At 49.1% G+C, this 57,671-nt stretch carries 57 protein-coding genes (2 of these 57 cut by a window edge); 38 read left to right on the top strand and 19 right to left on the bottom strand.

From position 1 onward, the window contains the following. The 12 genes from PHT49_01395 to ffh form a co-directional block, all read right to left on the bottom strand. On the bottom strand, positions 1-258 hold the beginning of the coding sequence (locus tag PHT49_01395; protein ID MDD5450534.1) for a twin-arginine translocase subunit TatC. Its footprint begins 432 nt before the window's first position; only the first 258 of its 690 coding nucleotides appear in the window; it begins with the start codon at positions 256-258; its stop codon lies off the left edge, out of view. 193 nt (positions 259-451) lie between these two features. After that, entirely contained in the window at positions 452-1,276 is an 825-nt protein-coding gene (locus tag PHT49_01400; protein ID MDD5450535.1) for a phosphoribosylformylglycinamidine synthase subunit PurQ, read from the bottom strand. A gap of 438 nt (positions 1,277-1,714) precedes the next feature. Then, positions 1,715-3,496: a DUF6178 family protein gene (locus PHT49_01405; protein MDD5450536.1), complete on the bottom strand. Its 1,782-nt coding sequence runs from the start codon at positions 3,494-3,496 to the stop codon at positions 1,715-1,717. A 117-nt stretch (positions 3,497-3,613) separates the two neighbouring features. Continuing rightward, positions 3,614-3,976, bottom strand: coding sequence for a YraN family protein (locus tag PHT49_01410; protein MDD5450537.1), 363 nt, complete (start codon positions 3,974-3,976; stop codon positions 3,614-3,616). Beyond that, positions 3,969-4,610 carry a ribonuclease HII gene (locus PHT49_01415; GenBank protein MDD5450538.1) on the bottom strand — a complete coding sequence of 214 codons (642 nt, stop codon included), beginning with the start codon at positions 4,608-4,610 and terminating at the stop codon, positions 3,969-3,971. The genes PHT49_01410 and PHT49_01415 overlap by 8 nt, the downstream gene beginning before the upstream one ends. Before the next feature lie 8 nt (positions 4,611-4,618). Then, positions 4,619-4,963: a 50S ribosomal protein L19 gene (rplS, locus tag PHT49_01420; GenBank protein MDD5450539.1), complete on the bottom strand. Its 345-nt coding sequence runs from the start codon at positions 4,961-4,963 to the stop codon at positions 4,619-4,621. Between the two features lie 11 nt (positions 4,964-4,974). Next, positions 4,975-5,544, bottom strand: a complete 570-nt coding sequence (locus PHT49_01425; GenBank protein ID MDD5450540.1) for an RNA methyltransferase — start codon at positions 5,542-5,544, stop codon at positions 4,975-4,977. Beyond that, complete coding sequence (trmD, locus tag PHT49_01430; protein ID MDD5450541.1) at positions 5,544-6,287, bottom strand: tRNA (guanosine(37)-N1)-methyltransferase TrmD; 744 nt, start codon at positions 6,285-6,287, stop codon at positions 5,544-5,546. The genes PHT49_01425 and trmD overlap by 1 nt, the downstream gene beginning before the upstream one ends. Next, positions 6,277-6,801 carry a ribosome maturation factor RimM gene (gene rimM / locus PHT49_01435; GenBank protein MDD5450542.1) on the bottom strand — a complete coding sequence of 175 codons (525 nt, stop codon included), beginning with the start codon at positions 6,799-6,801 and terminating at the stop codon, positions 6,277-6,279. The genes trmD and rimM overlap by 11 nt, the downstream gene beginning before the upstream one ends. 7 nt (positions 6,802-6,808) lie before the next feature. Then, the gene (locus PHT49_01440; protein MDD5450543.1) at positions 6,809-7,039 is read right to left on the bottom strand and encodes a KH domain-containing protein; all 231 of its coding nucleotides are present in this window, start codon (positions 7,037-7,039) and stop codon (positions 6,809-6,811) included. A gap of 84 nt (positions 7,040-7,123) precedes the next feature. Next, the gene (gene rpsP / locus PHT49_01445; GenBank protein MDD5450544.1) at positions 7,124-7,372 is read right to left on the bottom strand and encodes a 30S ribosomal protein S16; all 249 of its coding nucleotides are present in this window, start codon (positions 7,370-7,372) and stop codon (positions 7,124-7,126) included. A gap of 33 nt (positions 7,373-7,405) precedes the next feature. After that, positions 7,406-8,734: a signal recognition particle protein gene (gene ffh, locus PHT49_01450; GenBank protein MDD5450545.1), complete on the bottom strand. Its 1,329-nt coding sequence runs from the start codon at positions 8,732-8,734 to the stop codon at positions 7,406-7,408. A 258-nt stretch (positions 8,735-8,992) separates the two neighbouring features. On the opposite strand from ffh, the gene rpoZ reads away from it, so the two are divergent. The 5 genes from rpoZ to PHT49_01475 all read left to right on the top strand — a co-directional run bounded on the left by rpoZ (position 8,993) and on the right by PHT49_01475 (position 13,011). Continuing rightward, positions 8,993-9,235 carry a DNA-directed RNA polymerase subunit omega gene (rpoZ, locus tag PHT49_01455; protein ID MDD5450546.1) on the top strand — a complete coding sequence of 81 codons (243 nt, stop codon included), beginning with the start codon at positions 8,993-8,995 and terminating at the stop codon, positions 9,233-9,235. Positions 9,236-9,247: 12 nt separating this feature from the next. Then, a complete protein-coding gene (gene dnaJ / locus PHT49_01460; GenBank protein ID MDD5450547.1) occupies positions 9,248-10,339 on the top strand; it encodes a molecular chaperone DnaJ in 1,092 nt (363 codons plus the stop codon). 18 nt (positions 10,340-10,357) lie between these two features. Then, entirely contained in the window at positions 10,358-10,843 is a 486-nt protein-coding gene (gene moaC, locus PHT49_01465) for a cyclic pyranopterin monophosphate synthase MoaC (GenBank protein ID MDD5450548.1), read from the top strand. A gap of 66 nt (positions 10,844-10,909) precedes the next feature. Continuing rightward, a complete protein-coding gene (locus PHT49_01470) occupies positions 10,910-12,202 on the top strand; it encodes a hypothetical protein (protein MDD5450549.1) in 1,293 nt (430 codons plus the stop codon). After that, positions 12,202-13,011 carry a biotin--[acetyl-CoA-carboxylase] ligase gene (locus tag PHT49_01475; protein MDD5450550.1) on the top strand — a complete coding sequence of 270 codons (810 nt, stop codon included), beginning with the start codon at positions 12,202-12,204 and terminating at the stop codon, positions 13,009-13,011. Before PHT49_01470 ends, PHT49_01475 begins: the two co-directional genes overlap by 1 nt. 138 nt (positions 13,012-13,149) lie before the next feature. On the opposite strand, the gene PHT49_01480 is transcribed toward PHT49_01475, so the two are convergent. Further along, positions 13,150-13,827, bottom strand: coding sequence for an adenylate kinase (locus PHT49_01480; GenBank protein MDD5450551.1), 678 nt, complete (start codon positions 13,825-13,827; stop codon positions 13,150-13,152). A gap of 488 nt (positions 13,828-14,315) precedes the next feature. Between PHT49_01480 and PHT49_01485 the strand changes: the two genes are divergently transcribed. The 10 genes from PHT49_01485 (at position 14,316) to PHT49_01530 (ending at position 27,557) form a co-directional block, all read left to right on the top strand. Further along, positions 14,316-15,902: a YncE family protein gene (locus PHT49_01485; protein ID MDD5450552.1), complete on the top strand. Its 1,587-nt coding sequence runs from the start codon at positions 14,316-14,318 to the stop codon at positions 15,900-15,902. A 53-nt stretch (positions 15,903-15,955) separates the two neighbouring features. Continuing rightward, positions 15,956-18,208 carry a hypothetical protein gene (locus PHT49_01490; GenBank protein MDD5450553.1) on the top strand — a complete coding sequence of 751 codons (2,253 nt, stop codon included), beginning with the start codon at positions 15,956-15,958 and terminating at the stop codon, positions 18,206-18,208. A gap of 261 nt (positions 18,209-18,469) precedes the next feature. After that, positions 18,470-18,916, top strand: a complete 447-nt coding sequence (locus PHT49_01495; protein ID MDD5450554.1) for a hypothetical protein — start codon at positions 18,470-18,472, stop codon at positions 18,914-18,916. Then, positions 18,913-19,494, top strand: coding sequence for a hypothetical protein (locus tag PHT49_01500; GenBank protein MDD5450555.1), 582 nt, complete (start codon positions 18,913-18,915; stop codon positions 19,492-19,494). The genes PHT49_01495 and PHT49_01500 overlap by 4 nt, the downstream gene beginning before the upstream one ends. Positions 19,495-19,616: 122 nt before the next feature. After that, positions 19,617-20,663: a hypothetical protein gene (locus tag PHT49_01505; GenBank protein ID MDD5450556.1), complete on the top strand. Its 1,047-nt coding sequence runs from the start codon at positions 19,617-19,619 to the stop codon at positions 20,661-20,663. A 137-nt stretch (positions 20,664-20,800) separates the two neighbouring features. Then, a complete protein-coding gene (locus PHT49_01510; protein MDD5450557.1) occupies positions 20,801-22,480 on the top strand; it encodes a peptidyl-prolyl cis-trans isomerase in 1,680 nt (559 codons plus the stop codon). Positions 22,481-22,503: 23 nt separating this feature from the next. Continuing rightward, complete coding sequence (locus PHT49_01515) at positions 22,504-24,519, top strand: cytochrome c3 family protein (GenBank protein MDD5450558.1); 2,016 nt, start codon at positions 22,504-22,506, stop codon at positions 24,517-24,519. A gap of 67 nt (positions 24,520-24,586) precedes the next feature. Beyond that, on the top strand, positions 24,587-25,849 hold the full coding sequence (locus PHT49_01520; GenBank protein ID MDD5450559.1) for a cytochrome c3 family protein: 1,263 nt from the start codon (positions 24,587-24,589) through the stop codon (positions 25,847-25,849). 12 nt (positions 25,850-25,861) lie between these two features. Next, positions 25,862-26,821: an NHL repeat-containing protein gene (locus PHT49_01525; GenBank protein MDD5450560.1), complete on the top strand. Its 960-nt coding sequence runs from the start codon at positions 25,862-25,864 to the stop codon at positions 26,819-26,821. Between the two features lie 115 nt (positions 26,822-26,936). After that, positions 26,937-27,557 carry a DUF2155 domain-containing protein gene (locus PHT49_01530; GenBank protein ID MDD5450561.1) on the top strand — a complete coding sequence of 207 codons (621 nt, stop codon included), beginning with the start codon at positions 26,937-26,939 and terminating at the stop codon, positions 27,555-27,557. A gap of 117 nt (positions 27,558-27,674) precedes the next feature. Here the strand turns inward: PHT49_01530 and PHT49_01535 are convergent, their stop codons facing one another. The 6 genes from PHT49_01535 to PHT49_01560 form a co-directional block, all read right to left on the bottom strand. Then, entirely contained in the window at positions 27,675-28,607 is a 933-nt protein-coding gene (locus PHT49_01535) for a cytochrome c3 family protein (protein MDD5450562.1), read from the bottom strand. Between the two features lie 157 nt (positions 28,608-28,764). Beyond that, positions 28,765-29,781, bottom strand: a complete 1,017-nt coding sequence (gene gap, locus PHT49_01540) for a type I glyceraldehyde-3-phosphate dehydrogenase (protein ID MDD5450563.1) — start codon at positions 29,779-29,781, stop codon at positions 28,765-28,767. 16 nt (positions 29,782-29,797) lie between these two features. After that, a complete protein-coding gene (locus tag PHT49_01545; protein ID MDD5450564.1) occupies positions 29,798-30,361 on the bottom strand; it encodes a GAF domain-containing protein in 564 nt (187 codons plus the stop codon). 184 nt (positions 30,362-30,545) lie between these two features. Further along, positions 30,546-32,771 (bottom strand): tetratricopeptide repeat protein, encoded by a 2,226-nt coding sequence (locus PHT49_01550; protein MDD5450565.1) that lies wholly within the window; start codon positions 32,769-32,771, stop codon positions 30,546-30,548. Positions 32,772-32,777: 6 nt separating this feature from the next. Further along, a complete protein-coding gene (gene selA, locus PHT49_01555) occupies positions 32,778-34,196 on the bottom strand; it encodes an L-seryl-tRNA(Sec) selenium transferase (GenBank protein MDD5450566.1) in 1,419 nt (472 codons plus the stop codon). 38 nt (positions 34,197-34,234) lie between these two features. Next, positions 34,235-34,909: a cyclic nucleotide-binding domain-containing protein gene (locus PHT49_01560; protein ID MDD5450567.1), complete on the bottom strand. Its 675-nt coding sequence runs from the start codon at positions 34,907-34,909 to the stop codon at positions 34,235-34,237. 283 nt (positions 34,910-35,192) lie between these two features. Here PHT49_01560 and PHT49_01565 point away from each other — a divergent pair, with 283 nt between their 5' ends. The 23 genes from PHT49_01565 to PHT49_01675 all read left to right on the top strand — a co-directional run. Next, entirely contained in the window at positions 35,193-35,978 is a 786-nt protein-coding gene (locus PHT49_01565; GenBank protein MDD5450568.1) for a sugar phosphate isomerase/epimerase, read from the top strand. 296 nt (positions 35,979-36,274) lie between these two features. After that, positions 36,275-37,393: an alanine racemase gene (gene alr, locus PHT49_01570; protein ID MDD5450569.1), complete on the top strand. Its 1,119-nt coding sequence runs from the start codon at positions 36,275-36,277 to the stop codon at positions 37,391-37,393. A gap of 49 nt (positions 37,394-37,442) precedes the next feature. Then, positions 37,443-39,107, top strand: coding sequence for an arginine--tRNA ligase (gene argS / locus PHT49_01575; protein MDD5450570.1), 1,665 nt, complete (start codon positions 37,443-37,445; stop codon positions 39,105-39,107). Between the two features lie 231 nt (positions 39,108-39,338). Beyond that, positions 39,339-39,977 (top strand): SPOR domain-containing protein, encoded by a 639-nt coding sequence (locus tag PHT49_01580; protein ID MDD5450571.1) that lies wholly within the window; start codon positions 39,339-39,341, stop codon positions 39,975-39,977. A 3-nt stretch (positions 39,978-39,980) separates the two neighbouring features. Further along, positions 39,981-40,436, top strand: a complete 456-nt coding sequence (locus PHT49_01585) for an N-acetyltransferase (GenBank protein MDD5450572.1) — start codon at positions 39,981-39,983, stop codon at positions 40,434-40,436. Positions 40,437-40,647: 211 nt separating this feature from the next. Beyond that, positions 40,648-43,176, top strand: coding sequence for a preprotein translocase subunit SecA (secA, locus tag PHT49_01590; protein MDD5450573.1), 2,529 nt, complete (start codon positions 40,648-40,650; stop codon positions 43,174-43,176). Further along, the gene (gene argJ, locus PHT49_01595; protein MDD5450574.1) at positions 43,163-44,362 is read left to right on the top strand and encodes a bifunctional glutamate N-acetyltransferase/amino-acid acetyltransferase ArgJ; all 1,200 of its coding nucleotides are present in this window, start codon (positions 43,163-43,165) and stop codon (positions 44,360-44,362) included. Before secA ends, argJ begins: the two co-directional genes overlap by 14 nt. A gap of 179 nt (positions 44,363-44,541) precedes the next feature. Then, complete coding sequence (rpsB, locus tag PHT49_01600) at positions 44,542-45,345, top strand: 30S ribosomal protein S2 (GenBank protein MDD5450575.1); 804 nt, start codon at positions 44,542-44,544, stop codon at positions 45,343-45,345. Between the two features lie 221 nt (positions 45,346-45,566). Further along, entirely contained in the window at positions 45,567-46,169 is a 603-nt protein-coding gene (gene tsf, locus PHT49_01605; GenBank protein MDD5450576.1) for a translation elongation factor Ts, read from the top strand. 2 nt (positions 46,170-46,171) lie between these two features. Then, the gene (pyrH, locus tag PHT49_01610) at positions 46,172-46,897 is read left to right on the top strand and encodes a UMP kinase (protein ID MDD5450577.1); all 726 of its coding nucleotides are present in this window, start codon (positions 46,172-46,174) and stop codon (positions 46,895-46,897) included. Beyond that, positions 46,894-47,451 carry a ribosome recycling factor gene (frr, locus tag PHT49_01615; GenBank protein ID MDD5450578.1) on the top strand — a complete coding sequence of 186 codons (558 nt, stop codon included), beginning with the start codon at positions 46,894-46,896 and terminating at the stop codon, positions 47,449-47,451. Before pyrH ends, frr begins: the two co-directional genes overlap by 4 nt. A gap of 106 nt (positions 47,452-47,557) precedes the next feature. After that, complete coding sequence (locus PHT49_01620) at positions 47,558-48,307, top strand: isoprenyl transferase (GenBank protein ID MDD5450579.1); 750 nt, start codon at positions 47,558-47,560, stop codon at positions 48,305-48,307. Continuing rightward, positions 48,273-49,100, top strand: a complete 828-nt coding sequence (locus PHT49_01625) for a phosphatidate cytidylyltransferase (protein MDD5450580.1) — start codon at positions 48,273-48,275, stop codon at positions 49,098-49,100. The genes PHT49_01620 and PHT49_01625 overlap by 35 nt, the downstream gene beginning before the upstream one ends. A 22-nt stretch (positions 49,101-49,122) precedes the next feature. Further along, a complete protein-coding gene (locus PHT49_01630) occupies positions 49,123-50,277 on the top strand; it encodes a 1-deoxy-D-xylulose-5-phosphate reductoisomerase (protein MDD5450581.1) in 1,155 nt (384 codons plus the stop codon). Between the two features lie 141 nt (positions 50,278-50,418). Continuing rightward, positions 50,419-51,486: an RIP metalloprotease RseP gene (gene rseP / locus PHT49_01635; GenBank protein MDD5450582.1), complete on the top strand. Its 1,068-nt coding sequence runs from the start codon at positions 50,419-50,421 to the stop codon at positions 51,484-51,486. A gap of 16 nt (positions 51,487-51,502) precedes the next feature. Next, positions 51,503-52,207 (top strand): tRNA (adenosine(37)-N6)-threonylcarbamoyltransferase complex dimerization subunit type 1 TsaB, encoded by a 705-nt coding sequence (tsaB, locus tag PHT49_01640; protein MDD5450583.1) that lies wholly within the window; start codon positions 51,503-51,505, stop codon positions 52,205-52,207. Between the two features lie 251 nt (positions 52,208-52,458). After that, positions 52,459-52,677, top strand: coding sequence for a DUF465 domain-containing protein (locus tag PHT49_01645; protein MDD5450584.1), 219 nt, complete (start codon positions 52,459-52,461; stop codon positions 52,675-52,677). Positions 52,678-52,686: 9 nt separating this feature from the next. Continuing rightward, positions 52,687-54,375 carry a biosynthetic-type acetolactate synthase large subunit gene (ilvB, locus tag PHT49_01650; GenBank protein MDD5450585.1) on the top strand — a complete coding sequence of 563 codons (1,689 nt, stop codon included), beginning with the start codon at positions 52,687-52,689 and terminating at the stop codon, positions 54,373-54,375. Positions 54,376-54,513: 138 nt separating this feature from the next. Continuing rightward, positions 54,514-54,999 carry an acetolactate synthase small subunit gene (gene ilvN / locus PHT49_01655; protein ID MDD5450586.1) on the top strand — a complete coding sequence of 162 codons (486 nt, stop codon included), beginning with the start codon at positions 54,514-54,516 and terminating at the stop codon, positions 54,997-54,999. Positions 55,000-55,123: 124 nt separating this feature from the next. After that, the gene (gene ilvC, locus PHT49_01660; GenBank protein ID MDD5450587.1) at positions 55,124-56,125 is read left to right on the top strand and encodes a ketol-acid reductoisomerase; all 1,002 of its coding nucleotides are present in this window, start codon (positions 55,124-55,126) and stop codon (positions 56,123-56,125) included. Between the two features lie 31 nt (positions 56,126-56,156). Continuing rightward, positions 56,157-56,780: a phosphatidylserine decarboxylase family protein gene (locus tag PHT49_01665; protein MDD5450588.1), complete on the top strand. Its 624-nt coding sequence runs from the start codon at positions 56,157-56,159 to the stop codon at positions 56,778-56,780. Continuing rightward, positions 56,777-57,550 (top strand): CDP-diacylglycerol--serine O-phosphatidyltransferase, encoded by a 774-nt coding sequence (pssA, locus tag PHT49_01670; GenBank protein ID MDD5450589.1) that lies wholly within the window; start codon positions 56,777-56,779, stop codon positions 57,548-57,550. Before PHT49_01665 ends, pssA begins: the two co-directional genes overlap by 4 nt. 21 nt (positions 57,551-57,571) lie before the next feature. Next, positions 57,572-57,671 carry the beginning of a 2-isopropylmalate synthase gene (locus PHT49_01675; protein ID MDD5450590.1) on the top strand. Its footprint extends 1,433 nt past the window's final position, so 100 of the gene's 1,533 nt are visible here — the first part of the coding sequence; its start codon is at positions 57,572-57,574; its stop codon lies off the right edge, out of view.

The raw sequence follows: 57,671 nt of genomic DNA on the forward strand, positions 1-57,671 counted from the left end.
TACAGCGCGCCAGAGCATTACCATAATAAAGGGGACGAGCGCAAAGATACTGATGGCGAAGGAAAGTTTAATCAACGCCATAAAAGGCTCGGAGACTGAAAAAAAGGCCAGTTCTTGATGGAGGTGGCCCTGGAGGGCGGCTAGTATCCGGCCGGAAAGAAAGTAAGCGCCTATGGTGGCAGCCACCAAGGCCGTAATTATCCATAGTATGCTGCGGCGCAATACAGTCAAAAATTGTAGTAACTTTTCTTGTTCCATCAGGCCTATGCCGTTAGCCGCAGAGGAAAAAATGAAAATCTGGAAATCAAGAAATCAGGAACAAAAGATTTTTTCATGAGTTTTCGCCCCGGCGAATCTGCCTCAGGCACGACCTGAGTTCCAAATTTTATTCTTTTTGCAGTCTTTGCGCCTTTGCGTGAAAATATGCCCCCTGCGAACGGTGTTATTTGTATTAGAGGTGTTTACGAATAAAATTGACGGCGTTTTTAAATAATATAAGCCCCTGGCCTTCTTCAGGCAGTTTCTCCCGTGTCCAGCGAGGATGGTTGGTATAATGCAGATAGGCCTCAGGATGGGGCATAAGCCCGAAGAGTCTCCCGGTAGGATCGCAAATACCGGCGATGGCATCTGTGGAACCATTAGGATTCCAGGGGTATTCCATGGTCGGCTCATCACCCGCTGCCTGCGTATATTGAAGAACCACCAACCCATCCGTATGTAATCTTTTTAATACAGAGGCGTCCCGGGCGATGAATTTCCCCTCGCCATGCCGTACCGGTAAGTAGAGGCGGTCAATGCCCTTTGTAAGCACGCAGGGAGAATGGCTGTTCACCCGGAGGCAGGCCCAGCGATCTTCAAAACGGCCGGAGTCATTATAGGTCAACGTTACCTCGCGTTCCGTGTAGCGGCCGTCAAAGCCAGGCAGAAGGCCCAGCTTGACCATCAACTGGAAACCATTGCAAACGCCGAAGACAAGTTTGCCCGCATTAATAAAACGAAGCAGTTGTTCCAGAAGGCGCTCTCCGCTGCCCCGGACCGTGGCATAGCGAAAACGATTGGCGCCGGCCTGGGCGGCGCCGAGATCATCTCCATCTAGGAAACCGCCGGGCAGATTCAAAAAGTGGTAGTCATCAAGGCGCTTGACACCATAAATAAGATCACTGATATGAACAATGTCAACTTCGTCCGCACCGGCCAGGCGGCAGGCATGGGCCATCTCCATTTCACAATTTGTGCCATTGCCGGAAATAACAATAGAACGCACTTTTTTTACCATCTATCCTCCAAAGCGAGGCCATTATAGTCCAAGGGGGTAAAAAATCAAGCTATTCAAACGTGGACTTTCCCCAAAAAACTCGGCAGATTAGGTCAACGTATTAATTTTTAGCCAATTTTCGCAGGCTGGAAATGGAAGCCGTCATCCCTTCGCTTCACGGCTTTTGCAGCGACCCTTTCGGGACTCGCAGGCGGGGAAGGTTTGCCCCTTCCAGTCTCTAAAGGGCTGGCTTTCCCCTTCCTGCTCGCCCTCGAAGGGTGCCCCACTGCTCCAGCAAGTTTCGCTCAGGAACAACGGCTTCCATAAAAATGTGGGGAAAGTCCACATCCAAACTTTCCGAATCTACTATCTTCCATTTAGTTCACCCCACAGCATGCAGAGGGCGGGGCGTCACGTTGGCAGCTATCAGCGGCCGGTTTCCGGGTGGCGCATGAAATCTCAAATTTCTACGAGGAGGACATGGATGTAACGCGGATCTATAGGGGTGTGAATATCAAGAAATCCCATATCTTCTTCTATGCGTTTATGGCAGGCTTCAAGATAGCGGGTAATACGCCCCCGCTCTTCGGGTGCAGGAGAAAAAAACGGCCCCAGCAGGGTCTTTTCCATCTCTTCTTTTATATCCGGTGAGAGCTTTCGCCCTTTTTCTTTGCTGCCTTTCGCCCAAAGTCCGGGGAAAAGGGTGTGGAGTTCCTCGACCGTAACGGGCCAAAGACGCGGGGTATTTTTTGATAGCATTTGGGCCACGACAGTAAACAGGATTACACTCCAGTTGAGTTCTATGGCCATCTGAATGTTGCATGCAGCCAAGGGAAGGTCCTTTATCAGGCCATAATCGGCAAGACGTTCTTTCATCAACCTGCCGATGAGTTCTGCCTCTTCCAGCCTTTCCTTAGTTTCCTCCACCTCGCGCAGCGCACCAAAATCACGATAATCATCGCCCCTATCCATTCTGTCTGCGCCAAAAGGGTCGTAATAGAGCGGATGCCTCCGTAATAACCCGGCCAGAAGCGAACGCCAGGGTTCATCCGCCGGAGAAAGGTCTTTCTCTACACAGCCTTTATTGACCATAGATAGGGCCTTTTTCTTCAAGGCTATAGCCTGCGCATAGCCAAAGCGAAATATCTCAGTTAGGGGCGTAGACTCAAGGAGCTGCCGGGCCTGTTCGGGTTGCCCCTGGCTGATATATTCCAGGCCGATATTAAGGTAGCGGGAGGCCTTCTGGATCCCCCTCTTAATATCCTTCATCTCGTCGAAGTCAAGGACATCGGCCATGACCACATGGTTGCATACATGGGCCCAACCGCGCTTGATGCGGTCCAGAAGCTCTTGATCACTTATGAGTTCAAGGACCTTTAGTACAAAAGAGGGTCGTTCGGAAACAGACAGCGGATATACAGGCGCCGGAGCTTTGGACTCCATGTCTGATTCGATGAGATGTGGAGATGTAGCCGGTTTTACACGGGAGGGATCGGGTATGGAGGGCGGTTTGTATATATCCAGGGCCTCATGAAAGGTGGGGACACCATGCTCTGCCAGTCTGGCCTGCCGCCATTTATAGGCATCCTCTTCACTCTCCATTTCAACGTCCCAGACTATAGATTCCATGAGATCAAAGTAAAGCTTTGGATTTATCTCCCGGGCAATCTCCACGATCCTACCCAGCGTTTCCTGAACGCCAGGCTTCTTAAAGCGAATAAAGTAATAATTATCCACGGTAAAGGGTGGGAAGGCGTCAATCTCTTCAAGCCTGTCTTCCTCCATGCCGACCTTAAAGGCGCTGGCAAAATGTTTAAACAGACTCACCAGGAGAGCAAATTCCACGGTATTAAGCCACGCGGCTACCTTGTCCTCACTGCAGGCAAAGAGGAGGCGCAGCCACTCAAAAATCTTATCGGGTCTAAGGCGGTCCTTTTGCCACCAATCAATATCCAGGATAAGGTGCAGTTGCTCAGAAGTGGTCAGACTGATGAGCGGGAGGGCATCTGTGGCCCCTATCTCTTTTATCGTAAAAAATAACTCTTCCGGCGGGAAAAGGGCCACGATCTCTTCTGGACGGCTCGTCAGTAGCACCAGGGACTGTCTTTCCTTCGCGGAGGCGCGCATTATAAAGTCAACCCGATCCGGCAAAGGCAACTGATCCAGAAAACGGCCTGCTTCGCGGGCCTCCAGCTTTAGCAAGTCACCCGGTGATTTTTCCGTATATGAATTCACTTCCATAATATAAAACCCTTTCAGGCCATCAGCCCTCAGCGGTCAGCAAAAAAGAGATTTCAAATTTCAAATCTAAAATTAAGAATATTGGGACTGAACGCTGATAGCTGAATGCTTATAATTTCAATAGGTAACATCGAAGGCATTTTTGATAAGTTCAAACTGCGGCTGGCCACCTGCAAATTGGATGGTCACCACGTCGAAGCGGGCTTGCTGGCTGGAAAGCCCATTCTTATTTATAAACGCCAGGGCCGTCCTGGACAACTGTCTTTTTTTGTGGGCGGTAATAGCCTCCTTGGGATCTCCATACCTAAGGGAGCCACGGGATTTAACCTCTATGAACACCAGCGCCCCGTCTTCTTCCGCAATAATGTCCACCTCTCCCAGGCTGTCCCGGTAGTTTCTGGCCAAAATAACATACCCGGTTTTTTTGAGGAATGTTACGGCTAAGTCCTCTCCCTTTTTGCCGGCGAGTATCTTATCCAACCACATACTCCTTTACACCGCGAAAGCTCCGCCGGTGTATGGGGCAGCAGCCATGTTTCTCAATGGCCTGGCGGTGTTCTCTGGTGCCATAGCCCTTGTTCCGGCCAAAGTTATACACCGGATATTGCTCATGGTACTTATCCATAAGCGCATCCCGATATACCTTGGCAATGATGGAGGCCGCGGCAATAGATACGCTTCGGGAATCCCCTTGGGCTATGGTTTTTTGGGGAATGGCGGCGGGCATAGGCACAATGCCGTCCACCAGGAGATAATCCGGCCTGGGATTAAGCTGAGCCACAGCTAGTTGCATAGCCTTAAGCGTGGCCTGAAGGATATTAATCTGATCGATCTCTTCTGACTCTATGGCGCCGATGCCTATAGATATGGCCTGGCTACGGATAAGATCATCGCAAGTGGCTCGCTGGCGGGCAGAAAGGACTTTAGAGTCATCTATCCCCGTAAACTCACCGGTAGGGGGCATAATAACAGCGGCAGCCACCACCGGTCCTGCTAACGGTCCCCGCCCGACCTCATCTACCCCGGCTACAAACCTCATACCTTGAAGGTGAAGTTTTCTCTCCCAGAATAGAAGTCCGCCTCCTTCGAATTCGGGCGAGGCAAGCTCCAACATAACTATCCCTACCTCTTTTCCTTAATGCGAGCCGCCTTTCCGGACAATTTACGGAGATAGTAAAGTTTGGCCCGACGTACCTGGCCATGAGAGATGACCTCAATACGATCAATACGTGGTGAATGTAAAAGGAAAGTCCTCTCTACTCCCACGCCATAGGAAACCTTTCGCACAGTAAAGGTAGTATCAGCAAGGCCCCCGCGCATACGGATAACTATCCCCTCAAAGACCTGAATGCGCTCTTTTTCTTCGCCTTCTTTTATCTTGACGTGGACCTTTACTTTATCCCCTGGTCTAAAATCAGGCAGATCGCCCCGCATCTGTTCACGTTCAAGCAGTTCCATTACATCCATAAAGTACCTCCCTATCCTCTGTCACCCAAAAATCTATCTACTATAATAGCCGCAGCGCTGCGCACAGAAAGGTGATTGTACTGTGCGCATTTTTGCACCGGCTTTAAAACATAATCGGCTTGTTCTATTACCTCTCCGGCTAATCCCCAGGCCGTGCCGAAAATCAACAATAGCGGGCGATCACCCGCTAACAGTCTCCGCGCCTCTTCTATACCAAGCGCCGGCCTTCTTTCCCTGGCGCCTGTAGCCAGGACAACGGGTTCCTTGCCGGTTCCGGCCTGAATACTTTCCCGGGCCTGTTTGATGGAATCGCTAACCCGTACCAAATTAAGGGCATCTACCCGGTCCTTATTGTACACGCCGCCCCAGCCGAAAAGCCAATGGTCAAGTATCCGCCCTATAAAAGCCTGTTGTTCTTTAACCGGGGTTATAACATGGAAGGCGCCCAGATCATAAGTTTTCGCCAGCCGCGCTAAATCATGTAAGTCCAAATTAGTTACGGCTGAGGCAATAATAGAGCCATTTTTATTATAAACAGGATAGTGGACAAGCGCTATGTCCACCCGAACCTTATTTTGCATCAGCCGGCCTTAAGTTTGCGCTCCCTTTCAATATCTTCCAGCAAGCGGCGATCCCTAGCAGACAGGTCGGCAGTCTTCAACATATCTGGCCTCTTGAGCAAAGTCTGCTTCAGGGCCTCTTTGCGGCGCCAGAGAGCGATCTTTTCATGATCCCCTGACAATAAAACAGACGGAACCTCCATCTCCTGCCATACCTGCGGCCTGGTAAACTGGGGGTACTTCAGGAGGCCGTCCATAAAAGAGTCTCTGGCCGCCGAATCCGGCGAACCCAGCACACCCGGCAACAGCCGGGTTATCGATTCAATGAGCACTAGGGCAGCTAATTCTCCCCCGGAAAGGACATAGTCGCCGATGGATACCTCGTCATCTACAAAATGAAAAAGCCGTTCATCAATGCCTTCGTAACGCCCGCAGATAATGAACAGGTGACTATGTGCGCTCATTTCTCTGGCTACGGCCTGTGTATAAAGCCGGCCTTGCGGGCTGAGCAGAACCACCCGGGTTCCGGCATCTTTAGTCTTAATGGCCTGGATGGCCCGGTAAATCGGTTCGGGCTTCATCACCATCCCCTCACCACCGCCATAAGGACGATCATCCGTAACCTGATGTTTGTCTGTGGTGTAATCCCGCAGATTTATAACTCTGACGGTGACCTTGCCTTCCTTGACGGCCTTGCCCAGAATACCTTCGGCCAGGACTGAAGACGGCAGTTGTGGGAATATGGTCAAGATATCAAATATCATTCATATTCAACAAATCTTCCAGCAGGCGGATCGTCATGATCTTGTTCGTCAGGTCTATATTGACCACTACGTCCTCGATAGCCGGGATAAGATGTTCTTTTGGTCCATTTTCGACTACATAGACGTCATTACTGCCGGTCGGAAAAATGGCCTTTATCTTTCCCAGGACAGACCCATCTTCTAATCGGACCGTCAACCCTATAATCTGGTGCCAGTAGTATTCGTCAGCCGGTAACTCTTCAAGCCACTTTTTTGAACAATAGACCTCTGAATCAATAAATGACTCCCCCTTTGTGCGGGAATCCACCCCCGATAGACCGAGAAGGCTGACTTTCCCTTTCACGCCGGCAGATTCCAACCTAAACTCTTGAAGTCCACCAGCTTTATCTTTCAACCAGACGGCTTTTAATGCCTTGAAGCTATCGGGCGATTCGGTGTAGGACAAGACCTTCAACACTCCTCTAACACCGTGAGCGCCGACTACTTTTCCGATGAGGATGTAATCCTCATCCATTAGCCTGCTACTCAATGATCTCGAGGACTGACCTCTTCCTTAACTTGGTCGAGGCAGCGCTTAAGATAGTACGCATAGATCGGGCAGTGCGTCCCTGTTTGCCGATAACCTTTCCCAGGTCCTCCTTGGCTACCTTCAATTCGATGACGGAAGTCTGCTCGCCCTCTATCTCATTAACTTCCACTGCATCCGGATTATCGACCAAAGCGCGTGCAATATACCTGATCAATTCCTTCATCTCTCCAACCCTCCCTATCGTTAGGCTCGCTCGACGATCGTACCCTGCAAAAATATTCTATACAGTATCCGTCCAAAGTGGAAGTTATTTTTTTAACAAGCCGCCGCTGATAAGTAAGCTCTTTACTGTGTCTGTGGGCTTGGCCCCTTTCTGCAGCCATGCGGCCAACTTTTGCTCGTCCACATGGACGACATGAGGCGTTTGCTTGGGGTCATAAGTGCCTATTTTATCGATAAATTTACCATCTCGCGGCGATTCTGAGTTTGCTACTACCAGACGATAAAAGGGGCTTTTTTTGTCTCCCCGCCGCGCCAATCGGATTCTAACTGCCATACTATTTTTTACCTCCCCGGTTGTTGGTTTTTACTATCCTGAAAACAGATTTTGTATATTTCTCAGTCCACCCTTTTTGAGCTTTTTCATCATCTTTTGCATGTGGACGAAGTTTTTCAGCAGCTTATTTACATCTTGCACCGAGGTGCCGCTGCCTTGGGCGATGCGCCGCCTGCGGCTTCCATTTATGATTGTATAATTGCATCGTTCCACCCTGGTCATGGAATTTATAATAGCCTCTATCCTGACCAACTCGCTCTCGTCCGGACGCAATCCTTGCAATGATTTGATCTTGTTTAGTCCGGGAATCATGCCGATAATTTGTTCCAGAGTCCCCATCTTTTTTATCTGCTGTAGTTGATCCCGGAAGTCCTCCAGGGTGAAAGACTCTTTTCTGATCTTTTTCTCAAGTTCTACGGCCTTCTTGGCATCAAGAGTGGCCTGGGCCTTCTCAATAAGAGTCAGGACATCACCCATCCCCAGTATGCGGGAGGCCATGCGATCCGGATAGAAAGGCTCTAAGGCATCTAATTTTTCACCCACTCCAACAAATTTAATCGGCTTCTGAGTAACCGCTTTTATAGATAGGGCCGCTCCTCCGCGGGCGTCGCCATCCATTTTAGTGAGAATTATACCCGTTAGCCCCAGGGTCTGGTTAAACTTCTCGGCTATATTAACCGCATCCTGACCGGTCATGGCATCGGCTACCAGAATAATTTCCGAAGGATCAATGGCCGCCTCGATGCCTTTCAGTTCATCCATGAGTACCGTATCAATGTGCAGGCGCCCTGCTGTATCTATGATGACGGTATCATAGGCCTTCTCCCTGGCCAGAGTCATAGCCCTCCGGCAAATATCCAGGGGCTTCATATCCGGCACAGACGGATAAGCGGGCATGTGCAAATCATTGGCCAATTTTTGCAACTGGTCGATAGCCGCCGGCCTATATATATCGGCCGGCACCAGATAAGGGCGCCTCCCCTTACCCCGCAGGTGTAGGGCCAGCTTACCCGCCGTGGTGGTCTTGCCCGAACCCTGCAGACCAACCATCATGATAGACACCGGCCATTTCCCCGAAAAATTAATGTCTTGTTTCTGCCCCCCCATCAGGGCGGTCAATTCCTCCTGAACTATCTTAATAAGTTGCTGCCCCGGGGTAAGACTGTCCGACACCTCCTGTCCGACAGCGCGTTCATGGACTGTATTGACAAAATCTTTAACGACTTTATAGTTTACATCAGCCTCTAAGAGGGCAAGGCGCACTTCACGCAGGCCGTCCTGAATATTCTGCTCTGTTAATTTGCCGTAGCCCCGAAGCTTCTTGAAAACGAGGTTAAGGCGTTCGGTTAAGCTTTCAAACAAAACACTACTCCCTGAAGATTTGAAACATAAAAGGATATTTATAAAATTTCTTTTGACAACCGTCAAGCAAATTATGTTTACAATTTCTTCATATAATAGTAAGTCCGAATCCTAACCATCAAAAGAAAGAACAAAAAAACATTGCTAAGTAGAATAAACTTACTATAATTTTTATTTTATGTTTTATACGGTAATTAAATACCAAAATTATGTTCGTAGGCTTTTTAGGCCTGAGGCCTAAAGAAAGGATGATATAGCATGGCACGAGTTACGGTTGAAGATTGTCTAAAAAGGATTAGTAGTCGATTTGTCCTGGTTAATCTGGCGAAAAAAAGGGTTCAACAGCTTCGTAGCGGCGCGCAGCCTCTGGTTCAATCCAGAAACAAGGAAATCGTTGTGGCCCTGCGGGAGATAGCGGCAGGGAAGGTCACGCCTGAAAATGTAGATGAACTGGGAAAGGTTGAAAAAGGGTTGCAGATAGAGGGGGAGGTTAAAGAGTAGAACAGTAACGATATGATCAAGCGCGATTATTATGAGGCACTTAATGTCCCGCGGGATGCTTCTGAGGAGGAGATAAAAAGGAGTTATCGCCGCCTGGCTATGGAGTATCATCCAGACCGAAACCCTGGAGATAAAGAGGCGGAAGAGCGTTTCAAGGAGGCGGCTGAGGCCTACGAAGTCCTTATGGATCCCCAGAAAAGGGAAATTTACAATCATTATGGACACGAAGGGCTACAGGGCGCTGGATTTCGGGGGTTCAGTGGATTTGATGACATATTCGCCAGTTTCAGTGATATATTTGAGGAATTTTTCGGCTTCGGGACTACAAGGCAAGGTCGAACTGCTTCCAGGCCGGGGGCCGACCTGCGCTATGATCTGAATATTTCATTTGCCGATGCAGCCTTCGGCAGGGAAACAGAGATAGAAATAAGCAGGCTGGAAACCTGTTCGGTCTGCGGAGGCAGCGGTTGTAAAGAGAATTCTCGTCCCGGCACCTGTCCAACCTGCCGCGGAAGAGGTCAGGTCGTACGCGCAGAAGGTTTCTTCCGTATCAGTACCACCTGCCCGCACTGCCGCGGCGCAGGGACCATCATCACTAATCCCTGTGAAAATTGCGCCGGTAGCGGGCAGACACGAGTCAAAAAGAAAGCGGCCATTAAGATTCCTCCGGGTGTGGACACCGGATCAAGGCTTCGATTGCGGGGAGAAGGGGAAAGCGGTGAAAGAGGCGGTCCACCCGGTGATCTTTACGTAGTTTTACATGTTGAGCCCCATGATTTTTTTGAACGGAAGGGCTATGATATTTATTGTCATGTACCTATTCCCTTCACTCAGGCGGCCTTGGGCGACAAAATCGAAGTTACTACCCTGAAAGGAACTAAAAAAGTTACTATCCCTGAGGGCATACAATCAGGCGAAGCTATCGTCTTAAAGGGCGAAGGCATACCCTTTTTGCAAGGGCACGGGAAAGGGGATCAGATAATAGAGGTGATTGTCAACACACCGGTATCCCTTACCGCCCGTCAGAAAGAAATTTTATGCGAATTTGCCGAAATCGAGGCAGAAAAACACGCCGGTTTTTTTAAGAAAATATTCCGTAAGTAAGGTAAGGATTTTCAAGCCATGCAACCCTTAAGCCATTTTGATGCCCAAGGGAAGGCGGTTATGGTGGAGGTCGGCCATAAAGAGACCACCTATCGTTGCGCCCGGGCTGGCGGTTCGGTATTGGTAAACGCCGAAACCCTACAGTTAATTAAGGAAGGGCGGGCTGATAAAGGGGATGTCTTGGGGATAGCCCGTGTGGCCGGCATCATGGCCGCCAAAAAGACCAGCGAACTCATCCCCCTCTGCCATCCATTATTCATCTCCAGTGTACATATCTCTTTTTCCCTGGATGAAACAAATAATAAGGTGTTAATCGAGGCCATAGTCAACAGCCAGGGCAAGACGGGCGTGGAGATGGAGGCCCTGACCGCTGTTTCTGTAGCCGCTCTGACCATCTACGATATGTGTAAGTCAATGGACAAAGGTATAATCATCATGGACATTTGCCTCCAGGAAAAAGAAGGAGGGAAGAGCGGTCACTATAAGAGGCCGGTCACGGGATAAGTCCGGGTGATCTGACTACACTGGAAGACTAAAGTCAGATTGGTACACGGATAACGCAGTATTATCATGAAGATACTGACTGCTGAGGTTATTGAAACACTGAAGGGCAGAGGTCTCCTGCCGTCTTTACCGGAAGGAGTCCCCATTCCTTTACCTGCCGTTGATAAGGTGGAGCTATATCTCTCCTTTCACTGCAATGACCGCTGTGCGCACTGCATTACGAACTCGGGACCGGAGAGGCAGGAGACGCTGAGTCCAGATGATGCAATAACGGTTATAAAACACGTAGCACAATTTTCTGTGTTGAGGCAGCTTGACAGGCTCTTTGGAAAAGGGGAGTTCCGCTGCATACTACCGCAACAATTTCGAGACCTGGAGGCGAGGAAAGTCCCGCCCAAAAGACTGAGCGAATCGCTTAAAACCGCCTATGTGGATTGTTTACAGGGCAATGGCTGCAACTCACAGTGGGTTATTGGCTCTTCATCTTTTAATCTCAACTTTGGCCGGCCATCCGTCCGAATAAGCGGCGGAGAATTCTTTAGGTGGCCTGCCAGGACGAATGGTAAAGAACTGTCCGATAACCAGAGATTGGATTTCCAGGGACAATTGTTAAGGGAAATACGCACCTTATTGCCCGATTATGATGTGTGGATATTGACAAACGGACGGTTCGCGGTCAGTCAGGAACATGCGGACAAAGTTATCGAGGTCTGGGCCCGGCATGCAAACTCTCCAAACGCCGGAGGGAAGACACGCATCTGCATCTCTGTGGACGTATTCCACCGGCCTCCGCCAGGCAGTTCCGTAGAGGAGATGTTGGACAGAATATGGGCGGCAACCCGGAAGTATGGCTTAAGCGCTCCTTTTCTGTATGGAATTCCAAATGACTGGATCGGCTACCTGGGCAGGGTATTTGGAAGTTTCAAGGTGGGAAGGATGGAAAAACATACGGTTAAAAATGTATCCGGAAGTTCTTTCAATCCAGTCATGGATCTGATGGTAGATCCGTTAGATCTGGTCGGCGCCGACGGCTGCCGGGAGGTTAAGGGATTTTATCTGCGCCACAGTTCCGGGGTCTTGATCGCCAACAACATCTATATAGCCCCATCCGGCCATATGGTATATTGTTGTGCCTGTTTGGGCAGCTATGGGGATTTTGTACGTGAACCGAAGAGCTGTCTCGAAAATCTGGTCAGGGATCCGATTTCTTTGATGCTGCGCCACGCCGAGACGGCCATCCCTCTTCTTAATACTGCCGTTGAGCTTGATCCTACAATCAAAGTGCTCGGCACCGGAGAACACCCCGCGGTTACCGGGTCAACCTGTTATCAGCTTATGACTGGTAAAAGACTACCCTGATGAGTTCTCCAAAACTTGCCCCGATAGATGTTGCGTCACTTACCAGCAGGCTTAAAACCACCCCTTTCGCGCAAGGGAAAATACACTATCTACCAACCACCGGCTCCACAAACAATGTGGCGAGAGACCTGGCAGAAAAAGGGGCCCCGGAGGGGACTATCGTTATTGCCGAAGCCCAGACCAAAGGGCGGGGGCGTCTGGGCCGGACGTGGCATTCACCTCCCGGTGCCGGTCTCTATTTTTCCGTTGTCCTCCGGCCCCGGCTCGATCCATCCGATCTCCCTAAAATCACGCTGCTGGCGGGAACAGCCGCTGCCGAATCTATAGAAGAAACCACCGGTCTGCACCCAGTTATCAAGTGGCCGAATGACCTCCTGTTGGCAGGTAAAAAGGTAGCCGGCATACTGACAGAACTTTATGGCGATATCGCCGCACCTTATGTTATCCTCGGGATCGGCATAAATATTCACACACGCCGCGAAGAGTTCCTCCCTGAACTGCAAAAAACCGCCACCTCTCTGGCCATGGCCGGCGGACAAAACATCTCTCGCGCCGATCTCATGCAGGCCATACTTACACATCTGGGCGGGTGGTATGAGTTATTCAAAAAGGGGATGTTTCAGCCCATCCTGGACGCCTGGCGTAAGAGATGCGTTATTATCGGCGCCCGTGTCAGGATACTATCCGGAGAAAAAGAACTGGAAGGGATCGTTGTCGATGTGGATGCGTCCGGCGCTTTGCTCCTTCGGGATCAGACCGGACAAATCCGGCGTATCTTATCCGGTGAAGTTATAAGATGGGAAAAATGAAACATTACGCAGCCCGGCGCATCTATGACACACACCCGAAACGCATCTCCAAACCGCAAGAGCCATGACGGCCTGAGAATTTATGAAAGAGGCGGGAGAATCTCCCGCCTCTTTTTTGCAAATATGGAGGGTATCAGGTTAGGACAACTGGGCCATCAATTTCTCTGAGACTACATTGATGGGCGGCGCACCATCCACGGCAACTACCTTTGGCCCCGGCACCTTTTTGAAATAGTTGACTGCCGCCATGGTGCCGCTGTTGGTATCGTAATAAATATCATGCCTCTTATCAATAGCGGCCGTATCCTGGTCATCGGCCCGAGTCTTCAAATCACCCCCGCAGACCCGGCAGACCAATTTCCCATCTTTTTCTACCGGCTTGATGGCATCAATATGGACATGGTTCGGATGGTTGTTGTCATTAACGCAGAGCCTTCTGCCCATAATCCTTTCCGCGGCTGTCTTGCGGTCCAGGCCAATCTCCACGACATAGTCAAGCTTGATGCCGGCCTCATTAAGCGCCTTGTGCAGGGCCTCGGCCTGGACAACGTTACGCGGGAAGCCGTCCAGAAGCCATCCCTTTTTACAATCATCCTCCTTAAGCCGGTTGAGGATCATGGGGATGGTGATGTCATCCGGCACCAGATCTCCCCGGTCGATGTATGCCTTGGCCTTTTTCCCCAGCTCTGTGCCCCCGCCTATATTCTTTCTGAATATGGCGCCCGATTCGATGTGAGGGAGATTGTACTTCTTCTGAACAATTGCCCCCTGCGTTCCCTTGCCACTTCCATTTGGACCAAAAATTAAGATGTTCATGAAAATCCTCCTTTGGGAAAAATTATTTCTCACTTCAAAAATCCGGTAGTGCCAGTCGTCCGTTGTCAGTGGTCAATTGTATCTGTATATCCAAATAGTTAGACGAAGCGTTGAAACGTTAGAGCCTTCGTTGCTACCTGGTCGAACCGGTTGATTTCTTTTGTTTTTGCAACAAACAACCGACAACAATCAATGGGCACCACCAAAAATTGAAGATTTGAAAAATCACCGGTAGAACTATAGCAGAAAGTTATTGATTATTTCCAGAAGAAAATGAATATCCATTCAAAAAAATTGCCCCCCTTCTCTATCACTGCCTGGAAAGCTTTCTATACCCGTCCAGGCCTTTCCGCCTTTGTCCTTGACAATCATATCTAACTCATATAAAGCAGAAAAAGTTTTCTTATTTCCCCTCCTTTTCTTAATGACTAAAGTGGCCGATATAGTAATAGATATAAGGGCCTTTGTGCTCTCAGGGAGGAGGATGCATGTACAAAATCCTTCATAAATATTATTTGCTTTGTCTGTCTCTTCTTCTCGTAATCACTCTGTGCTGGGGCTGCGCCGGGCTAAAGGAAAAACATCTGGCCGAACCGATGAATAGCCGGCCACAGGGCAGACTCGTTCTGTTTTTGAATGGCCCGCCGCAGACCGGCCTGAATCTCACCTTTGGCCTCAGCAGCGTTGGCGTCTTCAGCGAAGAAGGCGGTTGGGAAGAGTTGCCGCTTAAACTTCAGCCGATAAACTCCCGGGGTATAATCGGACGCCAGGTCATCCTCGCGGAAAGCAAACTTGTGGCCAGGGCCTATGAAAAGCTGCGCTTTACCTTTGATCGGGCACAGGTCATTAAGGAAAATAAGGCCGCAGACCTTTCCATCCCTTCCGAAGGCCTGGAGATGGATTTTAACTTCAGGATAGTCAAAGGGCAGGATACTTCAGTTTTTATCAACTGGGATGTAGAGGGGTCTATAGCGGATAATTATCTGTTTATCCCCGCATTTGCGCTAAAGACAGAGATTCGCGGGGTAAGAAGTCAACTGGCTTATGTAACCAATGAAGGGTCAGATAATGTAACGGTTATAAACAGAGAATGGGATGAGGTCGTTTCTACCATAGCGGTAGGAAAGGCGCCCTGCGGCTTGGCCGCCGGTACAAAAAAGACCAGGCTAAGGGTATATGTGGCCAACTCCAGGGCGAATAACATTACGGTCATCGATCCGACCCTAAATCAGGTCGAGCAGACCATACCTATATCATTTGGGAGACAACCCCGGGCCATTGCCGCAGCGCAGACCCGGTCAGGCAAGGAATGTCTGTTTGTGGCCAATTATGCCTCTAACAATGTCTCCATAATAGATACGGATAATTACGAAGAGATTGAACAGGTCAGGGTAGGCGTCGGCCCTATAGCCATAATCACTGACCCCCCCACGGACACCATATATAATATGAAAGGGCTGACGGCCGGTCAATTGAATCGCTGGAAGGATTATCGGGATCAACACCTGCATATATATGTAGCCAACAGTAAGACCAACACCGTATCCGTTATCATTTTCAATACCTCTACACTGGCCGTGCAAGATACCCATACCTTAACCGTGGGCTGGAATCCGACGGCCCTGGATGTGGATGTAGAGCGGGGTAAGGTCTATGTAGCTAATAACGGCTCTGATACGATCTCAATTATCGACGCATTAAAAATCATGGATGGCTCCACCTCGGACGCGGTAACCACCTTAACCAACGTGGGCACGGGCGGGGTGGACATTGCGGTCGATGCCCTTTTTCTGAGGTTGTATCTTTTAAAAGACCGGCCCGGTGAAGTGCTCTTCCTTAAGACTCCGGTGGAGGATATAGCTGCATCCTTGAAATCTATTATGACGCCCATTACGGGAGTGATCGATGTGAGTGGGTTTCACCAATCCATGGCCTTGGACCCCGAAAGTAGAAAGCTTTATGTCGTGGATCGTGAAGATGGCATAGTTCACGTTATAGATAAGACTAGCCGGCGATTGATCAAGAATATTCCCGTGGGTAGCAAGCCTTATGAGATTACGATGGTTCCTTTTTGATAGGCTGAGGATAAGGGTTGGATGTTAAACTCTTAAAGGTGATGACCAGCAAAATGCCTGCCCTACGAGGATTGTGGAGGGTAGTTATAGCCTTGGTCGTGCTTATAACTTATCCTGGCCCATCTGCAGGGGCAGCAGGTATAGGCGGCACGGCCGATCTTCGTTATAACGCAACCAAACAAAAAAAGGATGGAGTTAAAACAAGCGACGGTTATAATTTTTCTCAAAATTATTATTTAAATCTGGCCGATGAAATTACGCCCGTGCTTTCTTATACTCTCAACTTCCGGGCCAATCACAACAAAACTTCTTCTACCCAGGACAGCATAACCACAAAAACTTATAACCAGGGCGCTGAGCCACAGATTGAATTCAGCCTGCATAATCCTTATTATAATGCCAGCGCCGGCTATCAACGTACAGAGACCTGGAGCGGCGCATCTTTGGCTGATGAGATACGGAAGACCGGTGATTATACCTATGCCCGCTTTGATATATCTCCACGTGATTTGCCGACACTGGCCTTACAATGGGGCCGCAAACGGGATTTTGATTATCTTTCGCCCACGCGCCTCGATACAACTACCGACACCTATCTTCTAAATACAAGTTATGATTACGCCCCTTTCAGGTTTTACTATAATTATTACCTTACCCAGACCACAGATGATGCCCTCTCAGGCGATATCTATCGCACCGAGAAAGAGGCGCACACACATAATGGCCGGCTGGACTACGGCCAATCATTTTTTGACGGCAAGCTGCCGATTAACGCCAGTTACCAGGCCAATTATAACCGGAATATTACGGATATTTTTTCCACAGCAGCGGTAGTTACAGTAGAGCGGACACCTTTTCTGGGACTTCATAAACGTGATACGGCTTCACCTCCAACGCCAACGACACTCGCGATCGAGACGCAAAATGCCCTTATTGATGGGGACAAAAGCACGGCTATAACAACTATTGATGTTGGGCTCACTGGGTTGCCAAACACTGACCCCAACTCACATCTCTATCACAACATAGGGCTGGAACTAACCAGTACCAAATCAGTGAAGACCCTTCGCATTTACACAAACATAGCCAAGACCTCTACTTTTAGTGATACACTGACCTTTACTGTTTACTCGGGTACCACGGCATCGAACTGGACCGCGATAACCGGCGCCGCTTCTCCGGCTCCGAGCACCTCGGTGACAGAAGACGTTTATTTTTACGAGGTAAGCTTTACGCCTACGACCGCCAGATTTTTCAAGATCGTCAATACTGACGAAGCTACACTTCCGGCCGGCATAACCAACATATACATTACGGAAATAGAGGCCTATGGTGACGAGACAGAAAAAACCGATATTACCGACCGGTTCGATCAGGGTCTGAATTTTAACACCAGTTTGAAGGCCAGGCCTGATTTGTCGGTTTCATTCAGTTTTTACCTGACGCGCAATGATGAAGAACCATCATCCCTTCCCGAGGCGGCGAGTAATCTTTTTTCAACCATTTTCAGCAAGACCCAAAAAGGGGGGGAAGGCGCATCAAGCGGAACCACTACGCGGAGCTGGGGTCCTTCCGTTAACTGGCAGCCCTATACAAAGCTTATGACCTCTTTGCGTTTCCAGAGGCAGGACTCGTGGGATACGGAGGGGACCACCGATTCGGCATCCAATACATACGCCTTTTCTCTTAATTCTCCGCTTCTTGATACGCTGGATACCACATTTTCCGCGACACGCAGTGAGCAGTACAGTTTTTCCGAGAAACAGACCATAAGCGACTCCCTTCTCCTCAGTACGCTGGCTAAATTGTACGACGGCGTCAATATGGTTACAGACCTGAATTATACCACCTCGGAATCCTTTCAGACTAATCTCACTACAGATACCCTTTCCCTTAACGGTAATATAAATGCTATACTGACGCGCAGGCTAAGTGGAACATTTACATATGGTTTTAGCTGGCCTGCGCCTGGTACGGCCTCCAACCAGCAGTCCCTGGTCTTGACTTATCGCCCCAGTGCGCTATTAAATTTTATGGCCTCGCTTCAGACTGCCGATACAGGGACTACCCGTACTTTTGGCCAGAATTACAGTATAGATTGGCTTCCGGTTCCCGTACTTAATTTTAATCTGAGCGCCCAGGAGACGGACTCAGGGGACACAAAAAACCAGACCCTTACCTTCCAGAATAGGTGGCAGATAAACAAGTATATGGATTTTCAGTTTAATTACTCCTTTGGGCGTGTTAAATCATCGTCTGAAACAGATACCCATACCTGGGGATTATCCTTTACCGGACGGTTCTAAGGGAGGTAGTAACCGTTGACCGTTCACCGAAGAAACACTATTCAGGTTCTTACAGACAACGGTGACCGGACAACGGTAAACAGATACGGGAGGGCATTATTGTTGACAGTGATACGTAAAACTGATAAAAGCCAAAATTGGACAGCCGTTCTGTTGTCTTGTTTGTGCTTAACGCTTGTATTTTTGTCTGCCTGCGCACCCGGCCGAAAGACCTATTTGCGTTCAGGCGTTGATATTCGTCAGATTACAAAGGTAGCGGTTATGCCTTTTGAGAATCTGACAAACGACCCCTATGCAGGTAAAAAGGTGCAAGATCTCATGATTACAGAACTTTTGTATAGGGGTCGTGTAGATGTTATCGAGCCCGGCGAGGTACTAAATGCTATACGGAGCGCCGGTATTACCTCCATCAGTGCCTTGCATATTGAAAATATAAAGATTATTGGACAGCGGTTGCGGGTCCCGGCGGTAGTGGTGGGTTCAGTCCATGCCTTTGGAGTGGTGCGGGGTGTTACGATATCCTATCCCGAGGTAACTATTCACTGTATTGTGGTGGAAACTACTTCGGGGGCAATTATTGCTTCGACCCAGTACACGTCGGGCGGAACCAGCTTCTGGGGCAGGCATTTCAAGGCTGAAGGGCCTACCTTGGGCGAGACAGCCGAGGATGCGGTAAAGGTTATAGTAAGGAGTCTGTTTTTGCCATGAAGCGATGGGGGGCTTATCACTTTATAATTTGTCTTTTGCTGGCCTGTATATGCTTTGGTTGCGCCCGTACGCCTAAGCCGAATTTTTATATACGCCAGGACTTTGACTTTAGCGTTATCAAAAGGGTGGCCGTATTGCCCTTTGATAATCTTACCAATGATAAGTTCGCCTCTGAAAGGATCAGAAGACTGGTAATTAATGAACTTCTGGCCTCAGGTTTGATGGATGTAGTCGTAGCCGGCGATCTTTCGGCCACTCTTAAGACGGCTAAAGTGGAATCGGTAACGGCACTGCCTCCTAAGGAGATCAAAGAAATTGGCCGGGCATTAAATGCACAGGCCGTTCTTGCAGGCTCGGTCGAAAGGTATGAGGAATCAAAAGGTGGATCCTTTGCCGCCCCTGAAATTTCCATCTCCTTAGTTATGGCGGAGATCGATTCCGGATCCATTGTGTGGTCAGTAAGCGCTTCTACCGGTGGGGCAGGTTTTGGGACCCGCCATTTTGGGGCACGTGCAGATACGATCAGTGAGGCATCTGAAAAGGTAGTTAAAAAGGCGATCCGGACGTTGTATCCATGAGAGATAAAATTCGAAATACGAATATCGAAATTCGAAATAAAATGTTGATGGTAGGGGTAGGGTTTGCCCTGCGTAATAGTCTCGTTAATCCAGACACTTCCAAGTAGTTATGAAACGGCCCTATGTGGAAAATATCACCCTTTCTTTTGACTCTCCTTATTTTTTTACCTTCCTGTGCCGGACGGGCGGCATTTGATAGCGATGCCAGGCTGCCGCTGGCCCGAAAAGCTATAGCGCTGATGCCTTTTGAGAACCTTTCTGATAAGAAAGAGGCCGTGGAAACGGTTATGCCCTATATACGGCAGTGGTTTAAAGATGCCGGGGCTGAAATAGTGCCTGATGAAGTAGTAGAAAGATTTCTGTTGCGGCATGAAATTAGAAGCACCGGGCGTTTCTCAGATAAAATTATTCATAGTATGGATCGCGGGCTTGGAGCCACTTATATTCTGCTGGGAAGCGTAAATTCATGCTCTGATGAACCGCTACTATCCATCTCTACCCGTCTGGTATCCGTGCCGGATGGGAATATTGTCTGGGGCGGACATGCCAGCCGCAGTGGGGAGGAATTTAAAACGGTCCTTGGCCTGGGTAAAATTACGACACTAGCTGGGCTCTCCCCTATAGTAATTGAGGAACTTTTTTCTCCTCTTAAGCGGTTTACACCGCCGGATAAGGCGGAACAAGAGAAATGGCGTTTCCGGGTGGCGGTAATGCCCTTTGGGAACCTGAGCCCGCGCAGGGATGCCGGGGTTATCGCCACGTACCTATTCCTTGCGGGCATAGCGCAAAAAACGGGTTGGGCGACTGTTGAATATGGCCAGGTCTGGAATACCCTGGTTTCAGAGAATTATCCGTATCGGGGAGAACTGGACTATGATACGTTGCAGGCGCTGGGCAAGAAACTTGAAGTCGATGGCATCCTGCTCGGAACAGTGGAAAAATATACCGAAGATCTGGGCGCCAAAGGGCAGGTTATCCCGGAGGCAGCTATCAGCCTGCGTCTTTTATATGTTCCTAATAAGACCATCATCTGGGCAGATCGACTGGGAGCTACGGGCGAAGACGATATCTTAGTCCTGGATTGGGGGCGAATAAGAACGGCCGATAAGGTTGCCGAAAAGGTAATCAAAAAATTGGTACAGCGTTTGCCTTATATTGAGGTTAGGTAGTGTCCATCCGGAAACTAATGTTCCCGGCTTCACGCTTTCAGCGATCAGCAATTAGCTGTCAGCAAAAACCTAAGACAAACAACACATTAAGCTGAATGCTGACGGCTTAGTAAAGGGCCAAATTTGGGGAGTTAGATATGTCACTGTTTATATTGTTACGAAACTATATGATTATCGGGGTGCTTTTGTTGCTTGCGGCCTGTAGCGGGTTCATGATCTCAGGTGAAAAACCCGTGGCCTGGGTGGACGGCGTGCCGGTAACTGAGGGGGATTTAAAAGAGGCGTTAAAGATAACGCATCGCACTGAGGCCGTACGGCCGGAGGAGCATCTCGACCTTATGGATTATGTTAATAAATTGATCGATGACCGCCTGATTGTCCAGGAGGCCTATCGTATGGGGCTGGATAAGGATCCCTGGGTGCAAAATAAGATGCACGAATATAACCTCAGGGAATCAGTGGTACGCCTCTATAAAGAAGAGGTTCAGGACAGGGTTTGGGTAAGCGATGACGAGATGCGGCGATTTTACAATGAGCAGATGGAGGAGACACATATTCGCCAACTAACGGTGGGAACTGAGGAAAAGGCCCTGAATATACGGGACCAGATCGAAGCCGGTTCTGATATGGCCACTCTCGCCCGGGAGCATTCTATCGATATGTTTAAAGATAAGGGAGGAGACCGGGGGTTTTTACGCCGATGGCAACTCCCGGAATCAGTTAGAGATATAGCCTTCTCTCTTAAGGCTGGCCAGCTACCACCCGTAATTAAAACTCCCTCCGGCTATCAAATAATAAAAATTGAGGAGAAGAAGCCGGCACCGGAGAAAAGTTTAGAGGAGATACGGCAGGTTGCAGAAAAACATTTTCGTAAGAAGAAAGAAGAGGCGCAAGGTCAGGAAGTTTTAAAGAGATATCACAAGCAGGCCGATATAGTCATAAGCGAAGATTTGTTGGCAGAATTGCCGGTTTCTATTGACGCCGCAAGGGATGAAAAGTGGGCCAAGGATGAACGGCCTATTGTAAAAATTGGGGAAGAAATATTGACGGTGCGCGATTTCTATCAACAGCTAAAAGACATACCGGATTCTAAATTAGTTGCGGATAATCCGCCGGACTTAAAGAGAAAGTTTGTAGATAACTGGATCGACCGCAAACTTGTGGATGTAGTTGCTTTAAATCGGCATTATGAACAAGACGCAGATTTCGGTCGCATGCTTAAGTATTATGAAGAATACCTACTAAAGAAGTTGTTTGCCCAGAAGGTTATATACCCACAGATAAAGATTTCAGATGAACTCCTCAAGGATTATTACGATAAACACCGTGACAAGTATCTCAAGCCGGTTCAGTACCGGATAAGGCAGATTACTGTAAGTGATGAGGCGCAGTCCCGGGCCATCCTGGAACAACTGCGCGGGGGAGCTGATTTTGCCTGGCTGGCAAAAAATAAGTCCGAAGATGGCCTGGCTGAGAAGGGAGGAGACAGGGGCTGGATTTCAGAGGATAAATTGTTTTTTTTATCTAAGGCTGTTTCTGCCCTGAAGGTTGGAGAGAACAGCGATGTGCTTTCAGAGGGCGGTGCGTATTATATCGTAAAGTTGGAGGCCAAGTCCGATGTTGACTACGAGGACCTTGAACAAATAAAGGACGTCGTGCAAAGGGATTATGTCAAGGAAAACTATGAGAAATTATGGACGGATTATGCCAAGGAGTTAAGACAGGATGCTGAAGTCAGGATGAACGATCCCTTTATCCAGGAATTGAAAGAACGATTCCTGCCTACTGTGAAATCTTCTACTCTTGACAAGCAATGAAGGCTGATGATATGGTGCAGCGCATGAAAAATTCGAAGCACGTCCGCTTGCGGCGAAGCTGTCTTTGGTGTGAGACTCGGAAAATAAAATTTAACGCCATAAGCATTGCAGTATTTGTACTAGCGATCGCCCTTATCGTTTTAAGTTGTGCTGAAAGTCCAACCAGACCTCAGCGAGGTTTTGCTCCGAAGGCATGCCTGGACTGTCATGGCAAGAAATTCGATGATCTCAAAAAACCTTATGTCCATGGTCCGGCGCTCAAAAAAGACTGCGAAGTATGCCATGATCGCCATGGTAAGATACCCATCAGGACATTCAAGAAACCGGGTGCCGCGTTGTGTTATACCTGCCATGCCGCGGAAAAACTGGGGATAAGTGAAAAAGTTGCGGTTCATACCCCTATAAAAGAAGGCAAATGCATACCCTGTCATGCCCCACACGCCGGTGACAATAAGCTCTTCTTAAAAAAGCAGGGTAATAGCCTTTGCTTTGATTGCCACGAGGAGACGCTATTTAAAGGCGCTAAAGTCCATGCCCCGGTAGAAAAGGGGTGCTCGACCTGCCACAGACCTCATGCCTCACCCCAGGCCGATCATCTTGTAAAACCTGAGACAGAGCTTTGCCTCGGTTGCCATAACTCAGGGAGCGCCTCTTTCCGGGCAGCGCATCAGAACTATCCGGTGGAAAAGGCGCATTGTACGGGATGCCATGACCCGCATGCCACAGCCCATCCTAAGTTACTAAGGCCTTCTATACATAAGCCTCTGGCGGAAAAAAGGTGTAGTTCCTGCCACCGTCCATCTGCAGATAAAGAGCCGCTAAAGGCGGTGGCTCAGGATGGCGCTCTTTGCTATTCCTGCCACGAGCAGGTCGCCAAGCGATTTGAACAGGTCTGCCGGCATAAGCCCATACAAGAGGGTAAGTGTCTGGTCTGCCATAGTCCCCATGCCACGGATTTTGTCCCCCAGTTGGTTAAGGATGTTAACTCTCTTTGCTTTGCCTGTCATAAAGAGAAGACAGGCTCTTTGAAGGCAGGTGTGCCCCATGCGCCACTCAAAAAGCAGGGTTGTACGGCCTGTCATGATGCGCATGCTGCGGCTAATAAGCAATTGCTCAAAATGGAAAAAAAGAAGCTCTGTCTCGGGTGTCATAAGAGGGCGGAGGAAGAGCTAAGCGCAGCTTATATACATAAACCTCTTCTAGCTGATCAGTGCACGACCTGCCACAACGCCCATGGATCCAATTATAAGGGAATGCTGAGCGTATCTCCGGAGGCCCTGTGCTACAGCTGTCATAAGGAGGCCAGAGATAAATTTTATAAGGCATACGTTCATACGCCCGTAAGTAAAAAGAATTGTACAGGATGTCATAAGCCGCACGGAGCGAATTATAAGTCTCTTCTCAAGCATTCCAGGACTGATATTTGTTTCTCCTGTCATGTAGAAATGAAGAATATAGGTATAGAAGGCAAGGGTCACCCGCCGTTTATGAGAAGAGAATGCCAGGGCTGTCATGACTCCCATGCCAGTAATTATCCTATGCAGCAGATGATCCCACCTTCTGAACTCTGTCTGAAGTGTCATAAGAATTTCGTGGCCAAAGGAAAAGATGCCCAGGCCGTACATCAACCCATAAAGGAAGGGAACTGCATTAGCTGCCATAGCCCGCACGGTACAAAACTTGCCAGTTTGCTCCTCAACCAAACCGGCGAGCTGTGTCTGTCCTGCCATGGCCAGCTAAAGGAGGCGTTGCGTTCGGCTCGGGGGCATATGCCGGTCAAGCAAGGCAATTGTCGCGGCTGCCATCTACCCCATTACGGAGAAGAAAAAGGACTTTTGGCCAATCGTGATCCATTCCTCTGTCTCCAGTGCCATGCCGCCGATAAACCTACTAATATCAAGGCGCATCAAGGGTTGCTCCAAAATACCAGCTTATGTCTGGAGTGTCATGAACCACATATAGCCGCTAAAGGAAGTTTGTTGAAGAAAAATGAGCACAGTCCTTTTGCCAAGAGAGATTGCAGGCTGTGCCATAAATAAAATAAGTGACAACCCCCGTATTTAATATGGGACGAATGGCGAAATTTCCGCGATACCCGGAAAGCTTATGAGATGGAGAGATGTTAACAATATGAGGGTTAAGTTTGCGATATGGCCTTTGTTGACCTTTTTTGCCTGGATACTTACAAGTGAGGCGCTGGCGGCAAGGCCTTCGGCTGATACCTGCTATAGCTGCCATAGCCAGTTAAAAAAGCAATTTGCGCAGAAAATCATACATGATCCTGTGGCCAAGGGCCAGTGCATGGCCTGTCACAATCCTCACGCCGCGAACCAGGATAAGTTTTTAAAGGATGACATAAATAAGCTCTGCTATAGTTGCCATAAAGGATTGGCACAGGAACTGGGGCGCGGGTACGTTCATTCCGTTCTTTTGCATGATAAATGCACGCGTTGTCACAGTCCCCATGCCTCTGCACACAGAAATCTACTGGCCAAAGAAGCAAATAGCTTATGCCTGGACTGCCATGAGGGCGTAAAAAAGCAGCTTACCTTTTCCTTTTCCATACCGCCCTTCCGGGAGAAAAAGTGCCTTTCTTGTCACCAGCCCCATGTCTCCAGGGAGGAAGGGTTGGTAAGGAAAAATATAAATCGTCTTTGCCAGGATTGTCATGGTATTAAGTGCAAGAGTAAGGGGGTTTCTCTGGCCTTTGTCCTCCAGAATGCCGACTGCACCAGCTGTCATAATCCCCATGCCTCAAACAAGAAAGGGGTTTTCAACCCTATAGCCCATCAGTCTTTTGTCGATCAAAAGTGTGAGGCATGCCACGATACGATTGTAGCAAATAAGCCCCTTACAACAAAGTTGACCGGCCGGACATTATGCCTTGATTGCCATGGTAATAAGAAGGATATGCTGTCTAAGATATATGTTCACGCCGGAGGAGGTAAGGCCTGCACCACCTGTCATAATCCTCATGCCTCGCAGGATAAAGGCCTTATCTGGAAGAAAGAGAAATGGCTCTGCATCTCCTGCCATGCCGACACGGACCGGCGTGAGAAGGCATCCATCGAGAAACAAAAGGGCATCCGCTGTACGGCTATCAAGGAGGGAAGATGTTCCCATTGTCATGATCCACACGCCGCAAATATGCCCCGCTACTTTAAAGGCGACGGAGTTGATATCTGTATGAGTTGCCATAAAAAAGAGCACAGCTTATCGCATCCCCTCAGGGAAAAATCTATAGATCCGCGGACTAACCAGCCGACTTATTGCACTACCTGCCACGGGATGCACACTGCTGAAAACAAATTTATGCTTTATTTCGACCGCAAAAAGGAATTGTGCATAGAGTGCCATAAAAGAGATTAAGGAGCTTGCGGTATGGCTTTGATGTTTGGCAGGATCAGGCTTTTATTAATTGTCCTCGTGTTGTGTAGCATTATGTCGGTTTTTTTCGCACTTGATTTTTGTTTTGCCCAGCAAAAGACCCCCCTTGCCCTCCAAGTTGGTTTTACACAGATGGAAGGCATGGGCAAATTGAAGCAGATCCAGGGACTTTTTTGGTCCCCTGCCCAAAATAGACTGCTTGTGACTGATACCGGCAATAACCGCCTGCTTTTCTTTGGCGATAGTGAGGGGAAATTCCGGTTCCTGTCTGAATTTAAATCCGACAAAATGGCGTTACCCATTAGCGCTGTAGAGACCAGCCGGGGGACGATTATAGTCATCGAGCGGGGCGCTCAGGGAATTATCAGTTATAATCCTGAGACCGGCGAGAGACGCAGCATTTTTACGGATGGATTTCCCGATGCTTCATCCTTTTGGCCTACTCGCCTGGCCTTAGATGATAAGGACAATCTCTATGTCGTGGATCAAGGGAACCAGAGAATTTACATTTTTGATGGCAATCTAACGTATAAGCTCCATATAAATCCTCCTGAACCGACGTTCACGGGATTCTCAGCGGTAGCAGTTGCTAAGGACGGTAACATAGTTGCGCTTGAGGCCCGACGAGGTATAGTCTATCTCTTTGATAAAGAAGGGAAGATTATCCGCCAGGTTAGTAAGCGCGGAGATCTTCGCGGAGAAACTGAATTTCCAGTGGACATAGCTGTGGATGGACAGGGGCGCATTTACGTCCTGGATTCTCACCGGCATCAAATCGTCATTCTGGACCGAAACGGGAACTGGCAGGGAGAGATAGGCGAAAAGGGGTGGAAGGAGGGGAAGTTCATATTCCCCTATCGGGTAGAAGTGGCTTCTGATTATCGGTTGTTTATAGTTGACGCCGATAATAATCGCCTACAGGTCTTTATCCCGGCCGGCCGTTTGGAGCAATAGTTAGGTTAAATATAACGGTTTTCCGAGTCATAAGATAATAAACTTAGAACCCCTCACCGTGGTTTTTAGTTTAATCACGTGAGGGGTTTTATACTAATACGGAGGACATGGAATAATGGATACGTTCAAAAAAATCGGGATGCTTGCAGTTCCACTCATTGCAGGAGGGATTTTGTTGGCTGGCGGGTGTCAGAAAAAGGAAGACATAAAAACGGCGCAAGAGAAGCCGGCAATGCCTTCTGAACCGTCTATGCACGAACCTGCTCCAGACGGGCAAGAGCAGATGCCCCCGGCCATGGGAAAACAATTCCCGAAGGAGATGCTTGAAGCTATCCAGAGGGGGGAACAAAAACCGGAGTCAAGACCGGTTACGAAAGGCCACGCACCGGTGGTTGTCCCCCGGGAGGTACAGGGCAAATGGAAAGCGGTGGTGATAGCCGTGGTTAATAAACAAACGAACGAAAAAAAGGATTATGTGGTGGGGATTAACAAGGATTTCGCACTTCCTAATAGTAAGATAAAAATTAAGGTGTTAAATTTTCTGCCTAATTTTTCCATGTCTCCCCAGGGTATAACATCACTTTCTAATGAATCTAAAAACCCGGCTGCGCAGATAATCGTTTACGAAGACAATAAGAACGTTTTTGAAGGCTGGCTGTTTGAAAAGTTTCCCCAGGTACATCCTTTCCAACACAAGGTATATGCCATCATGCTGAAGAATCAAATGCCGATTTAGCCATTTCGGCCACGAATTGACACAAATGAACTCGAATAGATACAGGGTCCTGTATAAATTTTCATTATGCCTGCCTTATTGGGGTAGATTCGTGTTCATTCGTGGCTGGATAAATTTTTAGTGATTGCGGTGACAGGTACGACAAGAGCCTGAAGAGGACATGTTTTCGTCGTAAGCGAAGCGGAGGATACTCGGATAGGGCGAACCGTGGGCACGGTGACAGGACAGACACATTACCACCTCATTGCCTGACGAGACGTTCACTTCTGACGGATTTTTTGCGCGATCGAGATACAGTCTGGCAACGGGCACAACCGGGTTATATTCCGTATAACCGGAGAATTCCCCGTCCGGGATGGGGATGTCTGTCGGGTGTCTTAACCAGGGGCCCTTGCCTCCGATGCCGGCCGCACCGTGAAAGTTACCTGTACTGCCGCCCAAGGCATCGCTGCCATGGCATTGACCGCATAAATAGCTTATGCTCTTTGGATCACGCCAGTTATCAGACCCCTGGTATTCGTTATGCTTATCAGCGGCAGTCTTGTATTCCCATTTGTAGCCGTCTTCGTTCATTTCCCTTCCGGTAACCCCCGACAGAAACCGGTAACTTGTCGCTACCGTCTTTCCATCGGACGGTTTGGCAGAGTTGTAGGCATGGTGGGCTCCCTTCATGGCTTCGCGTGGTGAGATATTGGTACGGTCGCCATGGCAGCCATATTTACCGGCACACGTGAGCCGGACGCTGGTGAAGTTCGAGGAGGGGTCGTTTAGTCCCGGCGCATTAATAGTATCCGGCCCTATATCCGTAAACCCATCCACATTATGGCCATGGCGGCTACCGTGAAGGCCGACATAATAAAAATTGCCACCGGCTAAGTCCGTCCCGGTATTGTGATAAACATAAGGGGTTGATCCGGCCTTGCCGGTATTGCCTGCCTGTATGGCCGTGTGGCACCGGGTGCAATGCCCTGAACCTTGATCCTGTGTGCCTTTCATAACTACGGCCTTGTAGGAGGCATGGCAGTTGTCACAATTGGTATCTAAAGCCATTGCACCGGGACTTACCCATGTGAAATAAGTCCATAGCACAGGTATTATCAACCAGCGGGATGCCGTTTTCACTATTGTCCTTATTTATGGATTAGCCTGTTGATTAACGCTTCTATTTTCTTATCGGCATTCCGCTGTTTTTCTTTAGCGCATAGCTTTAAGTCCCCTTTTCGGCTATAAGGTTAGCTAAGTCTGCAAGACGACAGGAATAACCCCATTCGTTGTCGTACCAGCAGACGACTTTGGCCAGGTTGCCTCCCAGCACCTGTGTGAATTCTGCATCTATTATGCTTGAATGGGGATCACCCTTAAAATCAGAGGAAACCAGGAAATCCTCCGAATAAGACATGATGCCCTTTAACGGACCGTTAGCCGCGTCTTTTAGGGCCTTCCTCAGGTCATCTGTAGTGATGTTTTTTTCCAGTAGCGCTACGAAATCTACCACGGATACGGTAGGCGTAGGGACCCTTAATGAATATCCGTCGAATTTGCCTTTGAGTTCCGGTATTACAAGCGCTAGGGCTTTTGCTGCTCCGGTTGAGGTGGGAATTATATTGCAGGCCGCAGCGCGCGCCCTTCGCAGGTCTTTATGCGGCAGATCGAGGATGCGTTGATCGTTGGTATAGGCATGTACCGTGGTCATAAAACCTTTCACAATGCCAAATTGATTGTTGACGACCCTTGCCGGGGGAGCGAGACAGTTAGTAGTACAAGAAGCATTAGAGATAATATGGTGGAGGACCGGGTCGTAAGCCTCCTCGTTAACTCCCATAACAATGGTGATATCTTCTTCCTTGGCCGGAGCGCTTATGATTACTTTTTTGGCCCCTGCTTCCCTGTGCATATTGGCCCTGGGCCCGGTGCGAAAGAGGCCGGTGCATTCTATAACGATGTCAACCTCGACCTCATGCCATGGTATCTGGGCTGGATCCCGTTCTGAAAAATTACGAATTTTACAATCACCAACGACCATTTCTCCGTCGAGGATCTCTGCCGGAACATTAAATATTCCATAATTGGTATCATATTTGAGCAGGTGGACGTTGGTAGGCGCATCAAACAGATCGTTAATAGCCACTACCTGCAAATTTTCCGGGTGTCTTTCCAGTATAGCCTTTAACGCTTGGCGGCCAATGCGGCCAAACCCGTTTATACCTATTTTTGCCTTTCTCATAGCTCTTCTCCCCTTTTTAATCGTCAAAAAGTCTGTATTCATAAGCAGCCAGAAGTTCGTAATCTGCTTTAAGGGCCTGATGTAAGCGGGCATTCTCAATGGCGATGGCGCTGAGGTTAGCGATGACCGTCAAAAATTCTGTTTCTTCAGGGGCAAAATCCCTGCACGTAGCGGAATAGACGCGTAGTACGCCTATAGCTCGATCTTCAATCATAAGGGGTTGTACCATTACCGAGGCAATGCCTTCTTCCCTTGCTTTTTCCGGATATTGGAATCGTGGATCGGTGCACGCATCACGGATAGTAACTCTCTTGCCGGCCAGGGCTTCCTGGTCAAGGCCGCTTTTTTCTATTTCTACTGCACCCTTACGTAGATATCCCTTACTCAACCCATAAGAGGCCCCTAAAAGCAGCCGTTTCCCTTGCTTATCAAGGAGTCTTATAGAACAGGCCTTGGCCTCTATGGCCAAAGTAACTTGTTCCGCTATTTTTGCCAGGACCGTGGCCGGATCCAGGCTGGAATTTATTACCATGGCCACTTCGTACAGGGACCGGTAATAGTCCTTTTCTTTGCTTTTCATAAAAATGCCTCCCTCCTCTTAGTGAGCTTTTGTTTTCATAACGTGCACTATAACTTTATATTATCGGGGGAAAATGTTTTTTTGTAAATGTAAAGATTTGAAGTAAAGAATCTTGCAACGTGCGTTTTGTTGTTTAAGACGTGAGGACTATGATCTTAAAAAGGACAGGGTTCTTACTTATTCCTCAATCGTACGACTGAAGCGCAATCCGGGCCTCTTTAAAAAGGGGATTAACCTTGAGCGCCTTTTGCCATTTTCTCCTGGCCTCAGCTATGTCACCCATTTTTTCATAAACCAGGCCCAAATGATAGTAGATTTCGTGGTCTTTTTTCATCCGGCGCTGGGCTTCGCTAAGATGGTGGATGGCCTGAGGATAATCATTTTTGAGATAATAAATCCGCCCGATTGTCTTCCAATAGAGGCTGTTTTGGTGATCGAGTTCGAGCGCTTTTTGACATAATGTACGGGCAATTTCCAGGTCGTTTTTTAGTTCAGCATAAAGCATACCCAACCAACTGAAGGAGAAGGCGTCAGCAGGGTTGCTCTTAACCGCCTTTTTAAATGCAGTCATGGCGTCTTTTTTTAGATTCAAGCCGAGATAAGCTTCTCCCAGGTATCGGTATATATACCCCTTGGCATCCGGGCATTGCGCTGCCTTTTGAAAATAACCAACGGCCTCCGCCCCTCTTTTTTGTTCTTGTAATAACTTCCCCATCTGAAAGAGGATGTCAAAATGATTTCCGTTCAAAGAAGCCGCCTGTTGCAGGGCCAAAAAGGCCTTATCCGGTATGCCGGTTTTGAGATAGGCCAACCCCAGATTGTATTGGGCCATAAAATTATCTTTTTCCATAGATAGGGTCTTCTCAAAACAGGAGATGGCCCTGTTATACCATTTAAGACGGGCATAGCAAACGCCCAGGCTATTTAAGAGATTGACGTCTTGCGGATCGAGGGATAGTCCCTTTTTATATTCCATTATGGCGCCATGGATATGGCCTGCGTTGAAGAGCGTATCCCCGCTTATATTGAGACTTACGGCGTCAAAAGCGGTAATGGTGTCCGGGCCAAAGAAATCAGTATGCACAAGCGCCTTGTAGGCGTTAAAAGTGATCTCCTCTTTTTCATAGTAAAGTAACGGATAACCGGCCAGGCCCATAGTTACGGTCTTGCCGCAGTCTTCCTTTATCTGAGATTTCAAATTCTGTCCTGCAAGAAGGGCCTCTTCCGGGCTGATATCCGGCAGGTAAACGAAAAAGGAATCCTCAGTGCACGGCAGGATCGACTGCCCCGGTGATAACCAGGAATTTATCTTTTCCAGGAAGGGACTATAGTCCTCTTTTCCATTTTGGTCATCATATCTTGCCAATATCAGGGAAAATCTCTTCGTTTTTTCCCACTTCCTTCTCAGCTTATCCGTAACCCGATGAATATTTGCCGCCATTTTAAGGCTAGAGGTCTCTTCAAGCTCCCGGGAAAAACAAAGAGGATAATCGAACCTGCTTTGGGCCACGGCTAAAATCTCTTTACCCTTCCCGATAATAAGATCATATAATTTTCCTGGCGGCAGATTCCGGCATTTTTCGTTGCTACTTATTGGATAGGACAGAAACCCTATCGCTGCCTTGATTCCATCCTTAAGGCGTCTTTTATTAAGGAGTTCAAATAGGGCCAGGCTTATATTACGGCCCCTCTCCTCATCACAAAAGGGCACGATCAGGGCTAAGGCCGACTTGTCTCTGCGAAACAGGCATGAAAGATCAACGCCTTTCAGCTCATTTTTTATAGCCGGGATAATATCCGCCCAGAATCCCATTTGACGGCCCGGCTTAAGACTCGGGTTAGGGCGGCGCTTTAGTGACTGCCGAAAGAGTACCTCCATAAAGATTATGGAAAACCTGGTATGCGAGCCGGACAGATCCGGAAAGCTCTCTGGTTCGGGTACAGGTTTAGTATCCTTGCCCTTCAGGTCTGTAGTTATAAGCTGGATAAGGGTATCTTTAAAAAGTTCCGGGGCCAGTGCGCCGCTTTCCGTATCTGTAAAATAGGTCTTATATACCCGGACTTTTTCCAGGATTAATTGGCTGAGCTTTGACCATTGGCTGGCTAGTATATTTTTTTTAAATGTCCCGGCCGTATCTTTAAATATAGCTATGCCGAGCGGCTCGTTTTGCCATATAAAAGGCAGGAATACAGAGTTGTTTTTTCCAAGGGGGTGTGTGGGGGTATTCCGGGGAATTGTTTCCATTTTGCTTTTGGTAATCAGAGGGGTAAGAAGATTTGGCGCACAGTTCGCAGGCAAAAGGAGTACATCTTGGGCCTGAAAGAGAAGGTTTAAGTCTTTTTTTATATACTCCTGGAAGAGGAATATATCCTGTGGTTCCGATGAAGTTATGGAGAGCCTTTTTACCATGTTGGCTTACTCCGAAAGGACTGTTTTGACGGCTTCGACAATATGGGGAATTTCTTCCGTACTCACTGTGCGCATGTCCATGATAAATTGATCGTTTTCAATGCGGCCGATGACCGGGCGGGAAAGGCTTCGCATCCTGGCTTCCAGTTCTGTTACGGAGAATCCCTTTGGCTGGACGGCTACGGCCCGGCTAGGCAATTTCTGAAGCGGCAGGGCTCCACCGCCTACCTGGGAGTCAACATCTATAACCCGCAACGAAAGATGATCCACGGCTGCCTTTGTCAGGCGGCGGTAAAGCTGTAATGCCTTTTTGTTGATCTCAGCGATGGGCACGGTCAATAACCGTAGTGTCGGTATCTGTTTGACGACCCCTTCATCGTCAAGGTACAGCCTTAACGTGGCCTCCAGGCCGGCCAGTGTTAACTTATCGATCCTCAGCGCCCTGTTCAGGGGATTGCTTCGGACCTGCCCGATAAATTTATCCCGGCCCAGGATGATACCGGCCTGGGGCCCTCCCAATAACTTGTCCCCGCTGAAGGTCACTATATCTGCCCCGGCTTGGAGTGCCTCCTGGACGGTGGGCTCTTTAAGCAGCCCGTAGCGGGAAAGATCAACAAAACATCCGCTCCCCAGGTCCTCCACCACCGGAAGACCATGTCTTTTACCCAGCGCGACCAGATCTGCTAGTGGAACTTCGGAAGTGAAACCTATTATATGGAAGTTACTGGTGTGGACCTTCATTAGAAAGGCCGTATTCTCAGTTATAGCCCGTTCATAGTCCGCCGGATGGGTTCGGTTGGTCGTGCCCACTTCGACTAGTTGTGCCCCGCTTCGGGCCATTATATCCGGTATGCGGAAAGAGCCCCCTATCTCTACCAACTGTCCGCGGGAGACAATAACCTCCTTACCTCTGGCCAGGGTATCCAGCACCAGGAGCACAGCCGCCGCGTTGTTGTTAACGATGAGGGCGGCCTCAGCGCCAGTCAACTGACGCAGTATCTCTTCCACATGCACATACCGGCTGCCGCGCCGTCCGGCAGACAGGTCAAATTCCAGATTTGAATAACCGGCAGCGATTGCGTTCATCTGTTCAACCGCTGCGTCCGCTAATAGTGACCGGCCGAGATTGGTATGGATAACCACTCCCGTGGCATTTATAAGAGGGCGGAGACTAGGCCGGGCAGCTTGACCTAAAAATTCCTTCAACGATTCCGTGATATTGTCTAAAGAGGTATCTACATGGGATGATTGACTGTTTGTGGCCAGGAGTTGGCCGCGGATCCCTTCCAATACCTGGCGGATAGTGGATACCACCAGGCGGCGGGGATATTTTTCAAGCAATGATTGTGTCTCTGAAAGAGATAATATTTCATCCACGGAGGGGATGTTGCGCAGCAGATTATTTGTATCTTCCCTGGATGGCATATTTTATAGAATAGGCTTACATTGCATGTTTAATATTCTTATTTCTGTTCAAGCTGGCTGACCTTATTAACATAAGAGCTTATCCTGTCTCTATCTTTGGCTTTCAGGTCTATAAATTGTAATCCAGCCATTACTATCTTTTTATCCTTTTCCGTCCCCAGGCTTGACCATACCACCTGGCAATCCGTTTCAATAGGAAGGCTTTCGCCCGGAAGATTGAAACATACCGCGCATCTTGTCCCCACAGACACCGGTTCATCGACTCTTACCAGTAACCCCCCGCCTCCTATGTTGACGGCATAAGCCTTGGTGAAATCCCGGCCGGATTTGAATTGAATGTCCAGGGGCTTCTCCGCCCGTTGATCCTGGCGGCCGGAAAATGCGCTAATTCTAGCGGTCGTTTCGCGCAGGCGTTTTACCAAGGCCCTGAATACCATGCGCATATCCTGCGACAGTTTATTATATTCATGGTCCAGGAGATCACGGTCCACGATACCCAGAGATACGTTACCCCTGGCTATGGCCGAGGCGGAGCGCGGCGTTTTATCGACAAAACTCATTTCTCCAAAGACGTCACCTTCTTTTAAGGTCTCTACGATAACCTTTTGCCCCCGGCAATATTTTGAGATTTCAACCTGTCCGGATAAGATCACATAGATCCAATCCCCGTAACTTCCCTCTTTAAATATATAGTCTCCGTCTTTAAACTGCATTTCATTCACAATGGAAAGCATTGGCTTCTTTTGCTCCTTTGAGGATTAAAGGCCAAGGCACCTATCCTTAACGTAAAAGATTATTTAGTAGCCCTATAAATGGGAATATTTCTTCGTTGAATTGGTACGTTACTCATTTTACATAGGTATGTCAAGATGTTATCGGGTGTGTTCGTTTAAAAATTGGAGATCCGGGCTTGATCCGGACTCAAAAACATACTATGCTGGCCTCAAATAGAGACATCAGACTAAACAGAACTGATAAGAGAGGCGTTTGTTGGAAATGAACCATTTGATCCGTGCTGTCCAGATAAACGTTCCTTTTGTCCTCCTCAAGAGCAAATACCTGCCGGTGGTCTTAGAGAACCGTATCAACCCGGAGATCGGCATAGACAGCCCGGCGCTGGATGAATTTTCCCTGTCTCAGTTTACAGAGATAGCCCGCCTCCTGCGTAAGGAAGACCTTTCTGTTACCCTGCACGCCCCTTTTATGGATATGGTGCCGGGTTCACCCGATCCACTTATGCGAAAAGCTACTATAAGGCGGCTACGTCAGGCATTTGAACTACTGCCGGTATTTGAGCCGCTCAGTGTGGTCTGCCACACCGGCTTTAACAGTCAAAGCTATCAAAACCAGGTTGATTCCTGGCTGGAAAGGAGTGTTGAGTCCTGGTTGCCTTTGACAGAGCTGGCCCAGAGCGCAGGAACAAAGGTGATGCTGGAAAATGTTTATGAGGAAACTCCAGACCTCCACGTAGCCCTTTTGTCACAGCTTAACTCGCCCCACGCCGGCTTTTGCTTTGATATAGGTCATTGGCATGTGTTTGGCCGTACGGATATTGGCGAGTGGCTGGGAAAACTGCGGCCTTATCTGGGACAGCTTCACCTGCATGACAATTTAGGGGACACCGATTCCCATTTGGCCCTTGGGTGTGGGAACATAGACTTCCACTCCCTTTTTTCCTTACTGAATAATTGCTCACCCAGGCCGATAGTTACCCTTGAGCCCCATCGTGAGGAAGATGTTTTTAAAAGCGTAGAAGCCCTTGGCGCCCTGTGGCCTTGGTGAGAAAGGAACCCCTTATTCCTGAGCGAAACTTGCTGGAGCAGTGGGGGACCCATCGAAGGTGAGCAGGAAGGGGAAAGCCGGCCCTTTAGTGGCTGGAAGGGGCAAGTATTCCCCACCTGCGAACCCCGGTAGGGTCACTGCGAAAGCCGTGGAGCAAAGGAATAGAGGGGTTCCATAAAAAAATGGGAGAAAACCGGAGCCATAAAGCCCTTGTAACACGGGATGCAATCTGGTAAGTTACGCAAGATTCGAAACTTATTTCTATGGGGCGATAGCACGGGCCGGCGCTGCATAAAATGGCACTAAACAGGGTTGAAATTGACCTCTCAGCCGTAAGGCATAACTTCAGCGAGGCAAAACGGCTGGTCAAACCAGAAGTGGCAGTTTTCCCTGTAGTAAAATCAGATGCCTATGGACATAGTCTTATTCCGGTTGCACAGGCCCTTCAAGAGCAAGGCGCTGATGGCTTCTTCGTATCCATAATGGAGGAGGCCGTAACTTTAAGGCAAGCCGGCGTCTGGACTCCTGTTATCCTGCACCTGCCGGAATCAAAGCGGGACGCATTTGAGATTGTTGAGTTCAATATCTCTCCTGTGGTCTATAACTTTGAGCTTATAGATGCCCTTTCCAGAGAATCCCAAAATAGAGACAGGGTAGCAGGCATTTACATAAAAGTTGATACGGGTATGGGGCGTCTGGGTGTAGGCATAACTGATTTGCCGGCTATCCTTTCTTACGTTCGTGGGAAGGAAGGCATCAAGGTCTTAGGGCTTATGTCGCATCTATCCTGTGCGGACAGCAGTAATGATAGGGATTACACTTTGAGTCAATTAGAACACTTTAATGAGGCTATTAATATCGGCAGGGGGTTAGGGTTTGAGCTTCCCCAAAATCATATTGCCAATTCGGCAGGGCTGATGGCCTACCCGGCGGCACGGATGAACCTGGTACGACCGGGTATCATGATCTATGGCGCATATCCCGGTAAGGACATGCAAGGCGTAGCGGCGCTAAGGCCGGTAATGACCTTTAAAAGTAAGGTGATCCAGGTTAAAAAAGTACCGGCAGGCGCCTCGATCAGTTATGGCCGGAGGTACGTTACACCCGAGGCAAAGACTATTGCTGTAGTGCCGGTAGGCTATGATGCCGGATACAGCCGCTCTATTTCCAACCGGGGAGAGGTGCTGATACGTCGGAAACGGGCGCCCGTGCTGGGCACGGTGTGTATGTGTCTGACCATGATTGATGTGAGCCACATTGAAGGCGCAGCTATAGATGATGAGGTGGTCATTTTTGGAAGACAGGGTGATCAGGTTATCTCTGTAGATGAGGTGGCGGACCGAGCCGGGACTATCAGTTATGACCTTCTCTGTGCCGTAGGCAGCCGTAATCCGCGCTTTACAGTCAATCCTTGACAACACAGTCAAACGGTTTATAAATTTAAAGACATTATATGGATTAGAGATGCGAAAAAAACTGCAACTAGTAGTTTTGGATAGTATAAAGGCCTTTTTTGACCGGCAGGGAATAGAATATAAAGATGTTCCCGTCTTTCAGCTCGAAAGGCCCAAAACAGAGACCCACGGCGATTATTCGTCGAATGTAGCATTAGTAATGGCCGGTTCTCTCAAAAAGAGCCCGCGCGATGTTGCTCAGGCGCTGTCTGAAGAGATAGAAAAAAGCGCCGATTTTTTGACAAAAGTAGAGGTGGCAGGCCCGGGTTTCATTAATTTTTTCGTAAAAGATAGCTGCTGGCGGGAGGCATTAGCGGAGATTGACCGGGAGCGCAAGAATTATGGGCGATCTAAAATAGGCCAGGGACGAAAAGTACAGGTGGAATTTGTCAGCGCCAACCCTACCGGTCCTCTGCATATAGGACACGGACGGGGAGCAGCCGTAGGAGACAGCTTGGCTAATCTCCTGGATGCGGCCGGATTCCAGGTGGCAAGGGAATATTACATAAATGATATCGGCACTCAGATGGAGACCCTGGGGGCCTCTACCTATCTGCGTTACCGGGAGCTTTTAGGGGAGAAAATCGAATTCCCGGCTAACCATTATCAGGGCGATTATATAAAGGATATCGCTCAGGCCATTATTGAGCGGGAAGGACAACGTTTTCTAGACGAATCTACAGGGCCGGCCATACCATATTTTACCCGGGAGGCACAGCAGGTTATTCTGGAGGGTATCAAGCGGGATCTTACGGATTTTAACGTCCTTCACGATCACTGGTTTAGTGAGAAGAGCCTTTTTGACACCGGTACGGTGGATAGGGCCATAGATATACTCAGAGAGAGAGACTTTCTTTATGAAGCGGAGGGGGCGTTATGGTTTAAAGCCTCGGCCCTCGGTGATGAAAAAGACCGGGTAGTGGTACGCGGGAAGGGGGCTACTACCTACTTTGCCTCAGATATTGCCTATCATCTCAATAAATTTGAGAGAGGTTTTGACCTCATAATCGATATATGGGGAGCTGACCACCACGGTTATGTCCCGCGGCTTAAAGCCGCGGTGGAGGCCCTCGGTCAGCCTAAAGAAAAGGTGCATATTATCCTGGTGCAGTTGGTAAATTTGATGCGCGGCGGCAGCCCGGTGGCTATGTCCACCCGCTCGGGTGAATTTGTTACGCTGCGGGAAGTCATCGATGAGGTAGGCAAAGACGCAGCCCGCTTCATATTCCTGACCCGGCGGTCAAACAGCCACCTGGATTTCGACCTTGACCTGGCCAAGAGCCAGAGCCAGGAAAACCCGGTTTATTATGTGCAATATGCCCATGCCCGCATATCCAGCGTTTTTGAGATGGCGGCAGAAAAAGGCATTGAGATATGGCCTGTAGCTAAAGTGGATACGTCGCTTTTGACTGCTCCGGAAGAGCTTCGCTTACTGAAACTACTCTCTTTTTATCCTGAAGTAATCGAGGACAGCGCTACAACTCTTGAGCCGCACCGCATAGCCTTTTATCTGGGCGATCTGGCCGCGGTGCTGCACAATTTTTATAATAAACACCGCATTGTAAGTGACACCGAGCCGCTTACGCAGGCTCGATTGGCCGTGATCCAGGGAGTACAGCAAGTATTGAAAAACGGCCTCAGGATACTGGGTGTCTCGGCGCCGGATAAGATGTGATGGGCTTCCATCCGGAAACACAAGGTTTCTGGCCTACGGTCGGCCCAAGGCCGGATGGAGCAATCAGCGCTCAGCTATAAGCATGAAGCCGGTTCACCGTTCACTGTTGACCGTTTACCGAAAGAAAATGTCGGACAACGGTTAACGGATAACAAACATGCTGACGGCTGACAACTGATCGCTGAAAGCTTATTTTCTCCGTGTGTCCCTGTAGGTCAAGTGGGAGTAACTATGGCTTCTAAAGGGAAGAAAGACCGACGTATATATCAGTTTGAAATCAGCCGGGGCGGGTTGGTAACCATAGGTATAGCTGCCCTTGGCGTCCTTCTCTGGATGTTTATCTTTGGCATATGGGTAGGCCGGGATATGTTCAGCAGTGTTAACAAAGAACTTGAGGCCATGACCTCGCCACCTGCGACTCAAGGCGGGCAGCAACCTGAGGGAAATAAACCTCTGACGCCGGTTACCACTCAACAAGGAGAGGATCTTTTAGGGCAGGAGATGAACCAGGGCGGTCAACCTGTGCCAGGCCTTGAGGAGCCTGGCAACCTTCAGGCAGAAGAGGCAACAGGCGCTGGAAAAACAAGGCCATCTCCTAATGTTTTTTATACGTTACAGGTGGCCTCTCTTCGCGACGCAGCTAAGGCCGAAGAATTGAAGGCCGTGTGGGAAAAGAAAGGGTATGAGGTCTTTATTATCAAGGGTGAGATACCACGGGCCGGTGTATGGTACCGTGTACAGATCGGGCGGTTTAGTGCCGTAAGCGACGCCAATAGCGCTGCCGACCGTATAGCAGAGAAGGAAAACACCAGGCTGTTCATAACTACAGTTTCCATCCCGGTTACTTCTGGCGAAAGCACAAAGGATTAGTAGATGATACGTAAGGCCCGCATATCTGATGTCGCCAATATCCATCAATTGCTTAGCACGTTTGCCAAACAAGGCGATCTATTGGGTCGATCGTTAAGCGAGCTTTACGATAACCTGCGCGATTTCTATGTTTATCAGGATGGCGACCATGGGCCGGTCGTAGGTAGCTGCGCTTTGCATATTTGCTGGGGAGACCTTGCAGAGATCAGATCACTGGCTGTAGTTGAGGATTTTCAGAGGCGTGGAATAGGGAGAAGTCTGGTGGAGGCATGTATCAGCGAGGCCATTACCCTGGGTATTTACAGGATATTTACCCTGACAAACCGGCCGGATTTTTTTATGCGCCTTGGATTTATAAAGATTGATAAGGCGACTTTGCCGCAAAAGATCTGGAGCGATTGCATAAAATGTTACAAATTCCCTCAATGTGATGAGGTAGCTTTGCTGTTAGAGGTATGAGCTGTCAGCATGTTTGTTATCCGTTATCCGTTAACCGTTAACCGTTGTCCGACATTTTCTTTCGGTAAACGGTCAACAGTGAATGGTGAACCGGCTTCATGCTTATAGCTGAGCGCTGATTGCTCCATCCGGCCTTAGGCCGACCGTAGGCCAGAAACGGTAGTTTCCGGATGAAAACTAAATAGAAATTTATTATTTGTTCGGGGTAAAGATGATAGGCAGTCTATTAGCCAGGGTATTTGGCACTAAAAATGAGCGGGAAGTAAATAGATTAAGCTTAACGCTCAGCCACATAAACAGTCTTGAGCCGTCCGTGCAGGCCTTGAGCGACGATGCGCTCCGGGGGAAGACGGAAGAATTCAAAAGTTGCCTGGCAAACGGGGAATCTCTCGATAATCTCTTGCCGGAGGCCTTTGCCGCAGTCCGGGAAGCTTCCAGGCGGGTCCTGGGGCAGCGCCACTTTGACGTACAGATTATGGGCGGCATGGTCCTGCACCAGGGTAAGATTGCGGAGATGAAAACGGGCGAAGGGAAGACGCTGGTGGCTACCTTACCGGTCTATCTCAACGCCCTTACCGGAAGGGGCGTGCACGTGGTGACCGTGAATGATTATCTGGCCAGACGCGACGCCGAATGGATGGGTGGGATTTATAAATTTCTGGGCCTTTCGGTCGGGGTAATAGTGCACGGGCTGAACGATGCCGAACGCAAGCAGGCCTATTTTTCGGACATTACTTATGGCACTAACAATGAATTCGGGTTTGACTATCTCCGCGATAATATGAAGTTTAGCGTCGATGATTTTGTGCAGCGTGATTTTTATTACGCCCTGGTGGACGAGGTCGATAGTATCCTTATAGATGAGGCCCGTACTCCGCTTATCATTTCCGGACCGGCGGAAGAGTCCACAGAACTTTATTATCGTGTAGATAAGATTATCCCAAAACTCCGATCAGAACAAGACTACGTGGTGGAGGAAAAGACACGCACTGTGGTCCTGACCGAGGAGGGTGTAGCCAAGGCGGAAAAATTGCTCAAGACAGACAATCTCTATGATCCTAAAAATATAGAGACGTTGCACCATGTGAACCAGGCCCTGCGAGCCCATACCCTTTTCAAGAAAGACGTTGATTATATAGTCAAAGATGGGGAAGTTATCATTGTGGATGAATTTACGGGCCGGCTCATGCCCGGCCGCCGCTACAGTGAAGGGCTGCACCAGGCCCTGGAAGCCAAGGAAGAAGTTAAAATTGAGAGTGAGAACCAGACCCTGGCCTCCGTTACCTTCCAGAATTATTTCCGCATGTATGAGAAACTGGCCGGCATGACCGGTACGGCAGATACTGAAGCGGTGGAATTTCAGAAAATCTATAATCTTGAGGTAGTCATTATCCCCACCAATATGCCCATGATCCGTACCGATTATCCGGATGCTATCTATAAGACAGAGAATGAAAAATTCAAGGCTGTCGCACGGGAAATAAAAGAACTCCATGCCAAAGGGCAGCCGGTGCTGGTGGGAACTATATCGATTGAGAAGTCAGAACGCTTGAGCAGCCTCTTACGCAAGGAAGGCATCAGGCATTCCGTGCTCAACGCCAAACACCATGAAAAGGAGGCGGAGATCGTGGCCCGGGCCGGGCAGCAAGGGGCCGTAACCCTCTCCACGAATATGGCCGGCCGGGGTACGGATATTGTCCTCGGCGAGGGTGTGCCTGATCTGGGCGGGTTGCATATTGTGGGCACCGAGAGACACGAGGCCAGGCGTATTGACAATCAGCTTCGCGGCCGGGCCGGACGTCAGGGCGACCAGGGTTCTTCGCGGTTTTATCTTTCTTTAGAAGATGACCTTTTGCGCATATTCGGTTCGGAACGTATCTCCTCTATCATGGACAAACTGGGTATGGAAGAAGACCAACCCATTGAACACACCCTGGTTTCCAAGGCCATAGAAAATGCGCAAAAGAGGGTAGAGGCGCAGAATTTCGAGATCAGAAAACGTCTCCTGGAATATGACGACGTCATGAACCAGCAAAGAGAGGTTATATACAGACAGAGGCGCGAAATTTTGGGCAGCGATAACCTGCAGGAATATATCGGAGAAATGATCGAAGATATTGTTTCGGTTATGGTGGATGCCGTGGCGGACGAAAAGAGCCTGCCGGAAGAGTGGGATTTGAAGGGATTGGCCGACCGGTGTTACAGCCAGTTTTCTATTCACCTATCCTTTGCCCCTGAAGAAGTCCGTAATTTTAACCGGGGCACCCTGGAAGATATGGTGTTGGCCAGAGTAAAAGAGGCGTATGCAGCCAGGGAAAGAGAGTTCGGTACAGAAACGTTTCGATCCCTGGAGCGTTTTATTACCTTACAGACCGTAGATAGTCTCTGGAAAGATCACCTGCTCAATATGGATCACCTGAAAGAGGGGATAGGACTCCGTGGTTACGGACAGAAAGACCCGTTACAGGAATATAAGAAGGAAGGGTACGAGATGTTTATGGCCATGGTGGAACGCATCAAAGAAGAAGCGGTCTCTACCCTCTTCCGCGTTCAGTTGGCCAGGGAGGCGGATTTAGAGACTTATCAGCGTCCCAAAAGGCAGGAATTCTCTTTAACCCGTGGCGACGAAGGTGAAGAAGAGAAAGAACCTGTGCGGCGGCAGGCCGAAAAAATCGGGCGCAATCAACTCTGCCCGTGCGGCAGCGGCAAAAAATATAAAAAGTGCTGTGGGAAAAAATAACCAGCAGATAAAAGGCTTTTTATTTTCGGCTACCGGGGCCTCCATCAAAAAGCCGGGGCGTTTGGACGTAGGGCTGATTTATGCCGAGAAGCCGGCCGTGGCGGCGGGCGTATTTACCAGAAATCGCGTCAAGGCTGCGCCGGTCATCATAAGTCGGGAGCGCCTGCGTCGGGGAGCGGCTCAGGCCATCCTTGTAAACAGCGGGAACGCTAATGCCTGTACCGGAGAGCAGGGGCTGGAGGATGCCCGGGAGTCGGCGCGTGTTCTGGCAAAACATTTGGAGATAAAAGAAAAACTGGCGCTGGTGGCCTCGACCGGCGTTATCGGTCAGTTCCTGCCTATGGAGAGGATTAAAGGGGCCATTCCCCCCCTGGCGCAGTCCCTTGCGCCGAACCGCCTGGCTGAGGTCAGCCGGGCTATCCTGACTACAGATAAGATGCCTAAGACAGCCTTTCGCGAAGGTAATATCGACGGCGTTCCCATCCGTATGGCGGCTATAGCCAAGGGGGCAGGGATGATTATGCCGCAGATGGCGACCATGCTCTGTTTTGTCATGACCGACGCCGCCATAAGGGCCGATGCCCTGAGGGCATCTTTGCATCGCGCGGTTTCGCTGTCTTTTAACCGGATCACGGTAGATGGAGATATGAGCACTAACGATTCGGTGATAATCCTGGCCAGTGGCGAAGCCAATAATAAGCGCATAGATATTGACGATTCTGCGGGCAGAGGCGTTTTTGAAAAGCTGCTGGGCGAGCTTCTTATAGACCTGGCCAGGAGGATCGTACGGGATGGCGAGGGAGCCACAAAGCTGGTGGAGGTTCGTGTCACCGGCGCCGGCACTGTTGGCGAGGCCCGTAAGGCCGCTTACGCCGTGGCTAATTCCAACCTGGTAAAGACAGCGCTGTTTGGGGAAGACGCTAACTGGGGGCGGATTATGGCCGCTCTGGGAAGGTCCGGTGTCCCCATGGATCCGGGGAGGGTGAGCGTTGCTATAAACACGTTCCCCCTGGTTAAAAACGGCCTGGGCTGCGGACCGGAGGCAGAAATGGCGGCTACCGGGGCTATGCGTCAGGAAGAATTTATCCTGCGCATAGACCTGGACAGAGGTCCTTGTGATTTTAACGTCTGGACATGCGACCTGTCAGCGGATTATGTGCGTATAAATGCTTCATATCGCAGCTGATCAGTATATAAACCCTTTTTGAGAACTATCTGATTTTAATTGCAAAGGCGCCTTTTTTGTGTTAAAAAGCAACGTTTTAAATACACACACCCTCTGATTAGCCTTGGTGTCCGCCTTGGGCGGGGTTAACGGTGAGATGCGGAGGGTGGTGGAACTAACCAAGGAACAGGAGGAATATTATGTCTTATGTTACCATGAAACAATTATTGGAAGCCGGGGTCCACTTTGGTCACCAGACCAGGCGGTGGAATCCCAAGATGAAACCTTACATTTTTGGCACTAGAAACGGCATTTATATTATTGACCTGCAAAAGACCGTGCAATTATTCAAGACTGCTTACGATTTTGTTGTGCAGGCGACGACCGGGGGAAAACCTGTTTTATTTGTGGGGACAAAGAAACAGGCCCAGGAGTCTATTGCAGAAGAGGCCAACCGCTGCGGTATGTTTTATGTGAACAGTCGCTGGTTGGGCGGCACCCTAACTAATTTCCAGACTATCCGTAAAAGCATCGACCGCCTTAAGACTCTGGAAGCCATGAAGGAGGATGGAAGCATCCATCGTTTTAAAAAGAAAGAAATCCTTCAAATGGAGAAGGAGATTGTTAAATTAGAAAAATCACTGGGGGGTATCAAAGAGATGGGAAAATTGCCCGGGGCCCTCTTTGTGGTTGATCCCAGGAAGGAGTATATCGCCATAACCGAGGCCCGAAAGCTGGGCATTCCTGTTGTTGCTATAGTTGATACTAATTGTGATCCCGACGGTATTGATTACCTGATACCCGGAAATGATGATGCGATAAGGGCTATCAGGCTTCTCACCTCACGAATAGCCGATGCCTGCTTAGAAGGCAAGGGGCGTTTAGAGGAGGCCCTTCAGGCCGTAACTGATAAGACTGCGGCGGAGACCGAGTCGGTAGGGTTGACAGGGGATACTGGGCCACAAGAAGAATTGTTACCGGCCTCGGCAGAGGATGAAGGTTAACCCTTGCGATGTCAAGAAGTTCAAAATTCAAAGCTCAAAATTAAAATCACTACCAAATGTCAAAGCTCAAATAGAGAAGCGCCTTTGACATTTGTCATTTGAACTTCATTTGAACTTTGGGTTTTGTCATTTGAAATTTGCGCAAAGCGTTTTTGGTTGCGGCTTTGCCGCGCTGTGGTTAATCTTTTGATAATATGTCTAGTTTTAAGGGGGTAAGAATGGTGGAAATTTCGGCAAATACTATAAAGGAATTACGCGATAAGACCAATGCGGGCATTATGGATTGTAAGTTAGCCCTTAAGGAATGTCAGGGAGATATGGAAAAGGCAATTGCCTACCTTCGCAAAAAGGGATTGGCCGTGGCCGTTAAACGCGCTGGCCGGGCGATGACCGAAGGAGCTGTTCGGGCGTATATCCATGCCGGCGGCAAGATAGGCGTGTTGGTAGAAGTTAACTGTGAAACAGATTTTGTGGCCAAGACAGACCAATTCCAGGAATTTGTTAAGAATATAGCCATGCATATTGCTGCGGCCAATCCGATTTATCTACGCAGAGAGGATGTCCATGCCGCGGTAATAGAAAAAGAGAAGGAGATTTACCGCGCCCAGGCTGTTGAAACCGGAAAGCCGGAGAAGATCCTGGACAAGATAGTTGAAGGGCGACTAGAAAAATATTATGGTGAAATCTGCCTCTTGGAGCAGAAATATGTACGCGATCCCGACCTTACCATTCAGGATGTTTTAAATGAGTTAATAACCAAGACCGGAGAAAACGTATCTGTTCGACGTTTTACGCGGTATCAGCTCGGTGAAAATGGTGAATAGGTCTGATGACCCCCAAGTATAAACGAGTCTTGCTAAAATTAAGCGGTGAGGCCCTGTTGGGCGGTCAATCATTTGGCATAAGCCACGATGTCCTGACTTTTATCTCCGAAGAGATTAAAGAGATAATGGGACTGGGCGTACAACTGGCGGTGGTCATTGGCGGCGGCAATATCTTTCGGGGCATAGCCGGCGCTTCCCAGGGTATGGACAGGGCTTCTGCTGACTATATGGGCATGTTGGCTACGGTGATAAATGCCCTGGCTCTGCAGGATGCCCTGGAAAAAAAAGGCGTCCAGACCCGGGTGCAGACCGCTATTGAGATGCGGGAAGTAGCCGAACCCTACATAAGACGGCGCTCAATCCGGCATCTGGAAAAAGGAAGGGTGGTTATATTCGGAGCCGGTACCGGTAACCCCTATTTTACCACGGACACCACCGCCGCCCTCCGCGCCATGGAGATTCACGCCGATGTTATTCTTAAGGCCACGCGAGTGGACGGGGTCTATGACCGGGACCCTCTTAAAGATAAAAAGGCCAGGATGTTTCGCAACTTGACTTACCTGGATGTATTGCAGAAAAAATTACGCGTTATGGATGCCACGGCTATTTCTTTAGCTATGGATCATCAAAAGCCTATAATAATCTTTAATATTCAAAAAAAGGGGAATATTAAGAAAGCTATTTTTGGAAAACCGGTCGGAACAACAGTGCAGGGCGCCGAACCATGAAGGACGAAGTCTTAAAAGATTTAAAGGCTAAAATGGAAAAGACCATTGAGGTCTTTAAACATGAGCTGGCCAGGATGCGTACCGGAAGGGCATCTGTTTCCCTCTTTGACGGCATTAAAGTGGACTATTATGGCTCCATGTTGCCGCTTAGCCAGGTGGCCTCTCTTACTGTGCCGGAACCCAGGCTTATTACTATTCAGCCCTGGGATACCAATGCCCTGGCCAATATTGAGCGGGCCATACTTAAATCAGAACTGGGGTTGACACCGGCAAATGACGGGAAAATTATACGGATAGCCATACCGCCTCTTACAGAAGAACGGCGGAAAGAGATCGTTAAATTGGTTAAAAAAACCACCGAGGAATACCGGGTTATCCTTCGGAATATACGCCGCGATGCCAACGAAGAACTTAAGGGTTTAAAAAAAGAAAAGATAATTTCAGAGGATGAAGCCTTTGCCGTGCAGGAAGAGGTACAAAAGATAACAGATAATTATATTAAAAAAGTGGAGCAGCTTTACGCTGAAAAGGAGAAAGAGATATTGGCATTTTAATAAATAGCCATTTAAGTATATTTTCTCTCCCTGGAAATTATCCGGTCATTCCCTAAGTTATCTCTCGATGTAGGGGTCGCAGACTTTGCCTCATTCAGATAGTCCGTTGTTAGATCCAAAAAAATTGCCCCGGCACTTAGCCATAATCATGGATGGAAATGGACGCTGGGCGAAATCGCGTTCTTTGCCTCGGATTGCCGGTCACCGGCGAGGTGTTGAATCTGTGCGCGAGGTAGTCCGGACTTGTCGGGAGATAGGGATTAAGTTTCTTACCTTATATGCCTTTTCTCAGGAAAACTGGCAACGCCCGCCAGGTGAAGTCAATGCCCTTATGGGTCTCCTTTCTGATTACTTAGAAAAAGAACTGGCGGAGATGCTTGCCAACGGGATATCGCTAAGGGCTATCGGGGAGATAAAAAGACTTCCCCGGCCTGTTTATGAGGTCTTGTTGCGTACGGTTAAACAAACAGAGTCTAATCAGGATATGGTTCTCACCCTGGCATTAAGTTACAGCGGTCGTGATGAGATCGTGCGTGCCGTGCGGGAGATCGCGCGCAGGGTAAACCAGGGTGCCCTGCTACCGGATGAAATAAGCGAAGGATATATAAGCCAGACCCTGGATACCGCCGCCGCCGGACTGCCTGATCCGGACTTCCTTATAAGAACAAGCGGAGAATATCGCTTAAGCAATTTTCTCCTCTGGCAAATGGCCTATACGGAAAACTATATCACCGACGTCCTATGGCCGGACTTTCGTAGAGAGGACCTCGTAAGGGCCCTCCTGGATTACCAGGAAAGAGAGCGGCGTTTTGGCCTGACCAGTGAACAGATTAAAGGCGCCTATGCAGCACCTTAAACGTATAATAACCGCCCTGATTGCTACGCCCCTTCTAATAGCCGTTATATGGTATGGGCCCAGGTCTGTTTTTTTGTTGGTGATTCTGGCCACTGTGGCCATTAGTTTGCTGGAGTACTACGCCCTGGCCGGGAGAATCGATCTCTCCCTCCCGGTTTATTTCGGCATCTTGTTAGGCAGCCTCATCGTCCTTTCCAGTTATAATTTTTCCTTCCCCTGCACCCTGGCAGTGCTTTTTTTAATCACGGCCTTGAGTCTTGCATACTATTTGTTCAATTATGAGCCTCATCCCAAGGTCATTTATTCAATGGGCGTTTTCATTGCCGGTCTGGTATATGTGGCCTTTTCCCTATCTCACCTTGTTCTTATAAGACATCTGGCCATGGGACGTATCTGGATTTTATTTCTTTTGGCCGTAGTCTTTGCGGGTGACGCCGGCGCTTACTGCGTAGGTGTTCTCTTGGGACGTCATAAGCTTTATCCGCGTGTAAGTCCGGGAAAGACCATAGAAGGGGCTATCGGGGGGCTGGCGGCCAGCATTGGGGCGGCCTATCTCATGAGCATTCATTTTTTCCCCTGGATAACTGTGCGACAGGTTGTTTTTCTGGCCCTTTCCCTGGGAATTACCGCTCAAATTGGAGACCTTGTGGAGTCCATGTTTAAACGTTCTGCCCAGGTGAAAGATTCAGGCAAACTCTTTCCGGGGCATGGGGGGATGCTGGATCGCATAGATGGGGTTATCCTGGCCGCACCCGTCCTCTTTTATGAGCTGGTGTTTTTCATCCGGCCCTAACTTGCAGTAAAGGTATGCCGCATTGAAAATATTATCTATCCTGGGTTCTACCGGGTCTATTGGGCGCAACGCGTTGGAAGTGGCCGCGCGTTTTCCGGAACGTTTCCAGGTAGCCGGACTTTCTGCCGGCAAGAACATCGGATTGTTGATAGAACAGATTGAACGCTTTAGGCCGCGCCTGGTCTCTGTCCAGGATGAGAGACTGGCTGTGGAGTTAAAGGCCCGGATGCTGGCGGGGCTGGGCGTGGAGGTTGCTTCCGGTATAAACGGGTATAGAGAGGTGGCTACGCTGCCGGAAGTTGATATGGTTGTCTCGGCTATGGTGGGCGCTGCCGGTCTCGTGCCCACTTACGAGGCCATCTGTGCGGGGAAGAATATTGCCCTGGCCAATAAAGAAGTCCTGGTTACCGCCGGTTCGCTGATTATGAAAGCAGCCAGGGATAAGGGCGTCTCCATTAACCCTGTTGATAGTGAGCATGGCGCCATTTTTCAGTCCCTGTTAGGACACCGTAAAGAAGATGTCAGGAGGATCATACTCACAGCTTCAGGCGGACCGTTCTTGCATTATACTTATGAGATGTTGCATAATATAGCCCCGGCCGAGGCCTTAAAACATCCCAACTGGCAAATGGGCAGGAAGATAACGATTGACTCTGCCTCCTTAATGAACAAGGGACTGGAGGTTATAGAGGCTAAATGGCTTTTTGATCTCTCCGTCGAGCAGATAGTCGTGCAAATACACCCACAGAGTATAGTGCATTCTATGGTGGAGTACATAGATGGTTCCATAATTGCTCAACTGGGCATACCGGACATGCGTATTCCGATTGCCTATGCCCTTTCCGCCCCGGAGCGGATCGATATGGGGCTTCCCCGGCTGGATCTTCCATCAGTAAATAACCTGACTTTTTTAGAACCGGATATGGACAAATTTCCATGCCTGCGGCTGGCGTATGCGGCTTGTAAGCAGGGAGGGACACTGCCCGTTGTCCTTAATGCGGCCAATGAGGTAGCGGTAGATGCCTTTCTCGAAGGCCGCATAAGATTCACGGATATTGTCCGTGTCGTGGAAGGCACGATGAATGGTTCGGAAGCCTCAGCAGTTAATTCACTGGAAGACGTCATGGCAGCGGATCGTTTGGCCAGAATCCGGGCTGAAGAAGAGGTTAAAAAATAATTCAGAATCCAGAATCCAGAATCCAGAATTGATAATGTCTCGATTCTTTCATCTTTCTTCTGTTTTCTGGCTCCTGAATTCTACATTTTGGCTTACGCAGTGAGATTTTTGACAATACCCGTGTGTAGGGAACGAGGATAGATGACGACTGTTTTTACCGTGATAATAGTCCTGGGCGTATTGATCCTGGTGCATGAACTGGGACATTTCTTGCTGGCCAAAGTTTTTAAGGTCAGGGTAGAAAAATTTTCTTTGGGTTTTGGCCCCAGGATATGGGGCAAGGTAGTTGGTGAAACGGAATATCGTATATCAGCCGTGCCCCTTGGTGGTTATGTCAAACTTTTTGGTGAAAATCCGGGGGAAACCGTTGAAGCCGATGAAGAGTCCAGGTCTTTTATCCATAAAAAATTGTGGCAACGGGGCCTTATTGTAGCGGCAGGGCCTTTTTCTAATCTTATTTTTGCCTTTTTCATATTTTTTGTCACTTTTATGGCCTTTGGGCAACCTATGCTGCCGGCGACTATAGGTGGCGTGCAAGACGGGCTGCCGGCACAAGAGGCCGGCCTTAGGCCCGGAGACCGGATCACCCACATCAATGGCCGTCACGTAAAAGAGTGGGATGAACTTGCCGGGATGGTACGCAAGGGCGGTAAACAGCCGCTGGATATTTATGCGGTGCGTGACGGCAAGGCCTTCAGGGTACAGATAACACCGGTTATAGCTGCGCATCGCAACATATTTGGTGAGGAAGTTACAGTTCCGGTGATCGGGATATCGGCCTCTGATCACATTATTATGGACAGGATGAATCCCCTCGAAGCGTTCGTAGCCGGAATCGACCGGACCGGGAAAATTGTCTATATAACATATCTAAGTATAATAAAACTGGTACAGCGGATTGTGCCCATATCCACCTTGGGGGGACCTATTCTTATTGCTCAATTAGCCGGTGAGCAGGCACAGGCAGGGGTGGTTCCTCTTCTCTTTTTTGTGGCCTTATTGAGCATCAATCTGGGTGTTCTAAACTTATTGCCTATACCTATCCTGGATGGTGGACATCTTCTTTTTCTGGGCATTGAGCTGATCCTGGGGCGTCCGGTCAGCCTCAAAAAAAGAGAGATTGCCCAGCAAGTCGGGCTGGTTATTCTTATTTCCCTTATGGCCGTGGTCTTTTACAATGATATCCTTCGCCTCCTGGTAAAAGGGTGAATAGGGCAGGTAATATTTGAAGATTCTGGCTGTCGATACGTCTACTCATACCGGTAGCGCAGCCCTCACGGATAACGGAGCGGTGCTGGCTGAATACAGCCTCTTCAGCAACGAAACGCACAGCCGGCGTTTATTGCAGGCGGTAGAGCATCTTTTGGCCCAAACCGGATTAGCCTTTAACGATATTGATGGGCTGGCCGTGGCTATAGGGCCGGGCAGCTTTACAGGTATCCGGATCGGCCTGGCTACTTTCAAGGGACTAGCCCTGGCCACTGGGAAACCGGTCGTGGGCATATCAAGCCTGGATGCGCTGGCCGCAAACTTTCCCGTGGCCGACCGCCCGGTGTTTCCCGTTATTGATGCCCGAAAGAAAGAGGTTTTTACGGCTGCTTATTATCCGAATGAGGATGGCCGGCTGATAAAGACCTCCCCTGAGTTAGCCCTTTCGCCGCAGGACCTTGTCACACGGATAAAAGAACGGGTGATATTGGTTGGAGATGGCGCCCGGTCTTACGGCGAATTCTTTAAAAAGGAGCTTGGTGACAAGGCATTCTTTGCCCCCGGCCCCTTTTCTTTTATCCGGGCTTCTAATGTGGCTTTCCTGGCGGCAGAGAAGTTTAAGGCCGGAGAGCAGGCCGATATTGTTACCATGGTTCCGGCATATATCCGGCCATCCGAAGCCGAGCTAAAATGGGCCGAAAAAGATGGGGACATATCCTGATCAGCTTTAAGGCATAAAACAAATATGCTAAAATCGATGATAATCAGTTGACAAATCAGATGGTTATTTCTTATAGTGAACAAAGTTCGATGAACTCATAAAAAATAAAAATTACCGCAGAGGTCGCTGAGAACGCCGAGATAACATATTAAACAGTTTAAAGTTTTTCTCTGCGGGCTCTGCGTACTCAGCGGTGAAAAGGCTTTCTTACGAATTGATCAAGTTTAGTTTGCGAGGGATGGTAATAAGATATGGAAGAAAAAGACAAGGCGTTGATGGCCCTTTGGATAGACAAAGATGAAGAGCTTAAGAGGGCGGCAAAAGAACATCAGTCTCTGGAGAGAAAACTGGAGGAGTTTAATCAGAGGCCCTATCTAACCACAGAAGAAACCATGGAGAAGAAGCGGATTCAGAAGTTGAAACTAGCCGAGAAGGATAAAATAATGGCCATATTGGCCAAGTATCGGTAGGTGATTACTATGAAACTGACAGGCGCACAGATTTTGATCGAATGTTTGAAAAAGGAAGGCGTGGATCTGATCTTTGGATTTCCGGGTGGGGCGGTAATAGACATCTATGACGAACTCATGAAGTCTTCTATCCGTCACGTACTGGTAAGGCATGAGCAGGCTGCGGTGCATGCCGCTGATGCCTATGCCCGTGTAACCGGCAAAGTGGGTGTAGTTCTTGTCACCTCCGGGCCGGGAGCTACAAACACAGTTACCGGCATTGCGTCAGCTTATGGGGACTCCATTCCCGTGGTGGTTATGACCGGTCAGGTGCCTACCAAGCTCATTGGCAATGACGCCTTTCAAGAGGTGGATATTGTCGGCATTACCCGGCCATGTACTAAACACAATTATCTGGTGAAGAGTGTTAAGGATGTGGCCCAGACCGTGAGAGAGGCCTTTCATTTGGCCAGATCAGGACGGCCCGGCCCGGTGTTAATGGATTTGCCAAAGGACGTAATGGTTGATAGGACTGAATTTAAGTATCCGGAAACAATCAATATGCGTACCTATAATCCAACCTATGGGGCACATGTGGGCCAGATAGAAAAGGCCGGCCAGTTAATCGTCCAATCCAGGCGCCCTGTGCTTTACGTCGGCGGCGGGATCATAGCCTCCAATGCGGCAGCCGAGTTGACCGGGCTGGCCACCCTCGCGCAGATACCGACTACTGCTACTTTGATGGGTTTGGGCGGGTTTCCGGGCACGCATCCGTTGTGGATGGGGATGCTGGGTATGCATGGCACCTATTGTTCGAATATGGCGGTGGCGAATTGTGACCTCCTTATCGCGGTAGGGGCTCGCTTTGACGACCGGGTTACCGGTAAGCTGGATGCCTTTGCTTCCCATGCCAAGATTATTCATATCGATATTGATCCTACGTCCATCAGTAAAAATGTCAGGGTGGATGTCCCGATAGTGGCTGACTGCAAAAACGCCCTTGGAAAGCTCGTCACTTTTCTCAAAGGGGAAAAGGGGATAAACTGGAAAGAAAAACATGAAGAGTGGCTGGCCCAGGTGCGTGATTGGGATAAGAAACACCCCCTTTCCTATAAAGAAGAAAAGGGAGTGATAAAGCCGCAATATGTAGTAGAAAAACTTTATGAACTCACGAAGGGTAAGGCAATTATTACCACAGAAGTCGGTCAAAACCAGATGTGGGCCGCGCAATTTTATAAGTTTGCCGAGCCGCGTTCACTTATGACCTCGGGTGGTCTGGGAGTTATGGGATATGGATTCCCGGCCGCCATCGGAGCCCAGTTGGCAGCGCCGGATCGGATAGTCATAGACATAGCCGGGGACGGCAGTATTCAAATGAACATCCAGGAGCTGGCCACGGCCATGGAACAGCGGTTACCGGTAAAAATTGCCATCCTGAATAATCAGTATCTGGGTATGGTGCGCCAATGGCAAGAGCTCTTTTACGGAAAGCGGTACGCTGCTACCTCACTGGCTACTGCACCTGATTTCGTCAAATTGGCGGAGGCCTATGGCGCGGTGGGGCTCCGGGCCACTAAACCTGAAGAGGTAGTGCCGGTTATTAAAAAGGCCCTGAAGACCCCGAATCTTGTGGTTATGGAGTTCATCATTGCGCATGAAGAAAAGGTTTATCCCATGGTGCCGGCCGGTAAGGCAACTACCGAAATGCTCTTGGTTTGAGAACGGGGGGACTGTTCAGATAGCCACCAGGGCACAAAGGCACAAAAGCCTGCGCTTAGATGTTTTGAAAGGATAATTCTCTAATCTTAGTGTCTTGGTGTCTTAGTGGTCGAATAGTTAAAAAACGGGAGATTGCTCATGAAACATACATTTTCAGTTCTGGTTGAAAATAAGCCCGGCGTTCTTTCGCGAGTGGCAGGGCTCTTTAGCGGCCGGGGTTTTAACATCGAGAGCCTTTGCGTGGCTGAAACCCTGGACCCGGAGTTATCACTTATGACTTTAGTGACCCGGGGTGACGAACAAATTATTGAGCAGATCAACAAGCAGTTGAATAAACTGATCAATGTGCTCAAGGTAGTGGACATAAGTGAAGGGGATTTTGTAGAACGGGAGATGGTTCTGGTTAAGGTTAAGGCAGAAGGGAATACTCGCGCCGAGGTTCTGCGCATGGCGGATATCTTTCGGGGCAAGATTGTGGATGTCAGCCCGAGGGAATATACTATTGAACTCACCGGTGATGAAAACAAGATAAAGGCGGTGCTGGAATTGTTAAGACCGCTGGGGATAAAAGAGGTGGCCCGTACCGGAACCATTGCCATGCCACGCAGCAAAAAGACGCCGTAGTTATACTGAACGTCATTAGTCATCGGTCATTGGTTAACTGTGGAAGATTGCTTTCTTTTACCAGTGACAAATGACAATTGACTAATGACCAGTGACATTGCCTATAGATAAGGGAGGAAGTTGGATGCGGATTTATTATGACAAAGATGCGGACCTGAAAAAACTTAAAAACAAAAAAATAGCCGTCATCGGCTATGGCAGCCAGGGGCACGCCCAGGCCCAGAACCTGCGCGATAGCGGGCTTAACGTTATAGTGGGGCAAAGGCCGGGTTCGGCTAATTATGATCTGGCGGTAAGCCATGGATTTAAACCGGTTAGCGCTTCCGAAGCCAGTAAAGAGGCGGATGTTATTCAGATACTAACCCAGGACCACATCCAGGCCATACTTTACGAAAAGGATGTCCTGCCCCACCTTAAAAAGGGAAAAACCCTGGTTTTTTCTCATGGGTTTAATATCCACTACGGGCAGATTACGCCTTCCAAGGATATCGATGTGGTTATGGTTGCGCCTAAGGGCCCGGGACATCTCGTCCGCTCGGAGTATGAAAAAGGGGCTGGTGTTCCTGCTCTGGTGGCTATTCAACAGGACGTCAGTGGTAAGGCGATGGAAAGAGCCCTGGCTTACGCCAGAGGTATCGGCGCCACGCGGGCCGGAGTTATCGAGACCACCTTTAAAGAAGAGACAGAGACCGATCTTTTTGGGGAGCAGGTCGTCCTCTGTGGCGGAGTAACAGAACTCGTAAAAGCCGGATTTGAGACCCTGGTCGAGGCCGGCTATCAGCCGGAGATTGCCTATTTTGAGTGTCTGCACGAGTTGAAATTAATCGTTGACCTCTTTTATAAGGGAGGTATCCGCTACATGCGCTATTCGGTCAGTGACACTGCCGAATACGGCGACCTGACCCGCGGTAAAAGAATCGTTACTACTGAGACGCGGAGGGAAATGAAACGCATCCTTGAGGAGATTCAGGGCGGCGCCTTTGCCCGGGACTGGATATTGGAGAACAAGGCCAACCGGCCGGTATTCAATGCCTTACGGCGCAGGGAGGCAGAACACCCGATAGAAGAAGTCGGTGAACGTCTGCGGGCCATGATGAGCTGGCTGCAGGAAAAGAAGAAGAAATAGGCATTAGCTGATGTTGCAGCCCGGAATACCTGTGGCCAAAGAAGGTTATCCGTTCATTTTTATCGCCGCCTTTACGGCGCTGCTGGCAGCGCTATTAAATTGGGTTATCGTCTCGGTATTTTTTGGGGCGGCAGGCATCTTTATCCTGTATTTTTTCCGGGATCCGGAGCGGGTGGTCCCGGACGATCCGCGCGCCGTGGTTTCTCCGGCAGACGGCAAGGTCATACTGATTGAAAAGGTGACCGATGAACGGTTTTTACATGGGCAAGTTTTGAAGATCAGTATTTTTATGAATATCTTCAACGTCCATGTCAATCGCATACCGTATGACGGAGTGGTGAAGGAGATACGATATCAGGCCGGGCAATTTCTGGCCGCTGATCAGGCTCGGGCCAGTTTTGAGAATGAAAATAACGCTGTTTTTCTTGATGTAGAGGATGACCGGCGCATGGTCGTCGTTCAGGTGGCCGGTGTGCTGGCCCGGCGCATTGTCTGCTGGGCGGAAAATGGCGATAAGGTAAGGAAAGGGATGCGGTTTGGCATGATCCGTTTTGGGTCGCGCCTCGATGTTTATTTACCTTTAAGCGCCCAGATAGAAGTGGATATAGACCAGCGCGTTGTGGCCGGTCAGACTGTTTTGGGGTATTTGACATGATTAGGAGAAGGAAAAAGAAGAGGGATAAGAGGAGACGGGGCATCTATATCCTGCCCAATCTTTTTACGACGGCCAGCCTGTTTAGCGGATTTTATAGCATTATTTCCGCTATCGGAGGCCATTATTACACGGCCGCTGTGGCCATCCTTATCTCCTGTGTCTTTGACATGCTGGACGGCAGAATTGCCCGTTTGACCAGGACAACCAGCCGGTTTGGGCTGGAATACGATTCCCTTTCGGATCTTGTGGCCTTTGGCGTAGCCCCGGCCATTCTGGCATTTCTCTGGGCGTTACAGCCTTATCGGCGCCTGGGCTGGCTGGCGGCCTTTCTTTATGTGGCAACGTGCGCATTGAGGCTGGCCCGGTTTAACACCCAGGTTAACAACATTGACAGCCGTTATTTTAACGGCCTTCCCTGTCCGAGCGCTGCCGGCCTGGTAGCTACGAGTGTTTTACTGCATCACGAATTATCAGGCAGTACGGGAACGTTTCAGCATCCGGGTGTGCTCATAATGATATATATCCTTTCTTATCTTATGGTCAGCACTGTACCCTATCATAGTCTTAAAAGTTCACAGATCTTTCAGAAAAAACCTTTTCATGTCCTGGTAGCGGCCATCCTGCTCATAATGGTTATAGCTATGGAGCCCCATATCACCCTGTTTATATTGACGGCGCTCTATGTTGCTTCCGGGCCCGTTCTTTTTGTAGCCCTTTACCGCCGCCGGAAAGCGGAAAAACTCCTGGTTGAACAAGGCCAGTCCCACTAAACTAAAAAGAATCGCCAAACTATGAAAGATAAGATTTTTATTTTTGATACGACCTTGCGGGATGGCGAGCAATCGCCCGGCGCCAGCATGAACATCAGCGAAAAGGTGCGCGTAGCGCATC

It is taken from the genome of Desulfovibrionales bacterium (assembly GCA_028715605.1).
Classification (GTDB): Bacteria; Desulfobacterota; QYQD01; order QYQD01; family QYQD01; genus QYQD01.

Bases quoted from the DNA above. Each gene is read 5' to 3' on its own strand.
- PHT49_01400 (MDD5450535.1), bottom strand. From the start codon at position 1,276: ATGGTAAAAAAAGTGCGTTCTATTGTTATTTCCGGCAATGGCACAAAT.
- PHT49_01405 (MDD5450536.1), bottom strand. From the start codon at position 3,496: ATGGAAGTGAATTCATATACGGAAAAATCACCGGGTGACTTGCTAAAG.
- PHT49_01415 (MDD5450538.1), bottom strand. From the start codon at position 4,610: ATGTTGGAGCTTGCCTCGCCCGAATTCGAAGGAGGCGGACTTCTATTC.
- rplS (MDD5450539.1), bottom strand. From the start codon at position 4,963: ATGGATGTAATGGAACTGCTTGAACGTGAACAGATGCGGGGCGATCTG.
- PHT49_01425 (MDD5450540.1), bottom strand. From the start codon at position 5,544: ATGCAAAATAAGGTTCGGGTGGACATAGCGCTTGTCCACTATCCTGTT.
- trmD (MDD5450541.1), bottom strand. From the start codon at position 6,287: ATGATATTTGATATCTTGACCATATTCCCACAACTGCCGTCTTCAGTC.
- rimM (MDD5450542.1), bottom strand. From the start codon at position 6,801: ATGGATGAGGATTACATCCTCATCGGAAAAGTAGTCGGCGCTCACGGT.
- PHT49_01440 (MDD5450543.1), bottom strand. From the start codon at position 7,039: ATGAAGGAATTGATCAGGTATATTGCACGCGCTTTGGTCGATAATCCG.
- rpsP (MDD5450544.1), bottom strand. From the start codon at position 7,372: ATGGCAGTTAGAATCCGATTGGCGCGGCGGGGAGACAAAAAAAGCCCC.
- rpoZ (MDD5450546.1), top strand. From the start codon at position 8,993: ATGGCACGAGTTACGGTTGAAGATTGTCTAAAAAGGATTAGTAGTCGA.
- dnaJ (MDD5450547.1), top strand. From the start codon at position 9,248: ATGATCAAGCGCGATTATTATGAGGCACTTAATGTCCCGCGGGATGCT.
- moaC (MDD5450548.1), top strand. From the start codon at position 10,358: ATGCAACCCTTAAGCCATTTTGATGCCCAAGGGAAGGCGGTTATGGTG.
- PHT49_01470 (MDD5450549.1), top strand. From the start codon at position 10,910: ATGAAGATACTGACTGCTGAGGTTATTGAAACACTGAAGGGCAGAGGT.
- PHT49_01475 (MDD5450550.1), top strand. From the start codon at position 12,202: ATGAGTTCTCCAAAACTTGCCCCGATAGATGTTGCGTCACTTACCAGC.
- PHT49_01480 (MDD5450551.1), bottom strand. From the start codon at position 13,827: ATGAACATCTTAATTTTTGGTCCAAATGGAAGTGGCAAGGGAACGCAG.
- PHT49_01485 (MDD5450552.1), top strand. From the start codon at position 14,316: ATGTACAAAATCCTTCATAAATATTATTTGCTTTGTCTGTCTCTTCTT.
- PHT49_01490 (MDD5450553.1), top strand. From the start codon at position 15,956: ATGCCTGCCCTACGAGGATTGTGGAGGGTAGTTATAGCCTTGGTCGTG.
- PHT49_01495 (MDD5450554.1), top strand. From the start codon at position 18,470: ATGCCTTTTGAGAATCTGACAAACGACCCCTATGCAGGTAAAAAGGTG.
- PHT49_01500 (MDD5450555.1), top strand. From the start codon at position 18,913: ATGAAGCGATGGGGGGCTTATCACTTTATAATTTGTCTTTTGCTGGCC.
- PHT49_01505 (MDD5450556.1), top strand. From the start codon at position 19,617: ATGTGGAAAATATCACCCTTTCTTTTGACTCTCCTTATTTTTTTACCT.
- PHT49_01510 (MDD5450557.1), top strand. From the start codon at position 20,801: ATGTCACTGTTTATATTGTTACGAAACTATATGATTATCGGGGTGCTT.
- PHT49_01515 (MDD5450558.1), top strand. From the start codon at position 22,504: ATGAAAAATTCGAAGCACGTCCGCTTGCGGCGAAGCTGTCTTTGGTGT.
- PHT49_01520 (MDD5450559.1), top strand. From the start codon at position 24,587: ATGAGATGGAGAGATGTTAACAATATGAGGGTTAAGTTTGCGATATGG.
- PHT49_01525 (MDD5450560.1), top strand. From the start codon at position 25,862: ATGGCTTTGATGTTTGGCAGGATCAGGCTTTTATTAATTGTCCTCGTG.
- PHT49_01530 (MDD5450561.1), top strand. From the start codon at position 26,937: ATGGATACGTTCAAAAAAATCGGGATGCTTGCAGTTCCACTCATTGCA.
- PHT49_01535 (MDD5450562.1), bottom strand. From the start codon at position 28,607: ATGGCTTTAGATACCAATTGTGACAACTGCCATGCCTCCTACAAGGCC.
- gap (MDD5450563.1), bottom strand. From the start codon at position 29,781: ATGAGAAAGGCAAAAATAGGTATAAACGGGTTTGGCCGCATTGGCCGC.
- PHT49_01545 (MDD5450564.1), bottom strand. From the start codon at position 30,361: ATGAAAAGCAAAGAAAAGGACTATTACCGGTCCCTGTACGAAGTGGCC.
- PHT49_01550 (MDD5450565.1), bottom strand. From the start codon at position 32,771: ATGGTAAAAAGGCTCTCCATAACTTCATCGGAACCACAGGATATATTC.
- selA (MDD5450566.1), bottom strand. From the start codon at position 34,196: ATGCCATCCAGGGAAGATACAAATAATCTGCTGCGCAACATCCCCTCC.
- PHT49_01560 (MDD5450567.1), bottom strand. From the start codon at position 34,909: ATGCAGTTTAAAGACGGAGACTATATATTTAAAGAGGGAAGTTACGGG.
- PHT49_01565 (MDD5450568.1), top strand. From the start codon at position 35,193: ATGAACCATTTGATCCGTGCTGTCCAGATAAACGTTCCTTTTGTCCTC.
- alr (MDD5450569.1), top strand. From the start codon at position 36,275: ATGGCACTAAACAGGGTTGAAATTGACCTCTCAGCCGTAAGGCATAAC.
- argS (MDD5450570.1), top strand. From the start codon at position 37,443: ATGCGAAAAAAACTGCAACTAGTAGTTTTGGATAGTATAAAGGCCTTT.
- PHT49_01580 (MDD5450571.1), top strand. From the start codon at position 39,339: ATGGCTTCTAAAGGGAAGAAAGACCGACGTATATATCAGTTTGAAATC.
- PHT49_01585 (MDD5450572.1), top strand. From the start codon at position 39,981: ATGATACGTAAGGCCCGCATATCTGATGTCGCCAATATCCATCAATTG.
- secA (MDD5450573.1), top strand. From the start codon at position 40,648: ATGATAGGCAGTCTATTAGCCAGGGTATTTGGCACTAAAAATGAGCGG.
- rpsB (MDD5450575.1), top strand. From the start codon at position 44,542: ATGTCTTATGTTACCATGAAACAATTATTGGAAGCCGGGGTCCACTTT.
- frr (MDD5450578.1), top strand. From the start codon at position 46,894: ATGAAGGACGAAGTCTTAAAAGATTTAAAGGCTAAAATGGAAAAGACC.
- rseP (MDD5450582.1), top strand. From the start codon at position 50,419: ATGACGACTGTTTTTACCGTGATAATAGTCCTGGGCGTATTGATCCTG.
- PHT49_01645 (MDD5450584.1), top strand. From the start codon at position 52,459: ATGGAAGAAAAAGACAAGGCGTTGATGGCCCTTTGGATAGACAAAGAT.
- ilvB (MDD5450585.1), top strand. From the start codon at position 52,687: ATGAAACTGACAGGCGCACAGATTTTGATCGAATGTTTGAAAAAGGAA.
- ilvN (MDD5450586.1), top strand. From the start codon at position 54,514: ATGAAACATACATTTTCAGTTCTGGTTGAAAATAAGCCCGGCGTTCTT.
- ilvC (MDD5450587.1), top strand. From the start codon at position 55,124: ATGCGGATTTATTATGACAAAGATGCGGACCTGAAAAAACTTAAAAAC.
- pssA (MDD5450589.1), top strand. From the start codon at position 56,777: ATGATTAGGAGAAGGAAAAAGAAGAGGGATAAGAGGAGACGGGGCATC.